Below are 54,653 nucleotides of genomic sequence, written 5' to 3'. Positions count from 1 at the left end.
AGAAGGTGGCATCCGTACGGCGCACACCGTCCAGGTCCTGGCCGGCGAAGAACCGGCCGGCGGCCTCGGCCAGGTTGTCGAGGGCCTCGTCGAGACCACGGGAAGAGGGAGAGGACATCAGCGGCTCCTCGGAAGGATCGGCGGCACCCGGACGCCTCACCCTTCGGTACGGGCCTCACCACCACACTCACCACCGCCCCACCAGTGCCGTCTCAGTTGGGCAACAACCGCCGCCGCGCCATGGTGAGTCACCACTGCCGCGCGAGAGACCTCGCCACAGTCCTCACCACCAGCACCCGGGCCTCTCGGGCGTGTCAGCGACCGTACATACTGCGGCACAGCTCGGCGGCGCCCATGGGTGCCTGGATGCTCTGGGCCTGGCGGCAGAGTTGGCGCATGTCCGGCGTTGTCCCGGCCGTCGGCTGCTGTCGACGCGGGGCGGGCTGCTGCCGTTTCGGGGCAGGGCGGGTCTTCGGGTTCGTCCTCTTGGTGGTGGACGACGTTGAGGTTTTGGGGTTCTTCCTCTTCGCTTTCACCGTGGTGGTGGGGCGCTTCGGTGTGGCCGTCGTACGCCGGGCGGGGCTGGGGGTGCCCGAGCGTGCGGGCGGGTTCTCGGTGGCCGGTACGGCGGGCGCGGGGGCTGCGGGCTTCGGGGCCTTCGAGCTGGTGTGGGAGTCCGTGACGCCGAGATGTTCGCGGGGCGCGGCCTGGGTGGGCGCCGGCCACGTCGGGATCGGGGCCGGCGGGCGGTCGGCGGCGGGCGCGAGGCCCGCAGTGCGGGCCGGTGCGCGGTGGGCGGAGGTCGACGGGACAGCGACACATCCGCTGGTGAGGAGCACGGCGAGGATGAGGATGGGTGTACGGCGGGGGCGCATGGTGATCACGCTGCCGGAGCGGTGCGGGGGCTGTGGGTAGCACGGCCTGGGTCCACCGGGACGAGTGACCGGCGCGCTGGCGGTGGACATGACCGCGCCCTCGCCGGGGGGATGACGAGGGCGCGGTGCCAGCCGGACGCGGGAAGCGCGATCTGACCACCAGTCGGCTCGGGCCCGCCTCACAACCGCGCCCGGGACTGTCGGTCCCGGCCCCTACCGTCGTCTCCAGGGGCCGGGAACCGCCCGGCCGACGTACCGGAGGCCGTCATGGGCGCCATCACGATCCACGCGAGCAACATGCACCGTCTCCTCGCCGACCCCACCGCCCGGTACGACGCCCCGTACCAGCGGGCCCTACGCAGAGCTCGCTCGTACGCACCGCGAGCAGCCGGTCGCCGCGATCGTGCCGCTGCTCCGTGCGGCCGCCGACGCCGCGCTCCTCGGGTTCACCGGCGCCGACCTGATCGAGCAGGCGCAGGCGATCAGCAGCGGCGTCCCGTACGAGCTCCGCGTACGGGTCACCCGATAGCCCCGGAGGCGTGCGATCACGGGCCCGGTCTGCCTAGCCTGGGAGCACGTCCAGGGGGGTCCTGGAGGAGTGCAGATGCCCCGTCCCCTGTGGTCCGGAGCGGTGTCGTTTGGACTGGTCACGGTGCCTATCAAGCTGGAGGCCGCGACCGAGAAGCACGACGTCTCACTGCGCCAGGTGCACCTGGAGGACGGCGGTCGCGTCCGGTACCGCAAGACGTGCGAGCTCGACGGCCAGGAGCTGCGCGAGGACGAGATCGGCAAGGGCTACGAGATCCACAAGGACGAGGTCATCCCGATCACCGACGAGGACCTCGCCGGGATGCCGCTGCCGACGGCGAAGGCGATCGAGATCGTGGCGTTCATCGACCGGGGCGCGGTCGATCCCGTCCAGTACGGCGCCGGCTCGTACTACCTCACCGCTGACGGCCCGGTGGCGTCGAAGCCGTACGTCCTGCTCCGGAAGGCGCTGGAGCGCACCGAGAAAGTCGCCGTCGCGAAGTTCGCCCTCCGCGGGCGCGAGCGCCTGGGCCTGCTCCGCCCCCTCGGGGAGGCCCTGCTGCTGTCCGGGCTGCACTGGGCCGACGAGATCCGCTCCCCGGCCGAGCTCGTCCCACCCGACACCGAGCTGACCGACGAGGAGATCGAGGGCGCGCTCACGCTGATGGCCACCATGTCCACCGACCGTATGGACGACCTCGGTGACCAGCTGACCGACCACTACACCGAAGCGCTGCTTGAGGCCATCAACGCCAAGGCCGAGCACCGCACCCCAAAGCCGGTCGCGGAAGGCCACGAGCCGGCCGGGCAGGTCGTCGACCTGATGGCCGCGCTGGAGAAGTCGGTCGCTGAGGCCCGCGAGCGCCGCGGTGAGTCCGGCGGCGGGGGCGAGGCGACCGTGCACGACATGCCGGCACCGAAGAAGACGTCCGCGAAGAAGGCCGCGGCCAAGAAAACGGCGCCGAAGAAGGCGACGGCCCGGCGTCGGAAGTCCGCCTGAGGAACCTGAGGAAGCAAGGCGCCCTCGTCGTCCCCCCGGCCCGGGACGGGTGAACGGTCTTCACCGCTCCTGCTCAGTCAAGGAGGCCGAGGTCGGAGTCCGGGCGGCAGATCTCGCAGGCCGGAAGACTGCCCTCGGTCAGCGCGTGGCGGGCCTCGTCGCGGGTGAGAGGCCGGGTGTGTCGTCCGGCGAGTGGGCAGCCGGCGATGTGGACGGCGGCGGGTACAGGGCGGCCGCCTTCACGGAGATGAGCGAGGACCCAGCCGGGCTCTGCCGGCCCGATGCGTACGGTCCGCTTCGCGGCCTCGCGCTGCTCGGCCTCGGCTATCCGGGCCCGGACGCGGACTAGGGACACCACGAGCCACGTCTCCAGGGTACGAAGACGTGGGAGATCGGGCGGCAGCTCGGACATCAGACGACCGCGGGCCGAGGCTTCTGCTGGGCAGCGACTTCGGCCTTGTGAGCCTGGCACAGCGGGTTCCCGCCCCACCCGTAGCGGTGGCAGGGGGCCTGGCAGCGGGCGCAGCGGCCCAGCATCTGGGGCGGGCAGTTCTGTGGCGGCAGATTGGCCGGCTCGGCGGCGGAGGTGGTCATGGCGGGGTCCTCGGGGTCGGGAGGGAGGGGGCATAGGTCATTGAAAGGCCGCGCTCTTCGGAGGCCGACGAGGCACACGTTGCCGAAGTATTCGAACACGTGCGCTAATAACAGTATGACGCACCACCCCTTCCCCGACGACCTCGTCTGCGCCCAGGAGGCATGGACGCGGACTTACGAGGAGCTCGCCCGCCCCCACACCCCAGGCGGCGCGGGCGCCACGACCCTGCGGCGACGGCTGATCCGGCTCTCCGCATCGGTCTGGTTCCACCCGTACTGGGCCCGGCCCCGTCCGGGTGCCGGCCGCGCCGAGCTGCTGGACCAGGCCCGCGCCCGGGACCGTGAGAGGGCGGCGGCATGAGCGAGGAACGCGACAGCGTGATCTGGCACGTGCGGTGCCGCCCCGACACCACCCCCGACGGCCACCGGCGGGTGATCGACCTGCTCGGTGACTTCACCCCGGTCGTCCAGCCCCTGCCCCCCTTGGCCGCGCTCGCGCAGCTGCGCGGCGCGGGCCGGCTCTTCGGCGCGGCGCCCGAGCGTCTCGCCGTACGGTTCCGGATCCAGGCGATGGCGAAGTACGGCGTCGACACGCACATCGGCGTCGCCGACACCTGGGCGACCGCGGCGACCGCCTCCGCGCACGTCGGCCGCTCCGGCGTCCTGCACCTGCCCGACGACCGGGCCGTCGAGCGCTTCCTGGCCCCCCTCGACGTGAGGGCGTTGCACGGCATCGGCCCGGCTCAGGCCGCCGCGCTGGAGCGGTACGGGCTCTACACGGTCGGAGCGCTCGCCACGATGGAGGAGACCGTGGTCTGCCGGATCCTCGGCGGGAAGGCCGGACGCACCCTGCGCGAACGCGCCCGGGGGATCGATCCCCGTACGGTCACCGCCCACCGTATGCCCCAGTCCACGTCCGTCTTCCACGCCTACAGCCGCGACGTGTACGACCCCGTCCTCGTCCGGGCCGGGCTCCTCGACCTGGTCGTCACCCTCGCCGAACGGATCCGCCGACGCCAGCAGATCGCCCGCACGGTGAACCTGTCCGTACGGCTCGCCGACGGCTCCACGGTCGACCGCACCCGCGCGCTCCCGCAGGCCTCCGCCCATACCGAGGACCTGCGGTCCGCGACCTTCCGGATCCTGGACTCGCTCGCGTTCCAGCGGGCGAGGATCCGTCGGATCACCCTGACCGCCGAAGACCTCCGCCCCGCCGACGAAGGGCCCGGCACGCAGATCTCCCTCGACCCCGAGCGGGAGAACCGGCTCTCCCTCGAACCCGTCCTGGACCGCATCAACCAGCGGTACGGGCGGCGTCTCGCCGGGCCCGCCGGCGCCTACCGGCACACCAGTTGACCCCTGCCGTTCCGCCTGGTCAGAAGGTAGCGTCACCACGTCGGGCGTGAGCCGCACACCCGGCCGCCGAGGGAGAGGGAGGGGAAGCGGATGAGCGACACCGGATGGGGCCTGAAGCCGCAGGACATCGGATGGGGCCGTCGTAACAGCACCGGGGGAGCAGTGCGGGACATCGGATGGGGCGTGAACGACCCCGGGTGGGGCGCATGCGGCGACCCGAACTGGGGATGACCCACCCGCCTGTAGGGGAGCCCTTGCCGGATCGATCCGGCAAGGGCTCACTCACGCGCAGCGCGTGTCGTACTCCTGCTGCCTGGCCTGGACACTTTCCTACGGTTGAGGCCCGGATCGTAGGCCGGGCCCGGCCGGGGACGGCCCGGTCCGCAGCTTCCTCCGCCCGGTCGGGGGCGGGGGGCGGGGCCGGACCCGGTGTCGTACCTGCGTGGTACTCATGTCGCATGAGCCAGTTCCGCGACTTCAACCTCAAGCTGCTCGTCATCGAGGAGCTCATGTACGGCCCCGAGCCGCTTCTCCCGGTCTACGACCTTCCCGCGCGGCTTGCCGAGCGGGGGATCGGCGATCCCGCGTCCTACGTCCTGGAGAACGGACTCCACGAAGAGGTGCTGGCGGAGCCCCGGGCCCATTTCGAGGCCCTCGAGATCCCGGCCGAGCTGCTCGCCCGGGTCGAGGAGCTGTGCTTCGACGCCGGGGCGGACGTCTTCCGGCACTGCGCCCCCGCCTGGGACGGCGAGGACGACCTGTTCGACGTCCGCTCGCTCGATGACCTTGACCTGCTTCCCAACCTGCGGGAGGTCACCTTCGTGGAGGACGGCGTCCTGGCAGTGCCGGACGCGGCGGAGGTCTTCGCCGCGCGAGGCATCGACACCGACTGAGCCTCACCCGTTCCGTTTAGACGTCGTTTCTTATGGTGGTTCCCGGGGCCACGGGCGAGGCCCCCTTTCCGCTTGGTGGCGGCATGTCGTGGGCCCGGACGATCGTGAAGTCGATCTGGACCAGCCAGTCGATGTCGCCGCCCGTATCAGCGTCGGTGTGGATCTGCTGTAGGGCCAGGGCGAACACCCGTCGATCGCAGGCGGAACCGTGTGTAGACCGCCTGCCAAAGGCCGTAGCCCGCTGACACAGTGTCCACCTGTCGTCCGGCGCTCAGAAACGGCGTGGCCGACACGCCTGCACATGGCTAGTCTGGCGCTCCTGGGAGCCGGAGGAGGCACAGGACGGTGAAGCGCAAGACACCCCAGGAGAAGAAGCGGCTGAGCTACGTCAAAGACCATCGGAACAACTACGGCGAGAATGACAAGAGCTCACGTAAGAACATCCGTCGAAACAAGCGGTTCCCTAACAGCGCCAACCGGCGTCACGCACAGACCGCGCTGACGGCACTCCTGGGCGCACCCGACGACGTCCGTGCCGATGCTGTCGAGGAGCGCATGAACGGCCGGCGCCCGAAGCGCTGGCAGAAGTTCCCCGACGCGCCGCTGGGTGCCATCGTCGACGGCGCCCTCCAGCACCGCTCGAAGACGGGCACCACTGGGGCCGAAAGTGCTGCTGCCCGCCTGCGCAGCGTCCGCCGTAGATTTGACTGGATGGCGCCCTCCGACAACCCGCTTCTGCCGCCCTTCATGGTGCGCAGAGTCCGCTCAACGCTCGCCGAAGACGATGAAACGGGCTGCGCGTGACGCTGGCCTCGAAGGACCACGGCTCATCACAGTCGACGGTGTGCCTTGAACGTCGTTTCACTTCGTGAGTCGCCGGTAGTTGATGAGGCTGGTGGCGATGGCGGTGAAAGCGAGGAAGTGTTCCGGCTTGCGTTCGTAGCGGCGGTGGAGCCGACGGCAGCCGGAGAGCCAGGACATGGTCCGCTCGATCACCCAGCGGTGGCGGCCAAGCCGCTGTGAGGTCTCGATGCCACGGCGGGCGAACCGTGGCGTGATGCCCCGGCCTCGGAGCCATCGCCGCAGGTGAGGGTAGTCGTAGCCTTTGTCGCCGTGGAGCTTGTCGGGCCGTCGACGGCGGGGACCGCGGCGGCTGCGGATCGGGGGTATTGATGCGACGAGCGGCTGCAGAGCGAGACTGTCGTGGGTGTTGGCCGCGGAGATGGCGACCGCGACCGGAAGGCCGGACCGGTCGGTGACGAGGTGGATCTTCGATCCCTTCTTGCCGCGATCGGTCGGATTCGGTCCGGTCAAAAGCCCCCTTTGAGAGCCCGGACACTCACCGAGTCGATGGCGAAACGCGACCAGTCCAGGCCTCCCTGAGCGCCAACTCCACCCAGGTCAGGGAGACGATCCGCGAACGCACCCCGGCCGTCCGCAAGATCGAGCACACCATCGAGTACCTCGACCTGGTCGGCTCCTGCCACCAGTTCGTCGCCACCCTGGGCCGGCTCGTCCCCAGGATGCGGGGCCAGGAGTTCACCGACGACGAGCGCGAGACCGTCCGCCGCGGCATCTCCAAGGTCCGGGCCGCGGCCGACTGGCTCGAAGCAGCGATCGACAACGGCGAGTTCACCCTGGACGAGCAGCTGGCCAACCTCCTCAAGGGCGAGTAGGCCATGACACGGCGCCGGGAAGCCCGGCCTCTTGAGGAGCACTACGGCGACCTGGTCCGCGTCGCCCTGATGGAAGCCCGCCCCTCCGGCCTCCAGACACGGCAGATCATCACCGCCACCGCCCTGACGAAGTCCCAGGTCGAACGAGGGATCCGGCACCTTCGGGACGTCGGTGCGGCCGAGCACCTCACCCCGATCATCTGGCGCCGGCGGGACGGATACATGTTCTCCGAGGACCCGGCGGACTGGATCGAGTACGAGAAGAAGCAGTTCCGCCTCATCCTCGGCCGGCTCACCCGAATGATCACCGGCACGCTGGACCCGCACCTGGCCCGCTACCCGGACGACGAGTGGGCCCAGCTGGCATCCGCCCAGCTCACAGGGGTCCGCGCAACCCTGGCCCAGCTCACGAAGTAGGTCCTCGATGCGTCACTCATCCCGCCGCAGGGGCCGCTACCCCTCCGACACCTCGGTCGCCGAGTGGGCCCTGATCGAGCCGCTGCTGCCGGTCCCGGCCTGCCGGACCAAGACCGGCGGGCACCCGGAGAAGTAGCCGCGGCGGGACATCGTCGACGCGATCCGCTTCATCGTCGACAACGGCGCCAAATGGAGGGCCTTACCTGCGGATTTCCCTCCCTGGCAGACCGTTTACGGGTTCTTCTGGCGCTGGAACCGGGCCGGGGTGGTCGCCTTCATCCGCGACCAGCTCCGCCGGCAGATCCGCACCGGCAAAGGCCGCTGCCCCTTCCCGGTGACGCTGATCGTCGACTCCCAGTCCGTGAAGGCGGCCTCCACCGTCGGCAAGGACAGCCGCGGCTACGACGCGGGCAAAAAGATCAACGGACGCAAGAGACACATCGTGGTCGACACGCTCGGCCTGCCCGTGATGATCACGGTGACGCCCGGCGATGCCCGGGACGAGGTCATGGCCAGGGACCTGCTCTGGCGCCTCAGGCTCACCCACCCGCAGATCACCCAGGTCTGGGCGGACTCCGCCTACTCCCGTGACCTGCTGCCCGCTTGGACGGCGGACCATCTGTGGTTGACCCTGCGGCCCGTCCTCCGCCCCAGGGGCGCGAAGGGGTTTGTCGTGCTGCCCCGGCGCTGGAAGGTCGAACGGTCGATCGGCTGGATCATGAACGCTCGTCGCAACTGCCGCGACTACGAACGTCTGCCCCAGCACTCCGAAGCCCACCTGAACTGGGCCTTCATCACCCTCATGACCAGGCGCCTGGCCCGCAAAGGCCCCCGCACCGACAGCTGGACGAAGAAGAACCGGACCGACGGCTGACTACTCCTCAATGGACAGCATGATCAGCAGGCTACCCGCTCGGCTCAGCCCCGCCGGGGGGAGAGAGACCCCCTTGATGTCACCGAAGGATCACGAGCGGCTCTCGCTCGAACTGGCGTCGAGCGCGGCCGCGATGCCCTCAAGGATCCCGATGAACTCCTCGGCCGGGATCTCGACCACGAAGACCGCACCGGCGTCTTCGGGGTGGGTGAACAGGTGTTCTTCACGCCAGAACTCCAGCGTGATCACCAAGTGGTCCTTTTCGCGGAACAGGTAGGCCATCACGTTGTCGGTGGTGGGCCCCCAGAGCAGGACCCGCAACCGGCTGCGCAGCTGGTAGTCGGCCTCGGACTCGTCGTCGTCCCCCGCGCGCTGCCTGAGACGCCGGTGTGTGGCCTCGGCGGACAAGCCGGCGAATGGCAAGGAAGCACCTTCGCCAGACCGCAGCCAGGCGGCGGCATCCAGCACATCGCGGCGGAACTGGGGGACGTACGCCATATTGTCGTCGCAGGTCAGCCACTTTCCAGCCGCCCAGAGGTCGACTCGGCACAGTGGGCCCGGCTCACCGACCTCTGCGGCGAACCTGGCCCTGTCTCCCAGAACCACGTTCATGCCGGTGACCGTCGCACGTTCAGCCCTTCATGAACAACCGAATACTTCGCCGAGCCAGTCGCCGGCGGGCCTCAGTAGAAATCGAACGGCGCCTGACCAGGGTGACTCCCGAAGTGGTGAGCACGTGCTGTCGGTTCTCGGCGAAGAAGGCCACATCACCAAACAGCAGGGCCCTGGGCCTTCAAAAACACCTACTGACGTCACGCTACGGCCGCTGACAAGCGACGATGTCGCCGCCGCCCTTGAGATCCTTCATGCCGGTGGCGTCCTTCCCCCGAAGAGCATGGCTGTCTACTTGGAAAGCCCCACACCCGAGAACGGGTTCGCGTTCGGTACGGCGGCGGTCGTCGATGGTTCCCTTGCAGGGGTAGCTATCGCCTTGGGCCTCCGGGTCGACCTCCCGCTCGACCTGAGCAGCGCTGTTGCCCACCTGGACGGCATAGCCGTGGCCCCCCAACACCAAGGCGCGGGGATCGGTACCGTCCTTCTCGACGACACCGTGCGGAAGTTCCAGCAGTTCGGACACCGAGGCATCCTCGCCCGCCTCGCAGCGGGCCGTCGGGAACTGCCGGCCTTCTACACGAAGCACGGCTGGAGCATCGGCCTTCCCGGACAGGGAACCGCCCTGAAGACGGAGCGAGGGCCGGTAGCGGTCATGGAGGACCCTACGGCCCGTGTTGCCCGACGGGCCTTCGTTCATGGATCTGAGTCGCCCTTCCTCTAGCTTCCGGTACCTGGGACGGACCACCCCCGGCGCCGTGCCCGATCAGGTCTCGTTGAGGGCGCGGCGTACGGCCTCGATGTAACCAGCGCGCGGTGGCCGAGCTGGACGCCGAGATTGAACGGCAGGAAGCCGAGGTCGTATCGATCTGCTGCGCATCGATGGACCGGTTTCTAGAGGACCCGTCGTCGGGCAACGTGCCGCTGCGCTAGCCTCGGGGCGTATCCGACCGACGGAGGACCCGATGGCGCACCTCACGTTCGACGACGCCGAGCAGCGCGAGCTCCGCGACGCCGCCCGGACCGAGTTCCCCGGGAACCCGGCGCTCGCCTACGTCCTCGAGAACCTCGCCGCCGAGGGCATCAACCTCGACCGGTGCCGGGACTGGGACGACATCCGCGCCGAGAAGGGCCTGCCCGATCACGACGGTGGGGCGCAGGGTGTCGCCTAAGCACCACCGCGGCGGGCGCCGCCCGAGGATCGTGTTCATCGAGCCCGCAGAGACCCAGGTCCGTGTCCTGACCGTCGCACAGACCGCTCGCCTCGACGAGGCCCTGAACGTGGTCGCGGCCGCGCCGGCCGACGTGAAGCCGCACGCGACCGCGGCGGCGCTGCGGGACTACCAGCACGACGGCATCCGCGTGATCTTCTACGCGACCGCCCTCGGGAGCATTCTCATCGTCACCTACGTCGAAGCGGACTGAAGCCCGGGCCGTTCGTCACCCACGTCGTACGGCCGTCACTCATCCGCGTGCCGGAACCCCTCCCACGAGGGACGAGCCGCCGACGTAGCCACGCAGGGCTACTACCGTGCTCCGTGAGGGCCGGGCCGACTGGTCGTTGTTCCGCCTCCCACGTGCCCCCGCACCCGGTGACCCCGGGTGCGGGGGCACAACGCGCTCCGGGAGCTACAGGGCCGGGGTGTAGTGGACGACCGTCTTCTCGCACGGGCCGCCGGCGTAGACGTTGATGGCGTCGATCTCGCGCTGGTCGGCGGACAGGCCCCAGCGGAGCTTGGTCGCGGTCCACTCGGCGAGGTACCGGCAGGTGGCAGCGGGGGCCGGCGGCATCCAGGTGGCCGGGTCCTGGTCGGCCTTCTGACGGTTCGTCCGTGCGGTCACCGCGACGAGACTGGCGGCCGCGTCCTGGTCGTTCGCGTACGCCTCGCGTCGTTTCGCGTCCCATGCGGAGGCACCGGAGTCCCACGCCTCGGCGAGCGGCACCATGTGGTCGATGTCGAGCTTCGCCGGGTCGGTGACCTCCTGCTCGTCGTAGTACGACAGCCACTCCCCCTCCGACAGCTTGCAGCCGGACGCGACTGACGGAGCCTCACTCGCCTCGGCAAGCAGGACCTCGGCGCGGGTGTTGCAGCCGTCCGCCGGGTCGAGCCCGGTGTTCCAGTGCCGGAAGGCGTCGCGGCTGTAGTCGGCCCTGCTCTCGTCGGCGACCGGGATCTGGCCGATCGCGTAGGAGAGCGGGAACGTCTGCGCAGCGCCCAGAGCTGCCGCGGCGGTCGGGGCGGCCTGCGCGGCAGCGGGCAGCGCGAGCGGGGTCAGGGCGAGGGAGAGCGCGGCGAAGCCGCGGGCAAGGTTCTTGATCACAGCCGCAGGGTTACAGGCAACGAGCGGCACCAAGTTGGTCATTCGCCCAGGGCTCAGCCGGGTGGGCGAAGAGTTTCACCGAAGAAACGGTCCGCTGCCGCCAAGGGCGCATGGAGCTCCTGTCGGGCCGACCCGGGAGGAGCTCCGTACGCCTGTTCCCCCGAAGGGCCCGGGCCTACCCGCGGCGGTAGGCCTCCCACGCCCGTCCCGCCTGCAGGGCACGCTCCCGGTACCGGCGCAGCTCGGGGACGCCCTGCTGGGCGCGCTCGGCCCAGTAGGCGGTGATGGAAGACGCGAAGGCGGTGACGGCCTCCGCGGGAGCGTCGCGGTAGGCCGGGATCTGGGTGGCGTGCTTCTCGGCGTCCTCGGGGGTGTGTCCGGCCAGGATGAGCTGGGGGACGAGGAGCGCGACGTCGAGCCATGCTGCGCCCCGGTGGGCGAGGGCCCAGTCGACGAAGCGGACGCCGCGGTCGCCGACGAGGAGGTTGTCGGAGCGGATGTCGCAGTGCAGGAGCGTGTTGCCCCGCATCGTCTCGTGCCACTGTGTGGCCTGGGCGACGACCGGGTGGTCGGTGAACTCCGGTGCGTCCAGGTAGGGGCTGGGGGTGAGCGGGGGGTGGAGCTCGGCGACGGCGTCCAGGACGAGCGGCAGGTCCGGTGAGCCGGGTGAGAGGTCGGGGTGGCGGCCCCGGATGTGCTCGAAGGCGAGGGCGACCCAGCCGTGTTCGTCGAGTTCGGCGAGCAGGCGCGGGCCCGGGCCCGGGGGCAGGGTGCGGTTGATCGCGGCTTCGGTGCGGTACATGGCGGCGAGGGGGTCGGTGGTGGGGATGGCCTTCACGAAGACGGCGCGGCCGCCGGCCTGGGGCAGTTGGACGCGGACGCCGGGGGTGAAGCCGCCGGCCACGGGCTCGGCGGGGCCGGTGGCGGCGAGCTGGTCGGCGAGGCGCTCGCGGAGCGCGGGCGGGAGGTCGTCCCAGGTGCGTGTGGTCACGTCGCTCTCCAGGTGATCGTGTCGTGGTCGATGCGGACCAGATTCTCGTGGGCGAGGTCGGCGAGGCCCCGGCGCAGTACCGCGTGCAGGTGGGTCTCGTGGCGGTAGCCGAGGAAGTGTTTCTCCGTCAGGCCCTCCGGAGACGACAGTAGGGCGCTCGCGACCCGGACGAGAGGGATTTTTCCGGCGCCCGTGATCCGCAGGGCCAGGAGCGCGGCTCCGCGTTCGGCGGCGGCGGCGTGGCGGCGGTAGGCGTGGACGTCGCCGGTCAGGAAGACGTGCGGGGTGGTGAGGGCGTTGAGGACGAGCCGCAGCTTGAACCGCGGCGAGTTCAGCGCCTCGGGGTCACCGACGGGCGTGGCGTAGTCGGCGGTGCCGTCGAAGCCGCCGAGCGAGGTCGCGTGCTCGATCTCCCGCGCGGTGGCGTAGAGCTTGGAGGTGAAGGCGACTTCCTCGTCGAGTTCGAGTCCGTGGTCGCCGTGGAGCTGCTTGACGCCGTCGATCAGGCGGGCGAGCTGGTCGGCGGGCAGGGGCGCGTTGCCGGTGTAGAGGAGATCGAGGTCGGATGCCGGGCGGGGGCGGGTGGCGTGGGAGCCGTACGCGAGCGCGTAGCCGTCGGCGACCGGGTGCAGGGCGGCGGCCGCCGTGAACAGGCCGGTGTTCACTGCTGCTCCAGGGCGCGGCCGAGGCCGGTGACGTAGGCGAGGGCGTCGCGCATGTGGCCTTCGGTGATGCGCCCGTTGTTGCCCATGAAGCGCAGCGGGTGGAGCGTGGCGTCCTGCTGGAGGCGGCCGGTGTCGTCGGGGAGGGAGAACTGGTGGAAGTGCCAGCGGCCCTCTTCCAGGATGCGGGTGTGGATGGCCTTGCTGATGGTGTTGATCCGCTCGACGTCCGGCCGCTCGGGGTTGTGCCCGGTGGGCAGGTACATGAACACGACGGCGGTCATGTCGGGCTCGTTCAGGCGCAGCAGGCGGGGGTTGTCGTCGACCAGGCCGGTGAAGGTGCGGGTGGTGATGAGGCGGCGGCGCATCAGGTCGGCGAGCCCGCGGCGGCCGTGGGCGCGCATCATCGCCCACAGCTTGACCGAGGACCACTCCTTGGTGCCGATGAAGGGGGTGACCTGCCCGAAGGCGAAGTCCTCCTGCATGATCAGGTCCGAGTAGGAGGAGACCAGCCGCAGTGACGCGGGGTCGCGGACCAGGAGCGCGGACATCGCGTAGGGGATGTCCATGACCTTGTGCGGGTCGACGGTGACCGAGTCGAAGTCCTCGATCCCGGCGAGCTTGTGCGCGAGCTCGGGCGCGAAGGCGCACATCAGGCCCCAGCAGGCGTCCGCATGGAGCCAGATGCGGGGGTCGATGGCGCGGGTGATGTCGTGGACGGCGCGGAGGTTCTCCACTGTGTGGGTGCGGCTGTCGCCGGTGTAGGCGACCACGGCCATGACCTCGCCCTGGCGCTCCCGCAGCGTGCGCTCCAGGGCGGTGAGATCGTAGCGGTAGCCGGTCGTGGGGACCTCGATGATCCGGCCGCCGCAGCCGATCCACTCCAGCGCGGACTTCACGCTGTAGTGGCCGATCCCGGCCGGGACGACGATGTGCATGCGCGCGGCGTCGGTGACGCCTTGGTGCATCGTGCCGGGGGCGATATTCTCGCGGGCCAGCATCATGGCCGTGGTGTTGGAGCCGGTGCCGCCGTAGGTGGTGACGCCGCCGACGTCCCACACCGTCGTCACGTCGGCGACGGCGGGGTTGGTGTAGCCGATCAGGTCGCGGAGCCAGCGGATGACCGCGATCTCGGTGAACGTGGCGGAGGGTGCGGCGAAGGACTGGTTGATGAGGTTCTGCTGGGCGAACAGGGCGAGCAGGCCGCCGGCGAGCGCGGCGACGTCGGCGCCGGTGTGCCCGAAGCCGAGGAACCGCGGGGAGGCTTCGTTGTTGCACATCGGCAGGACGGTGTCCACGAGCTCCTGCACGACCGAGGGGACGCCGGCCGGCGCCTCGGGCAGGTCGGTGACGAGGAGGTCGCGGATCTCGGCGGGGGCCAGGCGCTTGCGGGTCACCTGGTCGTCGAGCTTGAAGTCGACGCCGACGGTGACGAGCTGGTTCAGCAGGGCGATGGCACCGTTGCGGTCCATCTCGCTCAGCAGAGGCATGGCAGCACTCCTTCTCGGACTCGGTGAAGGTGCCCCCGTCCCCTCCCTCACGGGGAGGTGTCCGGGGCGATGCAGGTGCGGGCCGTCCGGCGCGAACTCGCGGTGCTCGGCCGACGGTCCGGGCCCGCTCCGAACGGGCGGGCCCCGTGCTGCGCGCCGGCCCCGTGCGGGCGGGGCGGGCGCGCAGCGGTCTTACGGTCCCGGTACGGGGGTGTGCGTCGCGGCGAGGGTGCGGTCGAGCGCACGGTGCAGGGCCTGTACGAGCCGGGCCCGGGACTGCGCCGCCGGCAGAGCATGCCGCTGGGAGACCGGCGCGACGCTCAGTCGCCTGATGGCCTCCCTGACCGTGATCTGGGCCAGGGTGCGGGCGGCCACGGTGGACGCTTGTCCGTCTCGCGGCAGCGCCGCCGTCGTCGTCTGGACCTCGCGGACAAGGAGGCTGGCGTAGCCGGTCAGCTGAAGGGCGGCCTGTTCGATGTCGCCCTGGGGCGGGATGGTGTCGTCGCCCTTCCGCCAGCGCAGCACCGCCGCGGCCAGCCGTTCGTTGGGCTCGCGGTCGAGCGGGAGGTGGGTGTCCCAGCGGCCGGTGGGGTCGTGGACAATGCTGCCGTGGGTCATCTGCTCGTTCCCGTCAGGAGGGTCTCGAGCATCGGCTCGACGGAGGCGACGGACACCCCGTGGCGGCGCAGGAACCGCTGCTCGGCCTCCCAAAGCGACCAGGTGAACCCCATGTGTCCGAGCGCCGGGACGATGACGATGTTGATCCGGCGTTGCTCGGCCAGGCCGCGGACACGGTCCCAGCCCGGCCGGGACTGCGGCGCCTGTGTCAGCAGGCAGTCGTCGGCGATCGTGCCGCCGTCCGCGATCGTCCAGCCGTAGCCGGCGACGACGGCGGCCGCGGCCGCGAGCATCTCCCGTACGGCATCGGGGTCGGGTTCGGACGCGTACAGGGCGACCGTAGTGGTGACGTCGCGGCGTACGGGGCCGGGCAGGTTGAGAGGGATGTCAGTCACACGGGTTCGCCTCCCGAGGGCGGTGTCGGCGTCTCGCTCCAGACAACCGCGCCCGGGCCGGGAAGGTGCATATCGAAGTAGCGTTCCTTGCCCGCGAGCTGTGTAGCGAATTGACCATTCCTTGACCCTCGCGGCGGTGACGCTCACCTCTACCGTGGGGGGATGCCCCATGTGCGCAATGAGGCGTTCGTCGCCTGGATGTCGAGGAACAACTGGACGGCGCTCGAACTCGCCAGAGCCTTGAACGGGGTCATCCGCGACGTCACGCAGAGGACCTCTCCGCGCGGCGAGCTGTCCGAGGTGACGGTGCGTAAGTGGCGTTCAGGCGAGACGACGTGGCCACAGGGCAAGGCCAGAATGGCTCTGGAGCAGGTCAGCGGCCGCTCGGCGGCGGACTTAGGGTTCGTTCCGCCCGACCGCCGCAAGAACCGTGCCGCCCCGGAGGACCCATTGCGCCGCCGAACCTTCTTCACCGTCGCCTCCGCCGCCGGCGCCGTCGCCCTGTCCGGGGCCGCTCCGTCCGTCGGCAGCGGCGACGTCCTGCGCCTGCGGCAGCAGCTCGACACCGTCAACGCCCTCGACGACCAGCGCGGCGGCCACGACCGCGTCGAGAAGGCCGCGCTCGCCGGCGCCCAGGAAGCCGTCGCCCTCCAGGCGCGGGCCGCCACCCAGCGCACCCGGCAGCGGCTGTTCGCGCTCGCCGCCGACTTCACCGCCACCGCCGCCTGGTCGTGTGTGGACGCCCGCGAGCGCGCCCGGGCCCGCGGCCACCTGGACCGGGCCCTGTACCTGGCCGGACTCGCCCAGGACCCGGCCCTGACCATGAGGGTCTGGAACTCCGTGTCCATGCTCGCCCACCAGCAGGGCGATCACGCCGAGTCCCTCGCCGCAGGCCAGGCCGCGAAGGCGACCGCCATCACCCGGCGCGATCCGCTGTACGCCAGCCTCGCGCACGCCCGTACCGCCATCGCCCACGCACACCTTAACGAGGACCGCAGCGCCCTGCGTGCGCTCGACCTCGCCGCCGCCTCCCTCGACAAGGCCGACCTGGACCAGCCCCGCTCGAGCTGGATCGCCTTCTACGGAGCGGCCGAGCTCCACGCGCTCACCGCGATCGTCCGCGACCGGCTCGGCGACGCCGCCGACGCCGAGGCCGCCTCCTTCCAGGCCCTGGCCGTACTGCCGGACACCTTCCGCCGCAACCGGGCCCTCGCCACCGCCCGCCTGTCGCTCGCCCAACTCCACCAGGGCGACATCGAGCAGGCCACCGCCACCACCGCGAAGGTCTTCGACGAGATGTGCGGTGCCCCCCTGCCCGGCCGTATGCGCTCGCTGCTCGGCGAGTTCCACCGCGACCTGATCACCCTCGCCCCCGGCTCGGCGACCGCACTGGACTGGGCCGACCGCTACCGCACCGAATGGAGCCGCCCGTGACCCCCGTCTACACCTTCCGCCACTACGGACAGTCCGAGGCAGCCGAGATCCGCCAGATACTCCTCGACGTCCACGCCGACGCGTACGCGACCGAGACGGACGAGTTCCACGACCAGGAACGGTTCGCCTGGTTCGTCGACCACTGGAGCGGCCTGCCCGGCTTCGACTGCGTCATCGCCTACGACGGCGAGGAGCCCGCCGGCTACGCCTACGGCGCCCCTGCCGTGCACGGACGGGAGTGGTGGCGCGAGTACCTCTCCCCCGCCCCCGACGCCACCGCGACGTTCTCCCTCTCAGAGCTGATGGTCCGCCCGAAGTGGCGCGCGACGGGCCTGTCGGCCCAGCTGCACACCGAACTCATCGGCCGGCGCCTCGAACCGCTGTCCGTTCTCCTCGTCGACGTCGCCCACCCCCGCGTCCAGGCCCTCTACGAATCCTGGGGTTACCGAAAGATCGGCGAACGGCAGCCCTTCGCCGACTCCCCCGTGTACGCCGTCATGCTCCGGGGCCTGCCTGAGACGACGCCGTAACCAAGACCGCCGACTACAACGACGAACCAGCGGTGGGCGTCGGCGAAGGCCAGGCCGTGGTCGAGCTGGAGGAGCGCGATGCGGCGCATTATGCGCGGGGCGAGGAGGGACTGCAGCGCGCTGGGCGGGGTGGCCTGAGCAGTCTCCGGGGCGATGTCGTGCGCCGCGCGGGTTCAGATCTGCCAGCCCTCCGCGCAGAAGGTCGGTTCGCTCACCGAGCTGTCCTCCGCCCTGGCCGTGTCCAGGTACAGGTTGGGTCCGTCGGGGACGGCCGCTCCGTTCGGGCTGAACCGCAGGCCCAGGTCATGGTCTTCGACGTGCTGGATGATGGCCGCGTCAAGGATGGAGGGCGTGATGCCGACCAGCGGGATGCCCTCGTAGTGGAGCTGGGGTCCGGTACGGCCGTGCACGGTTACGGCGCCCAGCTCCGGAACGCCGTCCGGGTACCAGTACTGGGCAGTGACGCCGGCGCGCTCGAAGTGGTCGGTGTGGAGGGACCACTGCCCGGCCTCCTTCCAGAACCAGAAGGGGAAAGCGCCTGTCCGTCCGGCCGGAACCTCGTCTCCGAGGGCGGCAGCCACCTGGGGCGGGCTCATGCCGAACCGGAGCGCTCCCACGTTCTCCAGCGGGTTCCAGTCCCAGCGGGGGCGTTCGTGGTCGGGCGTCACGGGCCAGGCTCCCGGGTTCGCGACCAGGTCACGGACGTCGTGCCCCTTGATGACGGAGGCAGCCGTATCGTCGGCGACTCCGGGAGCGGTGAATAGGGCAGTGGTGATCACCGAGTCCTTCCGCCCGACATGCCTTTCGGGTAGCTGCCCATACTCCTGTTCGGTGGACATGGACACGCCCCACGCGACGATCTGCGGGTCCCCACTGCGGTTCGTCCCCACTGCGGCCCCCCGACGGGCCGCGAGGCCCAAGATCTCGGCGCGGGCCTCGGAGGGGACCCGGCCGATCAGTTCGACCTCGTCGAGCCGGACGAACGGGCCTCCCTTGGCGTCGATCTCGACCGCGATCAGGTGGCCGTCCTGGTCACATACGGCTATCACGCAGTCGCCATCGTACGGAATCCAGCGCCATCCGTCGGCCGTGCGCTGCCCGCCGCCGTTCCATTCGCCGTCCAGGGCCGCCCTCACCTCGTCGTGGTCCATCCCGAACCGCAGCGGCCCCACCGCCACCAGAGGATCGAGCACCCAACGCGCCCGCTCCTCCGGCTTCCTGTCCCACCAGCCCATCTCAGCCACTTCCCCACCACCTCAGGCGTCCGCTGTCTGATGGTCCCCGGAGCCTAACCTCTTCTGACAACGCCGCTGGTCAGCAAGTCGCTGGGGGCGGCAGGCCGGCAAGACGGCGCGGATCGCGGGCGGAGCTCCCGTGTCAGTGGAGCCACATACGAAGGCCCGTGGAAGCGGATGCCAGAGGAGGCCGGACCGCAGTTGCAGTCCGGCCTCCGAGGGTCAAGCTTGGTACTTAAGAGCTCAGCCGTTGACCGTTCGCGGTGCTGGGCTCCCATTCGACGGATACCGGCCGCTTGCCTCCACTGAAGCAGAACTCCACGAGGGCGGACTTGATGTCCGTCAGGGGTACAACATTCCGCCTGTCGTACCAGAGCGGGTGGCCGGGGTCGGCAGTTACCCGAGGGTCTACACTTGGCGGATCCTCATTCCTGGTTACCCAGTAAAACTGGTTCGGATCCTCTGGAATCTCTTCACCCCACCAGATCATCCCCCCGTACCCTGTGGTTCGATTGACCCCCACGATCAGAGAATTCTCTGCTACTTCTGGAACCTCTGCCCCTTCCGGAATATCAAAGACATGGAAGGACGCAATCGTGCCCGGGTAGAAACCGATGGGAACTTCACGCTCCGCCTCAAGCTCATTTATGACTCGATCGACGGCAACCTCCACTTCATGGCGCCCGGATACTCGGTTCATTTCGCCGTCGATCCAAAATTCAATGATCATTATTGCCTGCCTGGACCCTTGCCGGTGATTATCTCAGGGCTGCCTTTACCAGGATAGTGCACGGTGAGCGTGTGACCTTCTGGAAGAATAGCCTCAACCAGCTTGCTACACGTGTCTCTGCCCTTGCAAACGCCCTTGTTGTTGTTGATTACTACAGTCGCGTGTTCGACGCCGCTCATCAACATCTTATAGGCGAGCTTAGTCTCAGCGTGAGTTTCCGCAAAGAACCCAGTCTGCCTCGGGTCGCCATACCCGATCTTCTTGAGGTAGGCGACAAGGGCTGTTGTGTCACTGTCCCTTGAGCTAACTATGCGCTCCGGGAGGTTCGGTATTCGGTTGCCCTTGGAGTCCCTGATGACGCCCGTGGTAATCCATTCATCCACAATCTCGGTGAAGATTTGAGACACCCATTTGGGGCATTCTCCGTCGGTGTTGTGGACCAAGAGATTGGTGGTACCGGTGGAGACGTAGTAGGTGTGGAGGTCGTCGACGGTGAGGTCGTAGGCGTCCTGGAGTCCCCGCCAGTCCCTAATCTGGGCAATGGTGGCCGTGTTGTTCTGCGGGGTCCGCAGTGTGTCGCCAGCCTTGAGGTCGCTGGCGTTCTTCCAGGTTTGGTCGTTCTCGGACCAATAGAGGTGGTGGCTGGTCGAGGTGAGCGTGGAGCCGTCGGTAAGGATGACGTCGGTGAAGTTGCGGTCGTCGGGGGTGTGGATGGTGCGGGTGACGGTCCGGGGTCCGGTTTCACCGCTGACGGGATCGGAAGCAGTGACGAGTTCGCCAGGCTGGATCTGCTCGATGGGACGGCTGGTCCCGTTGGCCATGAGGACCTTGGTGCCGGCGGGGAAGCTGTGGGCCACTCCCGTCAGGCAGGCCACGGAACGGCGGCTGGATCGCAGGGCCTTGATTCCGGCGATTCCGTCGTCGATCTTGGTGACGAGTTTGAGCTTGCCCCAGGGCGTAACCCCGACAACAGCCATGACGCAGTCGAGGGCGGTGGGGTTTTCGATGCAGGCTTTGATGTCGTTGAGGCCGGTAAGTTCCCACACCACGGCCTGGATGAAGGGATCGTTCTCCCGCACGGAGATCATGGAGTCGCCAGGCGACGCCACACAGGCCATGATCGGGGCCATCGTCTCGCGGGTGGGGTGCGGGATGCAGATCCTCTTGGGCTTGACTTCCTCTTCTTGCTCGCGCTCTTCGGCCGCCTGCCGTCGGGCTTCTTCCGCTTCCTTCTCGGCGAGGGTGCGTGTCGCCGTCCATGCTGTCTTGGCGTCAGCTTCTGCCTCGGCGGCGCTCTTGCCGGCGGCGAGCGCCGATGCGCGGGCCTGGTCTGCGGACTTGTCGGCCTTCTGAGCAGATGAACGGGCGTAGGAGGCGGAGAACGCGGCTTGGGAGGCAGAGCTCTCGGCTGCTGCGGCGTCCTGTGCGGCCCGGTCGGCGGCGTTGCGTGCGGTAGAAGCGGAGGCGGCCGCGTCGGCGGCGCTTTGGGTAGCCGCGTCGGCGGAGGTCTTGGCGTTGGCCGCGTACCTGTCTGCTGCCGCCTTGGACTCGTCAGCTTCAGCGGAGGCTTGCGCGGCTTCGGTAGACGCACCCTCGGCGACGGCCGCGGCGTAGGCGGCGCGGCTGGCGTTTTCCTGTGCCCTGGCCGCGACCAGAGAGCCTTCGGCGATGAGGCGGTCGACCTGGTGGACGTGGTGGGCGGCAAGGTTGTCCTTGCGCTGGGCCATGTACTGGCCCGTGGTGACGAACTCGTGGATGAGCTCGGGCGGGCCAGCAAGTGCGATATTTGCGGCTGCTTGGACCTCGGGCCCGCCGGTATTGGTCAGACGGGCGGTGATGACCTTCTCGTCGGTGAGGCGCTCACCATATTGGCCAATCTGAAGGAAGGTCGCAAGCGTCTTCGCCTTGCCGTCCAGGATTGCGGCCTCAGCGGCCCGGCGCACGTTGGGCCCGCCGGTATTGGTCAGACGGGCGACCGCGATCCTCATGTCGTCGCGGCCTGCCTCGTACTGGCCGGTCTCGTTGAAGGCCTCGATCTGCTCCGGTGTTCCCTTGAGGGCCTCGGCAGCTGCGGCCCGGACAGAGGGGTAGGGGCTTAGCGTGCTCAGGTCGACAACGCGCTGGCGGGTGTTGTTGTGGTTGGCCTCTTTCCAGCGGGTACGCAGGTAGTCCAGGACGTCCTGGTCGCTGCCGGCGAGCGCACGGGCGGCTGCTTCCTGCTGCCAGGGGCCGAGGACCTTCATCGCCTGCATGGCCAGCTGGCGGCCCTTGGCAGCGGTGGCCTGGATGTCAACGTCCGGCCGGGCTGCCTCCTGGGCGAGCACGGTCGCGGTGTCGTACAAGGACAGCGCATGCACCTGAGAGCTCGCCGAAACCGAAATGCCTCTGTTGGAGGTGATCTTCATCGAGTTGGCGCGCTCGAGGCCTCCTTCCGTGCGCGTGGCAAGGTCAGCTGCCTCGGTCCTGCGGGCGAGCTCGAAGATTTCCTTCGCCTTGGTCACTGCCGCGTCCGCTGTGGCGGCCGCTGCCTTAGCCGCGTCAGCGTTCTTCTTGGCTTGGTCGGCGTAGGTGGCTGAGTCGCCAGCGTGGCTTGCAGCGTCTTCGGCATAGTCGGCGGCCTTGTTGGCGTGGGCGGCTGCGGACTTGGCGGTGTCACGGGCGGCATAGGCAGCGCTGGCAGCACTGCGGGCTAGTTCTGCGGAACGGTCGGCTGCGCGGTCGGCGATGGTTGCATGTCGGCGCGCTTCGGCGGCGGCCTGGCGTGCGGCATCGGAGTTCACGCCGGCGGCGTCCGCGTGCGCGTTAGCCTGTTCCGCAGCAGTAGCTGCGGCGTTGGCGTTGACTGAGGCGCCCTTGGCCGCGTCGGAGGCGATGGCGGCCGCCGCGGATGCCAAGCCCGCGTTCTCGGCTGCTACGGCGGAAGTGCTGGCGGCCTGGGCGGCGGCGCGTGCGTTGGCTGCGGACTCGCGGGCGGTTTTGGCCTTGGATGCGTCGCCCGCAGCCGCGATAGCTGCGTTGTAGGCCTTGGTCGCAGCGTCTGCGGCGGCTGCGGCAGCAGCGGCGGTCTGGGCTGCGGCTAGCGCGGCCCGGCGGGCTGCCCGGTTGGCGGCGTCGGCGGAGCCGATAGCCACCTGAGCGGCCTCAGCAGCGGCCCGGGCCGCGTCCGCCGCCTGCTCGGCGCTGATTGCGGCGTCCTCGGACTTGTCCTTCGACAGCTCGGCCTGCGCAGCGGCGCTCTGCGCGGCCACCTTGGCCAAGTTCGACGCGTCGACCGCCTTGGTGGTCGCGTCCTCTGCTGCCTTCGTGGCGTCGGCGGCCTGCTTCCCAGCAGCCTGGGCCTGCTTCACCAGCTCGGCGATGGAGGCGTGTTCCTGGTCCCGGTTGCGGGCCGTGAACTGGCCAATCTCAAGAAACTCGACGATGTCGTCGGGTGTGCCGCTGAGTGCTGCCTCGGCTGCGGCCCGTACGTTTGGTCCGCCTGTGTTAGTCATGCGGGCAACTTCGACGCGGTTGTCGTCCTTGCGCGCGGCGTACTGCCCCTTGTTCAGGAACTCCTCGCGGTCGGCGAAGGTCCCCAGCAGGGCCTTGGTGCCTGCTTCGCGCACACCGCGGCCACCCGCGTCAACCATGCGGCCGATCTCAACCTTGCGGTCGTCGTCCAGAGGCTGCTCGTAGCCGTAGAGGAGGAAGGCCTCGAGCTCGGCCGGCGACTTCACAATCGCCGCTTCGGCTGCCTTCCGGACGCCGGCGCCTCCGGTCATGATCAGCCGCGCGGTCTCCACCTTGTTGTCGTCAAGCTGGATTGCCGCCGCTTGGTCCAAAAATTTCTGGACTGCGTCGTCGTCACCGACCAGAGCTCGCTCGGCGGCAATCTTCAGAACACGGCCACCAGTCTCCCAGTAACTGACGATCTGCTCCCTGACGTTCAGGGTCGGTGGTGCGGGCTCGACCGCCACAGCCGTCGGCGTCCCAAGCAGGCCAGCCAGCAGGCCAGTCGACAGCAGTGCTCTGAGTATCCGCCGACGGGCGGAAAACATTTCCAGCGCTCCCGGGCCATTGACCTGGGAGGGAATACGCCATTTCATCGGCGGAACTCCTCTTAACTCATCTAAGGATCCAGCCAGTTACACCTCCACAGCCCCCAGGCAATCGGAGACATGAAGGGTTCCTTCACGCTCCTGATGGCAGGCATTGGGTGATTGTTGCGGCAGTCGAGGTTCGGCTGGAGCCGCTGATCGTACAGCTCTGCCAACGGACGGCCCCAACCAGCAACCCTCCTCGCTCAACAGGGAAAACAGCAGCTCACGCGGACGCCCAGGGTCCCGATGTCACATTTTTTAACTGCCGCGCACTTTGCCCGAAAAATGATGTTTTCATTCGATTGACACATATGCCTCCAGATTGACTGCCTACGGATTCATATTTGGAACAGCTGGAGACGCTTCACCGAACGAATGGTTGTGCGAGACTCGCGAAAAGCTCGCGAGAGATGAGTCACTCATTCCAGTTAGATCACCAGATCTTGAACGTGCTTCACTTTGCTGCGATCTGATGGACTGCCTGATATCCATCACCTGTTTTCGAAAGGCCCACCATGGCAATATCTCGTGCTCGCAAGGCCCTGCTGGTCGTTCTGACCTCAGCGCTTGCGGTGACCGCGACGACGCTGGGCATGGCCCACGCCGAAACCGGCACCACTGTTACGGCGGCTGCAACCACCGACGACATGCCGTCAGCTGTCGAGAGCCTCGACTACCCGAACGCTGAGCTGGTCTCCAAGCCGGGAGCCACTCTCAAGCGCGGCAGCGGCGGCATCGTCCTGACGTCCTGTGACGGGAAGCAGGACATCTTGGTCATGAGCCGCTGGCAGGGGCAGGACACCTGCTTCGAGGTCAAGACCAAGCCGGCCTACCTGACGCTCGAGTTCGCCGAGGCGTTCGGCATCATCACCACGGATGATCCGGTGAAGACCACGCTCAAGACAGCCGGCGGTTCAACCCTGGTTGTCAACGCGCCGGCCAACAAGTTCACCGGCTACGGCGAAGCAAGCAGCAGTGGTGAGCCCGCCACCCTGCTCGAGCTCCGCGTAGCTAGCTGAACCCTTCACCGTCAGCAGACCGCGCGTCTGATTGTCGGCTCGCCCCATGACCGCGAGCGTCACAGCCAACGGCATGAAGACCTTCATCAAGGCCCTGGCTGATGGCTGATCCGGCGTAGCTCGACTCACCCGCCCACAACCGCAGGGCAGTGCGTCAGCCGCACCGTACGTCCCACAAGTTCAAGGAATCGACAGTGTTTGCAAGACGTCCGCGCATTGCCGCGACCACAAGCCTCGCCGCTCTCGCCCTGGCAACCGCCCCACTCAGCTCGCCCGCCAGTGCCGTCAGTGGCACCACTGCCAGCAGCTCATACGCGTTCACGGCGAAGCTGGCGATCGGCAACAGTGAAGCGACCATGCGCAACTGCTCTGGTGCGCTGGTCAACGCCCGCTGGGTGCTTACGGCCTCCTCCTGCTTCACCCGCGGTCTCCCCGACCTCACCCCCGGCTCGCCCCCGGAGAAGACGGTCGTCACTGTCGGACGAAGCAACCTGACGGCCGCCGGCGGCCTGGTCACCGAGGTTACCGAGGTCGTTCCCTACCAGGGACGTGACCTCGTCCTGGCACGACTTAAGACACCCGCCTTCGGAATCACCCCCGTCTCTCTGGCCACGGCGCCGGCCACCGCCGGCGAGACACTGAAGGTTGCGGGCTTCGGGCAGACCAAGACCGAGTGGGTCCAGCCCGCTCTACACACGGGGGCCTTCACAGCCGACGCCGTACAGGACGACACCGTGGCCATCACCGGCCAGAACGGTGTGGCAGTGTGCGCCGGTGACGCCGGCGGCCCGCTGCTTCGTGAGAAGGAGGGGAAGACCGAGCTGGTCGGCATCAACAGTCGCTCCTGGCAGGGCGGCTGCCTGGGCGCCAACCCTGCCGAAACCCGTACGGGCGCTAAGTCCGTGAACGTCGCTGATCCCGCAGCCCGCACATGGCTAAAGGCCGAGCGTGAGTTCGTCCAGATGGCGGATGCCAACGGAGACGGCGCGGACGACATGTTCATCCAGAACGCGAACGGCGACATCACGGTACGGACCGCGATAACCGGCCCGCGCTTCTTCGAGCCCGGCATGCCCCGCTACCACTTCAACGAAGGAGCCCGCTGGAGCAGCGGCTGGGCGAACTTCACCGGTCAGACAGGCAAGGGCCGCCTCTACTTCGCCGACGTGAACGCCGACAACAAGGCGGACATGATCGTCCACTCCACCGACGGCACGATCTCCGTTCGCCCGAACATTGGCAACGGTTTCGGCAGCAGCACTACCTGGAGCAGCGGCTGGGGCAACTTCCTTGGCGAGGAAGGGATGGGTCGCCTCTACTTCGCTGACATGAACGCCGACAACAAGGCGGACATGATCGTCCACTCCACCGACGGCACGATCGCTGCGCGCATCCGGCTGAACATCGGCAACGGCTTCGACGGCGGCACCACCTGGAGCACGGGCTGGGGCAACTTCCACGGCGAGGAGGGCAAGGGTCGCCTCTACTTCGCTGACATGAATGCCGACAAGAAGGCGGACTTGATCGTCCATGCCGTAGACGGCTCGATCAGCGTGCGCCTGAACATCGGTCACGGTTTCGGCAGCAGCGCCACGTGGAGCAGCGGCTGGGGCAACTTCCACGGCCACGAAGGCATGGGGCATCTCTACTTCGCCGACTCTGTCAACGACACCGGCGGCGCTGACGGGAAGGCCGACCTGATCGTGCACAGCACAGACGGCAAGATCGCCCTTCGTAAGAACACCGGCGCGAGCTTCGCCATCTTCGACGGAGACGACGTGCTCTAGCCGGGACACAATGCGAACATAGATGCGAGACACTCGCGCGTTCGTGATCCCAGTCATGGCGTTGGACCCAAAGCTGTTCGGCTTTTGGCCCATGCTGTTCCCCCAGCTCCCGGGATGGGCTGGTCAACACCGGCTGCTCCGGCCGGGCCGTCCGGAGTTCCGTAGATCTGGCAGACGAGCGACACGAAGGCGCCGGGCCGGAAACGGGTCGTGCCTGACTGCCCACCAACAGCAGCTCGCCGAACCGGCAGTACCTTTTCACCGGTAGCGGACTGCCGGATGCCCTCGTAGGGACGGCGGGGGTGCGGGGGCGCTGCTGTTCGATCTGGACGAGGGAGTCACCTGTGTTGCGGGTGACTCCCTCTTTGTGTCCGCTCGGTCAGGCGGTGCGGGTCGTGAGGCGTTCGTAGATGGCGTCGGTGTCGGGCTCGGTGCTGGCGTCGAGGCGCCGGTTGATGGTGAGGATGGTCTCGTAGGCGGTGCGAACGCCGGTGCGGTTGCCGGCCTGGTCCTCGATGAGCATCCAGTCCTGGTAGAGGAGCTCGGCGCTGTCGTCGATGTCGAGGCCTCGGCGTACGGCGCGGCGTGCGGCGTCGAGGTCGGGGTGGGGGCCGGTGCGGTGCCAGGTCGCAAGGGTGTGGGCGGTGTCGGTGATGCGGACGAGGATCTCCTGGACGCGGGCGGCGGTCCATGCTGGCGGGGTGGCGCCGAAGGGGTACCCGCGTACGAGCGCGAGGGCGGCCTCCAGGTCGCCGATGCCGGTCGAGGGACCCTTGGTCAGGCCGCGTTCGGCGAGCGTGGTGAACCGGTCCCAGTCACAGCGGACCTTGGGCGACAGCTTGTAGATGCCGGTGCGGTCCCTGGGAAGGTAGAGCTCGCCCTCCGGGTCGGTGCCGAGCTGGTTGCGCAGCTGGGAGATCCGGGTCTGGAGGGTGGGCTTGGTCCAGGGGGAGCGTGGGTCCATGGCTTCGCGGACGGTGTCGGGTGCGCTGGGCTTGAAGTAGAGGTAGGCGGCAAGCTGGGCGAGCTTCGGCCCGTGTCCGGTGGAGGCGATCCCGGTGACGGTGACCGGCCCGAGGATCTGGATCTCGGGGGCGTGCAGATCGACCGCGTCGGCCGGCTCTTCCGTGTCGGCTGCGTTCTCGTCCGGCTCCACGGCGGTGCGAGTGCTTTCCGAGGTGTCGGTCTCGAGCGGCTCGGTCTCCTCGGCCGGGTCGTCGGACGTGGTCGGCACGATCGCGGTCGGCGCGGAGGCCGGGGTGGTTTCGGGTGCGGCGGCCGGTGTGTGCAGTGGTGGGACGGAGGACAGGGGCCGAATCGCGGTGAAGGCCGTGAACGGAGCGGCGGGCAGGGCTGCGGGGCTGGTCGCGGCTGCGCCGTCGCCGTCGTCGAGGCTGATGTGGAGGGGCGGGACCGCCTTCCACGGGCCTTCGGCGGGCCGGGCGGGTTCCTCGGCCTGGCGCAGAAGGTCGAGGAGGTCCTCGTAGTCGGTCTCGGGCAGTGACTGCAGGAACAGGTCGGCGTCGAGGGCGTCGACGTACTGGGTCCGGGTCGTGCCGACGGCGAGGTGGACGGCTTCGTCGAAGGGGCCGAAGGCGCCGGCGGTGCCCTGGGCGGGCACGACCAGGGCGACGGGTAGGTCGCGGGCTGCGGTGAGGGTGTCGGCCAGCATCTGGGCCTCGTCCTCGTCTATGTCGGCTGCGCACACCAGGGTCCAGGGGAGCCGGTCGGGGGCGTCGTCGCCGTCGGCGGTCTGGCGCTGTTCGAGGAGGAGTTCGGCGAGGTCGGTGCGGGCGGCCTTGAGGTGGGGGACGGCGCGCATCCGGCTCTGCGGGAGGAGGGCGGGGAGCTGGTCGCCGAGGCCGACGGTGATGATCTCGGAGTGGTCGCTCCAGGTGCTGGTGGCGGCTTCCAGGGCCAGGACGCGGGCGGTGTCGCGTACGGCGTCGGGGGTTCCGTCGAGGAGGAGGACGCGGGAGAGGGTCAGGTTGATGAGGAGGTGGTTGTCGTCGGGGTCGGTGCCGAGGGTGAGCAGGCCGGGGTAGGGGGCGGGGACGCTGGCGGCGGTGTCGGAGTCGAGAAGGGGCTGGGTGCGGTCCAGCGTCCAGCAGCCTGGGGCCGTCTCGTTGAACGGGGTGGGTGCCTGGACGCTTGTGTCCTCGCCGTCGTCGGACCCGGGAAGGAGGAGTTCGACGTTGCGGGCGGTGATGCGGGCGCCGGCCACGGCCGGGAGTTCCAGGCCTTGTTCGGTGGTGTGGTGGGCGAGGGTGCGCAGGGCGAGGTCGAGGAGTTCGAGGCTGCCCGGGTCGGCGGCGGCGTGCAGGTTCTGCTCTGTGGTGGTGTCGGTCGTGGTGGGGAGCTCGCCGGGCTGGCGTCGGCGGCGCTGGAGCATGCGCTTGAGCCCGAGGGTCGCGAGCAGGCTTCCGGCCCCGAGCATCCCGAACGCGGCGACGTCTCTGACCCCGATCCCATCGGTTGCTTCATCACCTGCGGCCGTTTCGGTCGTGGGAGGGACGGGCGCGGTCGAACGCTCGGGAGTCGCGGTGTTTGTGCCGGGGGCGGCCTCGCCGGGCTCAGCGGGCGAGGACGGGTTGGGGACCGCTGTCACCGGGGTGGTCGGCTTCGCCGAGGAAGTGGGGGTCGGAGAGAGCGAAGTCGGCTTCGTGGTTGCGGTGGCTGTGGGCGGTGTCGTGGGGGTGTTGGCGGTGGGTGCGCTGCCCGGCTGGGCCGGAGAGCTCGGTGCCGGGGCAGCGGGGGCGGGCTTGGCCGGGGGTGTGTCCGTATCGGTGGAGCGGTCGCCTACGGGCGGGGAAGCGGGCGGTGGCGTGACGGTGTCAGAAATTTCTGACGGCGCGGTCGCGTGCGGGATCGTGAGGGTCAGTCCGGTCTGGATCTCGTCCGGGTCGGTGAGCCGGCTGCCGTCCGGCTGCCGCGCTCCTCTGTTGGTCTCGAAGAGATCGTCGTACTGCTCCCCGTCGCCGAGTTCCTTCTCGGCGACTTTCCACAGGGTGTCTCCGTCCTGGACGGTGTACGCGGTGGCGGCCTGCCGTGGCGGAGCGTCGGGCGCTTCGATGCCGGTGGTGGGGGCGTCGGGGAGGGTGAGGATCCATCCCGGGTGGATGGGGGCGTCGGCGTGGAAGACGGTGCCGTCGGCCATCGTTCGGCCTTCGTTCGCGTCCGCGATTTTCGTGTAGTGCTCGCCGTGTCCGTAGAGCTTCTCGGCGATGCTCCACAGGCTCTCGGCGGGCCGGGCGTCGCGCACCGTGTATGTACGCGTTCCTTCGCGTTCCGTGCTGGCGGTTTCGGCGGCGCGCTCGGCGGGCGTCGTCGCCGCGTCCGCGGTCGGGTGGGCGGCTTCGGCGGTCGCGGTGGCGGTGACCGTGGCGGCGAGGGCGGGGGTGGCGGAGGCGAGGGTGCTGGAGGCGAAGAGGACGAGGATGCCGGAGACAAGGGTGCCGGCGGCGCGCTGGGACAGGCGCAGGCCGGGAAGGCTCGGCGCGCGGCGGCCGCGGAGTTGGGCGGGGATCTCCAGCAGGACGGAGAGGGTGAAGCTCGCCCAGGCGATCCAGCCGATCGCGCACAGGGCGAGCATGAAGGCGGCGCCGGTGTCCTGGCGGGTGAGCAGGTGGGCGATGGCGTCGGAGCCCTGGGTCCAGACGGCCGTGGTGGTGGCGTAGAGCAGCCAGGGCAGACCGGCCAGGAGCGCGGTCAGGACGACGGTGGAGGCCAGGGCGCGCAGCAGGCGCCGCCCGAGGGAGCGGGGAGCGGGCATCGGCGGTCAGTCCTTCACGGGTCGGGTCGTGCCGTGCAGCAGGGTGGCGGAGCTGGTGGCGTTGAGGTTCCAGGTCTTGGGGACGAATACGCCGCGGTAGGTGCCGGTGGCGCGGATGGTGATGCGGCGGCCGTCGTCGGAGACGGTGACCGTGCCGCGGGCGCCGGCCCTGTTGAGGTAGGCGCGGGCGGCGGAGGCGGCGCGCGCGGGGTCGGCGACGACTCCTTCGCCGGTGACGGCTCGGGCGGGGTCGATGGCCTGGGCGGCGGCGCGGGCGGCTTCGGTGGCGATGCCGTCGGTGCGTTCGTGGGCTCGGGTGATGCCGAAGGCGTCGACGGCGAGCAGGCCGCCGAGGAGGAGCAGGGGGACGGTGATGATGGCGACGAACGGGGAGATCCCGCCGCGGTCGTCCTTCCAGTTCCGCCGTCTGTCGGGGTGTTTGGGGCTCATCCGCGTTCCCTGTAGGCGTCGACGATCGAGGTGAAGGACGAGGTCATGGTCCGTACGCCGGGGCCGCCGCCGAGGAGGAGCAGGTCGCCGAGGGGGACGGTGCAGGAGACGGTCGCGGTGACGGTGGAGACCTGGCCGAGTTGGGCGGACAGGCCGCGGGTGTCGGTCGTGACGCGGGTGGAGGTGCAGGTCTGGTTCCGTTCGCCGAGTGCGTCGGCGGCCGCGCGGGCGGCGGCTGACTGTCCGGCGGCGGGGGTGCGTTCGAGGGAGGCGGCGCGGGCGGCTGCCTGGGCTGCGGCGTCTGTCTTCTGTCCCGCGAGGGAGAGACGGGCGCCGGCCATGACGACCAGGGCGATCGCGATCAGGAGGGGGATGACGATGACCGCCTCGATCGCGGCGTCGCCCCGGTCGTCGTCGTGTCGTACGGCCCGGCGGAGGTGGTGGAGTGGGCTGATCATCTGTCTCCTGCGGTGGTCCACCGCTCGACGGGGCCGGACGCGGACGCGCTGACCGGCCAGCCGCCCAGGCCGGGGACGAGGGAGACCGCGCGGCCCTGGACGGTTATGCGGATGCGGTCGGCAGTGCTGCCCGTGGTGGAGACGCTGGCGTCGACCAGGAGGCCGCCGCCGAGCGCGTCGGCTGCGGTGCGTGCTTTGGCAGCCCCGTCCCCTGCTTCTGCCCCGTACATGCGGCCGGCGGAGACGCCTTCGCGTGCGGCGGTCGCGGCGACGTTGTGGGCGTAGGCGGCCAGGAAGGCCTGCACGATCGCGAACAGGAACATGATGACGACCGGGAAGAGGATCGCCACCTGGATCGGTGACGATCCCCTGTCCCGGTCGGCGGGTTCGAGGACGGCGAACATGGAGTGATCCGGGCTTCGGGTCAGCCGCCGAGGATCCCGCTGAGCTTGCCGTTGGCCCGTCCGTACGCGGCCGCGAGACCGCCGGCGATGACGAGGGCTCCGGCGACGACGGCGATGATGATGACCACGGTGGAGATGGAGCTCTCGCCTCGGTCGCCTCGCTCCTTGGCCTCCTGATGGACTTCCTCGAGGCGTGAGCGGATCGCCCAGACTCGGGCGGTCGCGGCGGCCTGGGCGCGGAGCAGTGGGCTGGTCTTCATGAGGTGGGCTCCCTTTCGGGTGGTGCGGGCGGTGTGGGTCAGATGGAGAAGATGTTGAGGACCGCCGGGAACGCCAGCGCGATCATGACGATCACGGCGAGGAGGGCGGCGGGGGTGTGGAGTTTCTCGCTGTCGGCGTTCGCGCGGGCGGCCTCGGCGGTGAGCAGTTCGTTGGTCAGACTCTTCGCGCGGTTGCGCAGGGTGTCGTAGATGGAGGCGCCGTCGTCGGAGGACAGGCGCATGATGTCGGCGACGTCGTTGAGGACGGGCAGCCGGAGCTGGGTGCCGAGGTCGGCGAGGGCCTGCCACGGGGAGGATTTCTCCGTCCGGGCCCGCAGGAGGGCCTCCTGGATGCGGGTGAACGCCCAGCCCTGGCCGATGCGGGCGGCGTCCTCCAGGGCCTGGTCGGCGGCGACGTTGGAGAACATGCGGGTGGCGACCAGATCCATCCAGGCCGCGGCGGCGTGCGCGAACTCGGTGCGGGCCTTCGCCGCTTCGCTCGCGACGGCCCAGTCGGGCACGAACCACAGGACGGCGGCGAGCAGCAGCCCGGCGGCGGCGGGGATGAAGAGGGGGACGGGCAGTCCCATCAGGAGCCAGCCGACGGCCGGGACGAGCGGGGCGAGGAGGCCGAGGAGCGCGAGGGCCAGTTTGTTGGTGACGAACTGCTCGGGGCTCTGGTGGAGCAGGTCGAGGTCGGCGCGCGGGATCCGGCCGGGCATGCGCTCGGCAAGGCGTCCGGCCCACGCGGCGCCGGCGGCGTTCGTACGGCTGGGCTGGCCGCCGGGGCGGCCCGGGGGCGGGTCGAGGCGGCGCAGCGCGGGCCCGAGGCGGGGCGCGGAGGGCACGAGCTCGCGTACGAGGAGGGCGATCCCGGCGCCGGTCGCGGCGCCGCAGACGATCAGGGCGGTCTGGCTCACGAGGCCGGCACCTCCACTTCGGCGGGGCCGGGCTGCTTGACCTGGCTGCGGGGGTCGTTGATGAGGAAGCGGGGTACCGGCTTGTGGGTGGCGAGCTTGCGGGTCCACCACAGGACGATGGCGAACGCGGTGCCGAGCAGGGCCAGGACGAGCTGTCCCAGCAGGGTGGCGTACGGGGCGGTGTAGGGGATGAGGAAGCCGACCAGGACCAGGGCCATGCAGATGAGGGTCATGGTGCGCATCGCGGTGCGGGACTTGGCCCGGTCGGCCTCGATACGGCGGCGGGCGGCGACTTCCTCGCGGACCTGGGCGGCGACGTCTTCGAGGACCTGGGCGAGGCCGGGACCGGGGTCGACCGCGCACAGCATCAGGGCGGCGCAGGCCTTGTCGCCGGTGACGTCGTCAAGGCGGCCTGCGAAGTCACGCAGCGCGTCGACGGGGAGCCATCCGGCTTTCAGCTTGTCGGCGAGCTCCCCGACCTCGTCCTCGATCGCCGGGGGTGTGTTCTTCCGGCTGGTGATCAGAGCCTGCTCCAGGGCGAGGCCGAGTCGGAGGATCTCGGAGAGACGCTGGGTCCAGTCGGCGAGCGCCTCCAGTTTCGCGATCCGGCCCTTCGCGGAGGTCGCGGAGGACAGTAGCCACGGCACCCCGATCACGGAGCCGCCGAGGATGACGGCGGCGACGAACACGCCGGAGACCAGCCACACCACGGCCGTCGTGACGCCAGCTGCCGCGAGCAGGGCGCGGCGGCGGGCGGCACGCTGTTGTCCGTCGGGGCCGCTCGACCACTGTGCCCGCCAGCGTGCCGTACGGCCCTGCCCGGCCGGGGCGGTCGTGCCGATCGTGGCGACGGCGGCGGCGACCAGGCCGCCGGCGAGCAGCGCCCCGCACAGGGTCCACCACAGGGCGCCCATCACAGCCCCCTGTTCCAGGCCGCGGCCTGGTCGAGGACGTGGGTGGAGAACCCGGCCAGCTCCAGGCGCCGCCGCGAGCGCGGTGACAGCGGCGCGGCCGGGACAGCGCGAAGGTCGTCCTCGGAGGCGGGGCGGAAGATCTCGTTGTAGGCGGGGCGGCCGTTCTCTCCGATGCCGGTGATCTCCCATACGTGGCTGACGAGTCGCCTGGGGGCGGGGCCGGACTCGTCGACGGACATGAAGACGACGAAGTGCAGGCCGTTGGCGATCTGCCGGTAGGCGAGCTGTTCGGAGAAGTTGCCGCGGGCCAGGAGGTAGAGCTCGGCAATGCGGTCGAAGACGACGTGCGGTTCGGAGGCGTGCATGGTGCACATGGAGCCGGGCCGGTCGCTGGTCAGGGCCTGCATCATCGCGGTGATCTCCGGTCCGCGGACTTCGCCGACCACGACGCGCTTGAGCGACATGCGCTTGGCGCGGTACATGAGGTCGAGGAGGGTGATCTCGCCGACCGCGCGGCCGTCGACGCGCTCGCCATTGGACTCGCGGGCTTCCATCGGCACGACCTGGGTGTGGTAGCCGTTCTGGTGTGCCCACAGCTCGAACTCGGTCTCCACCGTGCCGAACCGCTCGTGCTGCGGGATCTCCCGCAGGAGCGCCCGCATCAGGGTTGTCTTCCCGGAGGACTGCTCGCCCACCACGATCACGTTGCGCCGTGCCCGTACGCAGGCGCGCAGGAGTGAGGCGATGGTGGTGTCCATGGCGCCGGCCGTGACGAGGTCATCCAGGGTGGCGTTCTGCAGGCGGTGGCGGCGGATCGTGACGAACGTCCGCTCGCCGGTGATCTCGGGGTGGAGTGCCTGGAGCCGGGAGCCGTCGGGCAGGCGGATCGCGGCATCGGGGGATGCGGTGGAGAACGTGCGGCCGGACTGCCCGCTGGCGCGGATCAGGTCACGGACGAGCTCCTGGAGTTCCTCCTCCGACTCGGCGACCGGCTCGGCCGCGACGGGGGCGCTGTCGCCGCTGTACTTGAGGAACACCCGGTCGTGCCCGTTGATCCAGATGTCTTCCACCCGCTGGTCGTCGAGGTGGCGTTGGAGACGGCCGGAGCGGAAGAGCATGTCGAAGACGAGCGCGGCGAGCTGCTGCTCCTCGGCGGCGGTGACCGTTCGGGAGGTTCGGGAGGCGTCGCCCCACACCGCGACCTTCTCGTTGATCAGCGCCCGGGCCCGGTGCTCGCGGACCGCGCCGACCAGGCCGCGGTTCAGCTTCGCCTCGGCGAGGAGCAGGTCGTTGACCTGCCTCTTGATTTCACTGGCCGCGCGGACGTCGACGCTCGCCTGGGGTGAGGCGAGCGGATTGACCATCGCCGGGGCGGCGGCCTGCCCTCCGTGTCGGGGGCCGTACGGGGCGGGTGTCCTGCCCGGCTGCATGGCGGGGCCCGGGCCGGGAGCGTGAGCCGGAGTCTGGGCCGGGTGGGGCTGTGGGACTGCCGCGGGGTACATCGGGTCAGCGCGCACCGGATGCTCCCCTCAGCAGACGCTGCTGCAGCGGGGAGGCGACCCGCGCGCGCCGGGTGGCGATCGTCTGCCGGATCGGGGTGGCCGCGTCACGCGCGGCGTTCATCAGCTTCGAGTTCATGAACCCGCGTCCCTCGGGTGCGCCGTCGGACAGCACGGCGGCTTCCTCGGGGCGGTAGGGCAGTTCCGTGACAACCCGGACGCCGAGTTCGTCCTGGACCTCGCGGGCCCCGTACGGTCCTTGGCGGATCAGGAGGACGCCGAGCGCGCTGGAGCCCTGGCCGGAGTCGCCGTCCATCAGGGTGCGCAGGGTATCGATGCGGGAGCGGGCGGCATGCATGCTGCGCAGCGTGCCGCGCATCACCACCAGGACGGTGTCCGCGCGCAGTGCGAGGACACCGGCCGGCCCGAAGGCTCCGGTGCGGCCGAGGTCGACCAGGACGTCGTGGCCGTGGGTCTCGATCCCGGTGAACAGGTCGGCTAGCTGTCCCCATACCGGGGTGAGGCTCGAGGCCTGGTGCATCGCGGTCAAGCCGGGCAGCAGCAGCCGGTTCCGCTCAGAGCGTTTCTCGTCGTTCTCCAGGGCGATCAGCTGCGGCCAGAACGCGGTGACCAGATCCTGGGCGCTGCGGGAGGATTCCGTCAGGTTGCGCAGACCACGGTCGGCGACCACCGTGCTCTGGAGCGCGCCAGGCAGCACGGCGCCGCCGTCGGGATCGCATTCCGCGAGGACCAGGCGCCGGCCGTCGTGAAGGGGCCATGTCCGCAGCAGCGCGAGCGCCGTACTCGTCGCGCCCGGAGCGCCCGGGAGCCCGACCAGGGTGATCATGGCCATCAGGACTCCCCCGGCCCGTCGACGACGAGCGCCACGTTGCCGGTCGCGGCCTGCGCCGCGAGCGCGGGTCCGAACTGCGCGGGAACCGCGACGTCGACGACCTGCTCGCCGGTGGTCTGCTGCCGCTCCCCCACCCGTACGATCCGGGCGGCGATCTGCTGCGGGCCTGCGGCTTCGCTCTCCTTCTCACCGGCGATCTGCCCGTCGGCGGGGGTGGAGACGACCAGGACTTTGTCGCCCGGTGATAGGCGGCTCGCGGGCATCTGCGAGGCCTTGAGCCCGATACCGACCAGCCGCTCCCCCGGCTTGACCAGGGTGCGGGTGGTGACCTGGCCCTGTGTCAGCAGCGCGCCGGGGGTGAGGGCGACGGAAGCCCGCTTGCCGACCACCTTCTCCCGCTCTGCGGCCAGGACCGGCTTCAGCGCCGGGTCGAGCTGGACCTGGGCCTCGATCAGGTCGGAGTCCTTGATGACGTCCCCGGCCTCGACGCCCTTGGCCACCGCGAGGACCGGGGTGCGCTCGCCTGTCGCCTGGAAGGCGAGGAACCCGCCGCCTCCGCCCGCCGCGATCAGTGCGATCGCCAGCGCGTACATGCCGGGCCGGCGCCTTCGCGCCCGGAATCCCACCGTCGCACCCGGGACCTGGGAGTGCGTCGGCTGCGCGGGCACCTGGCCCGCAGCCGGAACAGCGGTCTTGCTCACGATCTCTCGCCTTCTCATTGGTGCCGACGCGGATGGTTCAGCTGCCGACGGCTTGGAGTTCGCCGACCCGGATGTCCACGGCGCTCTGCCGGGTCTGCGTCATCTGCCCGGCCTGGCCGGTCGTCGCCTGCCAGTCGATCGTCCAGGTCGACGTCGCGACCACGTGATAGGTGCCGGAGGCTGCCGTCGACGGCTTGGCGTAGCGGTGGCCGCAGTCCGGCGACGACTTCGTGCCGTACGCGGCCTTGTAGGGGGTGCCGGGGGTGGTGCAGGTGACGGTCTTCCCGTCGCCCATCTGCCACACGATCCGGGCCACCTTCGCCGTCGCGGTCACCGTGATCCCGCCCGCGGACGCCGAGGCGACGTTCGGGCCGTACGTCTCCGGGCCACGCTCCGTCCACAGGTAGACCGGCATCCCGACCAGACCCATACCGCCCGGCTTCGGCGTGATCCCGATCTCCGGACCACGCAGCACCATCTGGTCCACTGCCCGCCGCGCGAGAACGGCCGGGTCCACTACCGGAGCGGCAGGGCCTCCAGGTCCTCCTACGAGCGGCTCAGTGATCATCGTGGAGGAACCGTCAGCCATGAAGTACCGGCAGGTCCGCGTGTAGAGGACGGCTCCCTTTGCGGGGTCCTGACCGTTCCAGAGATCGCTGCCGGCCGACGGCTGAGGATCGACCTTCTCCGCCGGGGTGCATTCCGGCGCCTTGGGCTTCGGCCCCTTGTCTCCACCCCCTCCTCCCCCGCTGTTGCCGCCAGCCGAGGTGCCGCCGCCCGATCCGGGCACGGTGACCTCTACGTCGCAGGAGAACAGGTTGCAGGTGCTGCCGCCGGATCCTCCGGGCCCGTCCGCGTGGGCAGCAGCTACGGGGAGAGCTGCGGTGCTCAGCGCGAGGAGAGCCGTCGCCACTGCCCGCCGGGTCAGCACTTCTTCCCCTGCGGATCATCCTGGATAACGACCCATCCCTTCTCCCACTTCTCGACGGTCGCCTTGATGACGTACCGCAGGAGCCGGTTGGACGGCATGGTCGCCGGCTTCCCGGTATCACCGTGGATGGTCTGCCACTGGGTGATGTCCAGACAGCTGGAGAGGACGACCTTGGGAACCTTCCTGTTGATATCCGCGCTGACGGCGGCCGGGCTGCCCACGGTGATGGTGCCGGTGGTCACCAGTCCCCGCTTGTGGAAGTCCTCAGCGTCCTTCTCGACCTGGATCTGCGCGACGGCGGCGGCGTACTTCTTCAGGTCGCCGGCCTTGCCTGTCTTGTCGGCGTAGCGCTTCTCCACTTCCTTCCAGTGGGAAAGGTAGGTGGCGATCGCTTCCTTCTTCGCGGCCTCAACCGGGTCCACCGGGGGCTCCGTCTTGGTCGGGGTCGTCGCGGGGGTGGTGGAGCCCGAAGGAGTACTCGGCGGTTTCTGCGAGGTGGGTTCATTCGTGGTGCAGCCGACGGCGAGTGCGGAGACCGCGCACGCGAATGCGAGTTTCCGCCAGCGGTTCTTGGTGGGCGTGCGCGTCATCAATTCGCCTCCCCGGGCATATGCGGCCACGTGGTCTCACCTGCGCAGACTCGGCTGCCGCTTGGTGTCAGGACCGCAAGGTATGGGCCACAGATTACGCAATGAATCACTGAACTACACAGCCAGTAAGTGGACTTGACAGACTTTCGCCGACCGGAGGGTGGAATACACCTGGTGGTCCTGCGGGGTTGTCCGTCAGAAAGCCCCTGGAATAACGACAAATCCATGTGTCGGTCACCGGATGGGTTCCCACTCGTTGTGGTGAAGCGCCAGGCGGACCTGGGCCGGACGTCCGTCCTGGAGGTCGCCGGAGACGCCGGCCCCCGCCCACACGATCCGGACGACCGCCTGGCCGTTGCGTCCGTCGGTACGGCGGGCGATCGCGGCCTGGACGCGTACGTCGTGGTAGGGGGCGCGCAGTTCGGCGTTGGCGAAGTAGTCCGGCCAGGCCTCGCGGCCGGTGCCGGTCGTCTCGGCGATCCAGACCTGGGTGGCGAGGGCGACGAGGTGGCGCTGGGTGTCGGGTGGCAGGTCTGCTGGTGTGGTGCGGTCGAGGAGGCGCTGGATGGCGTGGTCGCCGCCGGGTCCGTCACCGGAGACCGGGATGCCGCTCGGGCCGGGTTCGGGCTCGGCGGCAGGTTCACGGGAGGGGTCCCGTGTCGGAGCTGTGCGGGCGGGGGTCTGTATGGCCGGAGCCGTAGTGGGCGGCGGTCCGGGCGGGGTCTGTACGGCGGCGGTCGGGGGTTGGGCGGGGGTCTCCAAGGAGGTCGTCGGGACGGCGGAGGCGGCGGCGTCCTGGCTTCGGTCCTGCGGCCGGGCGAGGAGCGTGAGGGTGCCGGCGAGGACCAGGAGGAGGCCGGTGATCAGGAGCCGTGTGTACGGGGCGGGTGGGGTGGTCACAGCAGGCGGGCCCCTCCGGCGAATCCGTGGTCCCAGAGGGGCTCGGAGCGGACGGAGGTGCCGGGGCGGGGTGCGTTGATCATCTGGCCGTTGCCGAGGTAGATGCCGACGTGGTGGATGGTGGAGTCGCTGCCGGGGTCGTAGGCGAAGAAGACCAGGTCGCCGGGCTTGAGGGCGCCGGGGCCGAGGGTGGCGGGGATACGGGTGCCGGTGCCGGCCTGGCGGTCGGCGGTGCGGGGCAGGCGGATGCCGACCTGGGCGTAGGCGTAGGTGGTCAGGCCGGAGCAGTCGAAGCCGGTGATGGTGGTGCCGGTCTTTCCGCTGGGTGAGCAGCAGATGCCGCGGGTGGGGCCGGTGGCGTTGCCGCCGCCCCAGGAGTAGGGGGTGCCGGTCTGGGCGAGTGCGGCGGCGATGACGGTTCTGGCGTCGCCGGTGGCGGGTTGGCCGATGGGGAGGGTTCCGGTGGCCATCTGGCTGTAGCGGTCGATCCAGCCGAGGACGTCGTCGACGTAGGCGGTGGAGTGGTTGTACTGGAAGATCGCGGCGCGGAGCTGGGTGCGGTCGTCGAGGTTGCGGCCGTTGCCGCAGAGGTAGACGGCGGCGCCGAGGGCGGCGTCGTCGGCGTTGTGGGGGTCGGTGACCTTGTCGTCGTTGGCGTCGCGGCCGGAGCCGTTCCAGGTGGAGGGCAGGAACTGGAAGGGTCCGACGGCGCGTTCGGAGGTCGCGGTGCCGTCCCAGCGTCCGCGGTCGGTGTCGGGGAAGGCGGTGTGGTTGCCGCCGACGCCTGATCCGTCGAGGACGGGGCCGAGGATCCGGGGGGTGATGTCGCCCTGGGCGGTGATGGTGTGGCCGGAGGCGTGGTTGGACTCGATGCGGGCGATTCCGGCGAGTACGGCCCAGCGCATCCCCCGGCAGGACGGCGCCTCACGCGGCAGGCGGGTCGCGGCGTTCTGGTAGGCGGCGAGCATCCGCTGCGGGATGCCGGCGACCTGGCCCACTGTCTCCAGAGCGGGAGCGGGGGCGGGCGCGGGTCGGGCGGCCACCATGATGACGAGCAGGAGCGGGGCGGCGAGCGCGGCCAGGAGGAAGGCGCCGCATCCGATTCGGCGTTTCACTCCCCGCCCCTCGCGTCATGCTCGCGCCAGCGTTCACGCCAGGAGGCCGCCGAGATGTCCCCCTGCATCAGGCGGAGGTCGGCGCTGTCGGGCAGGGGAGCTTCGGGCTGGCGCCTGCGGCGAGTACGGCGGGAGCGGGGCAGTTCGGTCGAGGCGGCCGGGTAGGAGCGACGCTCGGTACGTGGCTGCTCCCGGCTGTCGCGGTCGCGGCGCGGTGGGAACGCGGCGGCGGTGTCGTCGGCCCAGCGCCTGCCCACGCGCTGGTAGTGGGCGTGCTGGAGGCCGAGTTCGTTGTGCAGTTCCCTGGAGAGTTCGCCGCTGAAGCGGCGCACGCGGGTCCATGTGGCGGGCAGACCGACGGTGGAGTAGAACCCGGCCTTCGCGGTTCCTACGAGAACCCGGCCGGCGCGGGTACGGCGGAGGGAGGCTTCCAGGCGGCTTCCGGCCGGAATGAGGGGCGGGCGGTCGGTCTCCTGTGGCTGCGTCGCGGACGGCCGGTCCGATTCCCGTGTCTGCGTCCCAGACGGGCGGGTGGAGCGGCTGCTTGCCTCGGCGGTGGTCGAGCCCGGGTCGGTGTCGGGGGTGCGGGCGTCTGTGCGGTGGCCGGGGGGCAGGACCAGGCCGTCGGGGCCCACGGGTTCGGGCCGGATGGGGGGCCTCTTCGGCCCGATGAGGGCGGTGTGGGCGGCGCGCATGCCGAGGGAGAGCGGCATGAGGGCTCGGCGGGCTTCGCCGACCGCTTCGGCTGCCAGGTGGCCCGCTCCCCCGGTTTGACGGGTGAGCAGGGCGGTGTGGGTGGGGGATCCGGATGCGTAGCCGAGCGAGGAGAACGCGGCTGCGGTGGCGGCGGAGTTCTCGCCCATGGTGTGGCTGCCGCCGATCTTGGCGTAGCGCATGCGGTTGGCCATGCGCTGGCCGATCTGGCTGGTGCCGCGGATGATGCGTCGGTGCATGACGAGGGCGGTGACGGCCAGTCCGTCGAGGAGGAAGAGACGCTCCAGGAGCGGGGTGCTGCTGTCGGCGAGGAGTGCGTGGGCGCCGACGCCGAAGAGGGGGATGAAGACGGCGATGCCGAAGAGGGTGAGCATGCTGCCGGCGAGGTAGCCCAGCCACCGCCATAGCAGTCCGCGGGTCGGACCGGGCAGCAGGGACAGCGTGAGGACGACAACGACGCCGGCGGCGGCGATCACGCAGCCGAACTGGGCGGCGATGAGGACCATGGCCATCGCGAAGATGATCAGGGTGATGACGAGAGCGGCGAGGAGGACGAGGCCGGCGCCCAGCACCGTGTCCCAGTCGGTGTTCTGCATATGGACGGCGACGGCGGCACCCTCGGGCCCGAGCTTTTCGAACTCGCCTGCCCGGCCGGCGAAGCGGGTGCCGCCAGAAGCGCCGGCCTCGCAGTACTTCCGGGCAGGGCCCCTCAGAAGGTGGTTGCAGGGGTTGTCGTCCTTCTTGGGAGCCGGCGGCGGGGCGATGAACTTCTTGTGGACGGCGTACAGGGGGCTGTCCGTCTCGATGATCTGCCCGTACTGGAGCAGCATGTAGGGCTGGACGACGAGGGTGTCGGTGAGCGTGCGGGTGATCGGCTTGGACACGTCGGCGGCGTTCAGGGGGCGCTCGCCGTTCAGGCACGTGTCCCGGGCCGGGCCGGTGACTGCGGCGCACTGCTTGGTGCGGTCCGGCTTCGGCTGGGGGGTGGCGCCAGGGCGGGCCTGGTTGCGCAGACAGGTGGTGTGTGCGGGGCCGACGATGGAGTCGCACGGACCTGCGGACGTGGGCAGCTGGCCGGAGTTCGCTGTGAGGGTAGCGGCTTCCAGGGCGGCGCGCTGGGTCTGCTGTACGGGGCCGTCGTAGCCGAGGATCATGGCCGGCTGTACGACGGCGGTGGCGGAGACGCCGGCGATCAGCAGGGTCAGCAGGATCTCCCCGGCGCCGCGAGCGACCCGGCCGCGCATGATGAGGACGAGCCCGAAGACGAAGGCCCAGGCCAAGGAGATGCCGGCCAGACCGAGAGGGCTGATCATCTGGGACTCGTAGGCGTCGGACAGCTTCTGGGCGGGCGAGCTGAGCTTCTCCATGACCGGAAAGCGGTAGACCCAGTCGACCAGCCAGCAGGCGAACCCGGTCACGGTACGGGCGAGGGCGAACAAGCCCGAGGCCAGGACCTCGCGGACCATGTCGAGGACGTCCCCCGCCGGGCTTGTCGCGACTCCGATGACGCTGGTGCTCGCCGCGCTGCCCGGCACTTCGGGAGCGGCGGCCACTGAGTCGAGTTCGTAGCGGTTGAGCGGGGCGCCTTCGGAGGTCTGGACGTTCAGCGGTCCGAGGAGCCCGCCGGAGTCGGGGCCGTCGGCGGCGGACGCGATGCCCGCACCGGCCGCCCACAGCAGCAGCGTGACGGTGATGACGGTAGCGGCGCGACGGCTGCGCGCGGCGTTCATCGGGTCCTCCGGCGGTGTGTGGTGATGGTGGCGACGCCCGCGAGGGGCAGGAGCAGCAGCGCCGCGTGCAGGATTCCGTTGCGGCCAGGGGCGGAGGTCTGGGCCTGCGGGGGCGGGGGCTGGCTGTCCCGCCCCCGCAGGCAGAGGTTGTGGGCGGGGCCGATGATGTACCGGCAGCGCTCCGGGCCCGGGTTGTCGGGGGTGGGCTGGGGGCTGGGGGATGCGGCGAAGGCCTCGCCGGTGCGCGGCCACCAGCTGCTCGTTCCCGTGTTGTTTACGAAGATCAGCGCGGCGATGAGCGCGGCGCACATCGCGAGGGGGGTGAGCAGGGTGCGGGCGCGCTGGGCGATGGGGCGGTGGAAGGTGTTGCTCATCGCGGGCTCCCGGCTGTGGTGGCGGACGGGGTCAAGGGGGTGTCGGTGGGGGTGGTGTAGATGCCGCTGGTGATCCGCTGCAGGTCGGGGACGAGGACCTTGAAGCGGCCGATGCTCATGCGGGGGTCGCGGGCGAGGAACTCTCCGGCGCGGTCCTTCCTTCCGAACGGGGAGAGGTCGGTGGTAACCATGCGCAGGAGTTGTTCGTCTGTGCCGTCCAGGCCCAGCCACTGAAGGCCGCGGGCCGCGAGGACGGGGTCGGCAGTGCGGGCCAGGAACCGGTAGGCGAACAGGCCTCGGGTGGTGGACGTGCCGAGCTCGTCGACGTCGTGGCAGCCGAGTCCGACGCCGGCTCCGTGCTTGCGGCCGTCGTTGACCATCTCGTCGATCAGTGCCTGGCCCTCGGTGGAGGAGGTCAGCCAGTACACCTCGTCAAGGGGAAGGAGGGTGAAGCGGGGGTCGGTGAACGCGGCTTCGCGGGCGAGCGCGGTGATCAGGTAGAGCACGGCGCGGCCGATGAGCGCCTCCAGGGGCTGGCTGCGCAGCAGTTCGGGGTTGGTCGCCGCTTCCCTGGGGGGCAGGGTCAGGCCGGTGGTGGTGATGACCACGAAGTCGGATGAGACGTCGGCGAGGAGGTCGAGTGGGGGGAGACCGGGGTCGAAGACGGCTGCGGCGAGCGGCTCGTCGGCGGCTACTTGCAGCCACTCGACCAGCGAGGCCGCGCGCTGCCCGCGCGGGCTGTCCTCCTGCGCCGTCTCCTCCAGAGCGGCCAGTACACCGGCCATGCAGGGCGAAGGGGATGCGGCGGCCTCTTTCACGGCCGCCTTCAGCAGCGCGCCGTGTTCGGTCATCGGGCCGACGCCGAGCTGCAGCGTGAGGTAGCTGAGCGCGTAGCGGGCGCCGACGGCGGTGTCGGGGAAGATCCGCAGGGGGTCGATGGACAGTTCCGCCTGGGCGGCGTCGACGACCTGGCAGCGTCCGGCGGCCGCGGTACGGGCGAAGCGGGCCCACTCACGGGACTTGGTGCGGTCGATCGCGATGACCCGCCCGCCCCGGTCTGCGATCGAGCTGGCGATGAGCTTGGCCAGGGTCGACTTGCCGCCGCCGAGGTCGCCGGCGAGAGCGAAGGAGGCGCTGGCGTCGCGGGCGGGAGCGTCGGCGATGTCCAGGAGGGTCGGGCAGACGGTGCCGATGTCCTGGGAGAAGCCGATCATGGCGCCGGTGGGGTCTCCGAAGGTCTGCCCGGTGAACGCGCCGTGCATCGCCCAGTCCTCGCCCAGCTGGTACTGGACGTACTGGCGGGTCGCGGGCGGCGTGGGAGCGGCCGGAAGGGCAAGGGTGAAGAGCTGTTCCTGTCCGCCGACGGGGCGGACCAGGCGGTAGTTCGCGCTGCGCAGCCGGGCCTGGAGCGCGCCGGCCCGCTTGTCGCACTCGGCCGGGTCGGCCCCCCAGACGGTCATGACGGTGACCGCCTGGACCTCGACCTCGACGCTCGTACGCGACACCCGGACGCCGAGGTCGCCCAGGTCGTCGGCGGCGTCGTGCATGTCCTCGGGCAGGCCCGTCGCGCGCCGGGCGGCGTACTGCTCGGCCTGGTCGACCAGGTCCCGCTTCTTCTTCGTGACCGCCGCGAGGACCTTCTCCGCCTCGATGAGCGTCATGTCGATAACCCAGTCCACCCCGAACGGCATCCGGTCGAGCTCGGCCAGGAAGTCACCGCCGGCAGCGGAGAAGTGGCGGGGCATCTCCGCGAGCGCCAGGTGCGCCTGGTAGGAGGTGCCGGCCTCGGAGTCGACCTGGAGCCACCGGCGGCCGACCAGCATCCCGGCCCGCCGCGCTCGGCTGCCGCCGCTCCCCCGGCCTGTGCCAGTGGTGTCGTGGTGGTCGCCGCCTTCCAGGAGCCTCACCTGTCCGAGGTCGGCGTGCGACGGCGCGCGGAGTTCTCCTCGTACGAACCGGCTGCCCCGCAGCGGCGACTTCTCGGCCTGGCCGAGGAGTTCTCCGTCCAGGCCGCGGGCGACGGCGTGCTGGTACATCCACGCGATCTCCGCCGGCTGCGCCCGGCGCAGCTGAAGGCCGCCGTCGAACTCCGCCTCCAGCTGCTCGACGCGTGCCCGGCAGGCGGCGGTCTCGCGGCCGGTGACCGGTGCGGGGGCCAGGCCGAGCATGCCCGACAGTTCCGACCACGCGGTTGCGGCCGCCGCCGTCCACTCCGCCTTCGTCCCGGTCCGCTCCAGCGGCACGGCGAGCCACAGGGTCCGGCGGTGCATCTCCACCGGAGAGGCCAGGTCCTCTCCGGCCAGCAGCCGCAGCCGCTCCTGGGCGACCTCCGCCCACGCCTCGTGACGCCGGTAGTCGACGCCCTGAACGGTCTTCGCGACGACCTCGGCCGGATCCATCCGGGCGCACAGCCCGTACAGGCGGGCCGAGCCGGGAAGGGAACGCACCAGGGTGGTGACCCGGGAGATGATCTCGTCACGGGTGCGGTTGTCCATGTAGCGGGATCCGGCCGGGATGACCGACCAGATCGCCCAGGCGGTGCCGGTGGTGGACCACACCATGTTGTCGACGATGTGGCGGATGGGGAGCTTCATCGCACTGCTGCCTTCGGTCGCTCGCGCAGCATCTGCTGCAGCGGGGTGGGGGCCGGGCCCCCGCCGCGGGCCGAAGTCCGGGGGCGGGGGCGGGAGTCAGATCCGGCAGTGGGCGCCGTGACTGCAAGGGCCGGGTGGCGTACGGGCACGGGGGCGGGGGTGTGCTCGATCAGGAACGTCCCGGTGAGCACTCGGGGCCTGGGGACGCGGGCGGCACGGCCGCCGATCCGCCCTGTGGAGGGCTGGAGCGCTCGCTGGAGGACGCCGTAGGCGATCCACAGCGGGGCCCGGCCGGCGATCCGGTTGGCCCGGGCCGCCCACACCGCGACCCCGAGCGCGGCGACCGGGATGGGGCCGAGCGGCCCGGCCCACCACGAGAAGGTCTTGATGAGCAGGAACACCCCGGCGGCGGCGATGATCAGCTGCGGCGCGTTGTACGGGCCGAGCCACAGGACGAAGTCGCCGATCTTGCCGAGCACCCACGGGAACAGGCGGGCCCGGGTGTAGCTACGGCCTACCCGGGCCGGGGCGGCGGCGGTCATGCGGTCCGCTCACCGTCGGCTGTCTGTCCACCTGTCCCGGCGTGCACCGGCCGCAGGGACTGGGGTGCCGGGTCGGAGGTGGTGACGTTGGTGAGCTCTTCCTTGAAGGCGTCGGACAGCTCGGTGCGGGCGTTGTAGATGCCCAGGCAGATCACCAGGGCGATCACGGAGCCGATGGCGGCCTTCAGGCTCATCTTCGTGACGACGGTGATGACGACGGCCGTGAGGATGAACAGCTTCAGGGCGCGTTCGGCCCAGCTCTCCCCGAGACCGAAGAGATGGTTGCCGATGTCCTTGAACGCGGCGGCCATCACGACGGCGTTGTCGACGGTGTTCATGAGGTGTCTCTCTTTCAGGAGGTGGGGGTCCGGTCCGGCGCGGCCGGGCCGGTGGAGCGGGAGGAGGGCGAGGGCACCGTCGACTGGGCCGGGGGCGTGGCCGGTGTGCCGAGGCCGGAGTCGAGCGCGGCGACCTCCCAGCGGCCGGCGCGGGCCGTCAGGGCGAGCGCGTACGACAAGGGCCACTTCCGGCCCGCGCTGTCGGTCGCGGTCACCTCGGCGCGGACGCGGGCGTTGGCGCCGTCCCGGGTCTGCTCCTGGTTGTCCGTGCGGCGATCGGCCAGGAGCTGATCGACCTCGACGGCGATGTAGCCGCCGGCCTCGATGCGGGGCAGGACTGCACCGGGGGCGAGGTAGCGGTCCGCGCCGCCTTCCGCGCCCAGGAACGCCGTCAGGAACCCGGTCACGCTGTCGGCGAGCGGGCCGGCCTCGACGGGGCTCCCGTAGGGGGAGGCGGGCATCTGCCCGGCTGCCGGACCGGCGACCTCCATCGGCGCCCCGGCGGCGAAGCTCGTGGCGCCGGGCTTGCCGGGCTGGTGGAGGGCGACGGGGATCGTGAAGTACCGCAGCCCGCCGGCGCCCTCGCGTTCGGGCGTCTCGGTGGCTTCTGTGATCTGGGCGGCGACGGTGACCGCCCAGCCGGCGTTCTGCCGTACGGTCCGCACCGCGGCGAGCCGCTCGACGGCCACCGCCCGCTGCCCCCACTCCGGGACCCGTACGGACGGAGCGAGCACCCGCAGCTGCCGGGCCGCCGGACTGTTCACGTCCGTACCGGCGTCCAGCCACAGACCGAGGACGAGCTCGGCGTACCCGGCCGGGCCGTTCTCGGCGGGGGTCTCCGGCTGGATGGTCTGGGTCACGGTGGCGGGTCGCTCGGCGGCGGCCGGGGTGGGACGGCCGCAGCTCGCGAGGAGCGCGACGGGGCCGGCGGCGAGCGCCGCCCACACACCGATCCGGGTCAGGGCCGCACGCCGGATACCGAGTACGGAGGGCTTCCGGACCGGCCGGTCCCCGGCTGGGGCAGAGGGTGTGCGCCGGTCGCGGCGCGGCGGGGAGGGGGGCATCGGGGGCTCCTCGAAGAGCTCGTCGGGGTCGATGCCCCACTCTTCGACGGCGTCCTCACCGTGCCGCTGACCACCCAGGCCCCCTGGCCGTCACAAGGCCATAACTCCTCATGGTCAGTGGCGTGGTAAGTAGCCTCTGCCCTGGTGGTAAGCGTGGTGGTAAGTCAGCTCCCCGGCCTTCAGGCCCACATTCCACGGCAGGTCAGCCATCCTTCGGAGCGCAGCTGGCGCCCTCAGTCTGGAGTGATCCCTCGTCTCGGCTCCTCGAGGGCGCCCACTGCTTTTTACGGCGTAAAACGAACCCGACCTCGCGTTCTTCCGCGAGATCGGGTTCCTTTCGGTGAGGGTCTGGCAGGTGTTGGCGGTCGCTGGTCACGCCCCTTCGTCGCGTCGGCAGGCGGCGCGCGAGGGCGCTCGGTGCGCGGCACGTCGGCGAAGGATCCGGCGACCAACCGGACCACAGATCTGGTCAGTTGCTCCAGTCGTGCTCGCCGCCGTGGCAGCCGTACAAGTCGCAAGTGACCGGCTCGCCGTCGGCGAATCCGGTCTCGACGGTGCAGCGGGGAAGGTGCACGATCCGGTACGGCCTGCCGGTCTCCCACATCGCCCACCAATCCCGGTCAGGCGTCAGGCTGGACTGCACGAGCGTGGCGTGGTCCCCGCTGTGATGGGGCGCGAGCAAGCACCCCATCACGGGTTCGACCTCGTACGCGGCGTACTCCACGGCGCTCCACCGCTCGATGTCCTCGGCCGCCAGGGCGACGGCTAACTCACAGCGCTCCACGAAGGTCTCCTCCTCGGTCAGCAGCTCGCTCCGGCAGCGGGTCAGACTCAGCCGGTGTCGCCCTGAACGCCCCACTCGGGGTCGAAGCCCCAGCCGACATCCGCGCGCCGGCGGTTCCGCTCGGGGGCGGCCACACCCCAGCTGGCGTCGCCGTATCCCCATCCGATGTCTCTGCTCATGACGTGCCCCTCCCAGTGCCCGGCGCCCTCGGTGCTGCGCCGTTGGGGCGACCGTAGCCGCAGCTCACGCGCCGCACCAGCCCCATGAAAACGAAGGGCTGACGCCCGCGGGCGGGGCGGTGCGCGCGCCCTGCCGAAGGGCAGGGAACCGGCCACCTCGTAGTAACGGAGTAGCCAATATCCCCTTTCCTGAGAGCAGTTGGCCGGTTGCGCCTCGGGCGGTCTCCCCCCTCAGGCACCATACGCAGCGGAAGCGATCGACTACGTAAAGCAATATTTGGGGGAGAGATGGCCCGGACCTCCGGTTTCGCCGAGATGGTCTCCATGCTGCACAACGCCGTCCTGCACGGAGACCAGAGCCTGCGCGAGGCCCTTACCGAGAGCGTCGAGAAGATCGACGAATCCGGGCGCGGCGCCCAGGCGGCCACCTCCCGGGCCGTCGCAGAAGGACTCACCCAGGTCTTCGACGAGCTCAACCTGCTGCGCAAGGACGTCAACAGGGCGGTCAAGCCCGTCTCCGGCGACCTCTTCGCCAGCAAGACCGAGGAGGTCACCGGCCTGCTGCGCGCCGAGTTGACCGAGCTGCGCACCACCCTCAACCACCTCAACGCCCTCACCCTCACCCCGCCGCCTTCCCCCGCGCCCGCTACGCCCGCCGCCTTCACCAGCCCGGAGGGCCCGGGCACACCTCTCCAGCCGGCGATCCCCGTCCAGCGCGGCCCCGGCCACGAAGACCCCGCCGTCGTCTCCCCCGCGGTGCTGGCGCCCGCATCCGGGACGGGGACCGACGACGGGCGGGAGTCCGGGGCGCAGAGCGTCGACGCTGTCGAGACGCAGGAGCCGGACGGCGGCACGGCCGGGGAGGAACCGGCCGCCGAGACCACGCCGGAGGCGACCGCGCCGGCGCTGTCGGAGGAGTCCGTGCGCCAGGCCGTCCGCGAGGTCCTCGCCCAGGAGCTCACTCCCCTGATCGAGCAGCTCACCACCCCGGCCGCCACGGCCGAAGAGCCGCCGGACGGCGCCGAGCAGCTGCGCGAGGCGGTCCTCGAGGTCGCCGGGCAGGCCCGGGACGAACTCGCCACCATGCTGGAAGCGACCCGCGACGGCTTCGCCTCCCTCGCGCAGGAGATCGCCGGGCTGCGCAGGGTCGTCGACGAGCTCCAGGCCCGCCCCGCTGAGACCGCCGAACCGGTGCGGCCGAGCGAGGAGCACACCGCGCTGCTGCGGACCGCGGCCCGTATCTCCTCCGCCGACCTGCGCTGCCACCGCGACACCTGGGAGTTCCTCACCGCCCGTACCGCCGGCCACCCCCACTTCCGCGTCCCGCCGCGCGTCACGGACGAGGCCGACGAGCGCGTCTTCGCCCCGCTGTCCGGCCGCTCCCTGATCGCCCTGCTGATCAGCCTGCACACCGTCACCAGTTCCACCCCGGACGGCAGCGGCGACCAGGAGCTCGCCGCCACGCTCTACGAGCGGATCGAGCAGCGCCTGACCCGCCTTGGCCCCGGCGAGGGCGAGCGGGTCACCATCGCCCTTGACGACCGCGTCACCCCCGACCCGGACGGCGACGGCGATGACCAGGACGGCGAGACCGGCGGGACCGGAGCGCAGAGTGGCTGGGGAGCATAGAAGGCGCTGAGGAGCTGCTCTCGACTGGTCGCACGCCCCGCCGGCTGACAACGAGACGCCTCCTTCGCGCCCCGTGTCGCCTGCCGGAACCGGCGGCCAGGGACGTCCAGGCCCGGGCATAAATGGGAACTCGTGAAGCGCGATGATCACCTCGCGCGGCTGATCAGCCCGAGTTCACGGGTGTCCTGGCCGCAGTCGGCGAGGCCGCATCCAAAGCCACGCCATCGGATGACGCGGCTCGGCCAGACGGGTGACAGCGACCACCGCGGGGCCGCTGCCGGACGGGCCGGTGTTCCAAGATCAGTGCCGCCGCCGTCTCCGGCGGCAGCTGTCCTCCACCGCGTCTGTGCCGTGTGATCGGATCGACCACGGCTGTTCGAGGAGTCTCACCCCATGCGTTCACGCGTCATCGCCGCCATGGCCACCGCGCTCGCGGCCACCGCGGCACTCGCGCAGCCCGCCCACGCCGCCCCGCTCCCCGACGGGGTCTACCGGTTCGCGGCTCTCTCGGACGGCAAGTGTCTGGTCTGGCCCAAGACACACGGGAGCATCGGCGTGGTGTCGCTGGGCGCCTGCACGGACACCGCGTCCACCTCGGCGAACTGGCAGGTGCTGCGCCGCCACGACGGAATGATGGAAGTCTCCCCGCCGGGCTCGAACCCGCGCACCTGCCTGAGGGTGATGCCGGAGCACAGCGTGTCGGTCTACAACTGTGGTGACAGGTACACCGAGTGGACCGTCTCCTACGGCTCCGCCGGGCCCGACAGCGTGGTGTGGGCCGACATCGAGCACACACCCGGCGACCTCTCCCCCTCGTACGGAAAGGTCGTGGACGATCCCGGCGTGACCGGCCGCATCGTGGTGAGGCAGTCCTCCATCGAACCGCACTACTGGGCATTGCAGCCGGCCGGATAGGAACCGTCGGGCCGATCGCGGTCTCAGAGGGCGTTAAGTGCGTTTCCGGTACAGGTCGCGTCCGGGTTGGGTGAGGTGTTCTTGCCAGACGAGGCGGCCCAGACGGGAGCGGGTGACGTTCACCGTGGCTTCGTCGGTGGGCAGGTCGAGGTGTTCGTGGAGTTCGCCACGCCAGCGCCCGCATGCCCTCGATGAGGCACCCCGGGTACGCCGGGCTCCGGCGGTCGGCGTACCCGCCCCCGTACTCATAGGTCGAGACAGGACCGGCCGGGGCCGTGTGCTCGGGTCAGTTGCCTACGGGCCCAGTCAGGGATAAGCCAGGTGTACGACGGGCCAGTTGCGCCGGGAATCTAACGCTCCTCGCGGTTGAGGGTCTGATACCTCCCGTCCTGAGGATCACCGACCAGCCGCCGCATCTTCGGGTGCTCCTTCGAGCCGCCGAATTCCCACGGGTTGCCGTCGCAGATGGTGGTGTACAACGACTCATGCGCTACCTTGTCGTCGGGATACACCCCCCACTCGCCGGAGCCGCTGCACTCCGACACCTTCTCGCCGTCACTGCCGTACACGACAAGCCCGGTCACAACAACGGTGCCATCGGCCTCGAAGCGGAGGGTCCCGGCATCGCCACTGGACCAGGTCCCCGTGATTTCAGCCCGAGCCAGCTCCTGCTGCTGCCACGTGCACCCGGTAGCCAGCATCAAGGCAGCGACCACGCCTGCTGGCACCATCCCACCCCGGGCAGCTGCACAGATCCGCCCCCTCATACCGCGCATGGCTTCCCCTCACCTACACGACACGTCCCCGGTCAGTCCGCGCTGCAGACCGGCAGGCGATCATCCTGCCAAAGGAGTTGAGCGCGTTCAACTTTGGCTGTCCGTGGATCGCCCTCGCGCTGCGTCACTATCGGCTGCCGCGCTGCATCCAGCGCTATATTTACGGGCCATCGGGTCGCCGAAACGGGCCTAACGTCCACTCAGATGCCCGGGGACCCTGCCGCCTCGTGCCGCAGGCAGTGCTGCAGCCGGAACACCGCCATGCGGTGGAGCCTCGGGCTGCTGGTCAGCAGCTCACCCTGTAGGGCATCAGCCACATCCACGTCCGGCCGGCTGTCGTCCGGACCGCCCTGTCGGAGAGGTCCTCGGGGGCGGCGCCGGGGAGATTCAGGTCGGTCACGATCGCGAGTGTGGCGACGGCCAGGACATCCTGGCCGTCGCCGGGCCGCAGACCACCAAGACGGGCGACGCTGCCTGGGTTGGGGTCGACGCTCCGGAGAGCCCTCGTGTTCTTTACGCCGTAAAGCGGGCGCAGGGCGGTCAGGCGTCAGGGTCGACTCCGGGGTGCGTGAACCGCACGGGCTTGTGCAGCGACCGGGCGTAGGCGACTTCGGCTCGGGTGCTGTCTCCGATGTAGTCGCCGACCACGAGCACCTCATCAGCGAGCCGGATCTTCGCCCGGTGCAGGTCGTCGAGTCGGACCTTCAGTGCCGCGGCCTCGACAGGATCGGACCAGAGTTCGTGGGGCGACTTCATGTCGATGCCCGGTTTGACGACGATCTTTCCTGCTTTGGTCTCGCGCAGGTCGGCTTCGTTCATCTCGGTCATGAAGCGGGTGGAGCCGCAGATCACAACGATACGCGGGAGGCTCAGCTGCTTCTTCGCGTCGGCGAGCTTCTCCTCGGGGGTGAGCGGCTGCGGGTAGGACATGGGTTCCTCCTGGTGGGGTGGTCCAAGGGCTGCTTGCGGAAACGAGAACGAGGGCGCACTCGGTCTGGACGCCCCGGACGGCGACGAAGACCTGCGGGACGTCGTCGAAGCCGACGCCGAACAGGTCTTCACCGACTGGCGCTTCCGCTGAAACCGGCCGAACGGAGCGCACGGGCTCACCCGGCCTGACGCAGCGCAGGAGCCCTGGTCGCACCGGCCTGCCCGGCACGCTCGGCACGGGCGCGGCGGATCGCGGCCGCGCGCACGGCTTCGGCGGCCTGCCGCTGCTGAGCACGGACGTCCTCGAGCGACGTCGGCACCTCGTCCTCCTGGTCCTGCTCGACGTCGGGGAAAGCGGTGGCAGCGAGCTCGCGGCGGACCTGCTCCTGCCGTACGACGGCAGCGATCAGGGCCGGGTCCTCCTGGCGGGGCGGAGCGACCGCGCGGTGGGCGGCGAGAGCACGGTGGTAGCCGGCCGACGCGCTCTCCCGCGTCTTCACCGGCCCGGCCGGAACGACCCGCTGCGGGGCCGGGTCATCGCCGGCCGCCGAGGGCATCGCCGTGGTGGTGGCGCGGGCGGTGGGTGCCAGAACGTGCACGGCCCGGACGTTCGCGTCGGGCACCGCGCTGTTGGCGGCCGCGATCAGCTTCGGCGCGATCCAGCGGACCTTTGTGCCGTACGCGGGGGCGTCGGGGACAACGTCCAGGCGGCCGGACTCCTCGTCGAACGCCACGGCCTTCACGCGCCCGGTGAGCTCGGGCGCGGCCGTGGTGAGGATGGTCTCCCACTGCGCCAGGACGCTGCCGCCGGCGGCCGGTGCGACCAGGCCGCGCTCGGTCATCATCATGCCGATCGCCGCGCCGAACGCAAGCGGCGCGCGGCCGTCGCGGACGACGACGGTAGTCCGCCGCTTCGGCTTCTGCTGCGTCTCGGTCTTCCTCGCCTTCGCCGCCTCGCGGGCGGCCAGGAGGGCCTGGCGGGCGAGGTCGACGCCGGACGTCTCCGGTGTGGAGCTCACGCGATCACCTCCAGGGGCTCGCCGTGCAGCGGGTGGGCGGCGAGCTCGGGCAGACGCTGCGGCCACGGCGCGGGCCGGACCGGCTCGGGACGGGCCTGGATGCGCAGCTGCTTCAGCCGCACGGTGAGGAGGTACTCGGCGGTGCGGGCCTGAGCCTGCGCGGCGGCCTCGGTCGCGGCACGCAGGGCGTCGTCGCTGTCGGGCAAAGCCTGGAACCAGGGCTTGGCCCGCTCGGTGGCGTACGCCTTGCGGGCCTCGGCCTGGGCCTCCTCGCTGCGTCCGAGCATCACCAGCGCCTGGTGCTGGTACTCAGTGACCGCGCTCTCGGCGGCCAGGAACGCGTTGTGCGCGGCGGTGTCTTCGACGACGTCCGGGCCGGCCGCCTCCAGGTCGGCCAGGTCGGTGATCTGCTGGAACTGCTCCCACTCGGCGGCGATGTCGGCCTCGATGGCCGTGCGGACCTCGGCGGCGACGGCCGCGACGGCGGCCGGGTCGGTCAGGTCGGCTGACCATGTGGCGGCGAGGAGACCGGCCTCGGCGATCAGGGCCTCGGTCTGCCGCCGGTGGTCGCACGCCTCGCACAGCCCGGCCGACCGCGCCCGGCCGCAGTCCGCGCACGCCACGACCTGCCGGGCCGCCGCCCGCTCCCGCTCGATGGCGGCCTGCTCCTCGGCCTGGGCACGGGCCGCTGCACGCTGGGCCTCTCGCTCCCGGGCCTCGGCCTGCCGGGCCACGAGGTCGGCGGCCTCGGCCTCGGCGTGACGGTGCATCCGAGTCTCGATCTCCCGGTAGCGGGCGTCCTGCTCCAGGCCGGGCAGCTCCTGGTCGACCTCGGCCGCGATCCGCACCCGCCACGCCCTGCGCACGTGCAGCACGTTGACGCAGTTGTCGCAGTCGGCGCCGGTATCGAGCCGGACGCCGTCGTCGCACCGCACGTCCGAGCACGACGGTCGGCGCACCAGCCCGCGGCGAGTGATCCACCCGAACGGACAGGTGATCAGGGCCTCGCCGCCGGTCTCCTTGAGCCGGGACGTCAGCCGCGCAGCCAGCACCGACGGGGCCTGAGCCTGCCACTCCAGCACGTTCCGCAGCTGCGCCAGTTCGAGTTCCGTGGCCTTCACGACTCGCTTCTGCTGCCAGCGGTTCAGCCCCTGCCACAGCCAGGCCACCGGCGTCAGAGC

At 70.4% G+C, this 54,653-nt stretch carries 57 protein-coding genes and 2 pseudogenes (2 of these 59 cut by a window edge); 20 read left to right on the top strand and 39 right to left on the bottom strand.

Going from position 1 to position 54,653, the window contains the following annotated elements:
* Nucleotides 1–118 carry the beginning of a pRL2-11 gene (locus tag ACFVYX_RS31680; protein ID WP_389684922.1) on the bottom strand. 1,637 nt of this gene lie to the left of the window's left edge, so only the first 118 of its 1,755 coding nucleotides appear in the window; the start codon lies at nt 116–118; the stop codon falls past the left edge of the window.
* 278 nt (nt 119–396) lie between these two features.
* Here ACFVYX_RS31680 and ACFVYX_RS31675 point away from each other — a divergent pair, with 278 nt between their 5' ends.
* The 3 genes from ACFVYX_RS31675 to ACFVYX_RS31665 all read left to right on the top strand — a co-directional run bounded on the left by ACFVYX_RS31675 (nt 397) and on the right by ACFVYX_RS31665 (nt 2,403).
* Nucleotides 397–915, top strand: a complete 519-nt coding sequence (locus ACFVYX_RS31675; RefSeq protein WP_389684921.1) for a hypothetical protein — start codon at nt 397–399, stop codon at nt 913–915.
* A gap of 363 nt (nt 916–1,278) precedes the next feature.
* Nucleotides 1,279–1,404: a hypothetical protein gene (locus tag ACFVYX_RS31670; protein ID WP_389684920.1), complete on the top strand. Its 126-nt coding sequence runs from the start codon at nt 1,279–1,281 to the stop codon at nt 1,402–1,404.
* Between the two features lie 75 nt (nt 1,405–1,479).
* On the top strand, nt 1,480–2,403 hold the full coding sequence (locus tag ACFVYX_RS31665) for a Ku protein (protein ID WP_389684919.1): 924 nt from the start codon (nt 1,480–1,482) through the stop codon (nt 2,401–2,403).
* A gap of 73 nt (nt 2,404–2,476) precedes the next feature.
* On the opposite strand, the gene ACFVYX_RS31660 is transcribed toward ACFVYX_RS31665, so the two are convergent.
* Nucleotides 2,477–2,761: a DUF6233 domain-containing protein gene (locus tag ACFVYX_RS31660; protein WP_389684918.1), complete on the bottom strand. Its 285-nt coding sequence runs from the start codon at nt 2,759–2,761 to the stop codon at nt 2,477–2,479.
* A 351-nt stretch (nt 2,762–3,112) separates the two neighbouring features.
* On the opposite strand from ACFVYX_RS31660, the gene ACFVYX_RS31655 reads away from it, so the two are divergent.
* From ACFVYX_RS31655 to ACFVYX_RS31640, 4 genes are all read left to right on the top strand, one after another.
* Nucleotides 3,113–3,358, top strand: coding sequence for a hypothetical protein (locus ACFVYX_RS31655; protein ID WP_389684917.1), 246 nt, complete (start codon nt 3,113–3,115; stop codon nt 3,356–3,358).
* The gene (locus tag ACFVYX_RS31650; protein WP_389684916.1) at nt 3,355–4,353 is read left to right on the top strand and encodes a hypothetical protein; all 999 of its coding nucleotides are present in this window, start codon (nt 3,355–3,357) and stop codon (nt 4,351–4,353) included. The genes ACFVYX_RS31655 and ACFVYX_RS31650 overlap by 4 nt, the downstream gene beginning before the upstream one ends.
* Before the next feature lie 458 nt (nt 4,354–4,811).
* Nucleotides 4,812–5,246 carry a DUF6892 domain-containing protein gene (locus ACFVYX_RS31645; protein WP_389684915.1) on the top strand — a complete coding sequence of 145 codons (435 nt, stop codon included), beginning with the start codon at nt 4,812–4,814 and terminating at the stop codon, nt 5,244–5,246.
* 345 nt (nt 5,247–5,591) lie between these two features.
* Nucleotides 5,592–6,050, top strand: coding sequence for a hypothetical protein (locus ACFVYX_RS31640; protein WP_389684914.1), 459 nt, complete (start codon nt 5,592–5,594; stop codon nt 6,048–6,050).
* Nucleotides 6,051–6,107: 57 nt separating this feature from the next.
* Here the strand turns inward: ACFVYX_RS31640 and ACFVYX_RS31635 are convergent.
* A pseudogene (locus tag ACFVYX_RS31635) lies at nt 6,108–6,646 on the bottom strand (IS5 family transposase); the annotation flags it as partial.
* Between ACFVYX_RS31635 and ACFVYX_RS31630 the strand changes: the two are divergent.
* The 3 genes and pseudogenes from ACFVYX_RS31630 to ACFVYX_RS31620 all read left to right on the top strand — a co-directional run bounded on the left by ACFVYX_RS31630 (nt 6,626) and on the right by ACFVYX_RS31620 (nt 8,213).
* Nucleotides 6,626–6,922 (top strand): DUF6192 family protein, encoded by a 297-nt coding sequence (locus tag ACFVYX_RS31630; protein ID WP_389684940.1) that lies wholly within the window; start codon nt 6,626–6,628, stop codon nt 6,920–6,922. The pseudogene ACFVYX_RS31635 and the gene ACFVYX_RS31630 sit on opposite strands and share 21 nt — an antisense overlap.
* Nucleotides 6,923–6,925: 3 nt before the next feature.
* Nucleotides 6,926–7,339 carry a hypothetical protein gene (locus tag ACFVYX_RS31625; protein ID WP_389684913.1) on the top strand — a complete coding sequence of 138 codons (414 nt, stop codon included), beginning with the start codon at nt 6,926–6,928 and terminating at the stop codon, nt 7,337–7,339.
* Between the two features lie 7 nt (nt 7,340–7,346).
* Nucleotides 7,347–8,213: pseudogene (locus ACFVYX_RS31620) on the top strand (IS5 family transposase).
* Between the two features lie 90 nt (nt 8,214–8,303).
* Here ACFVYX_RS31620 and ACFVYX_RS31615 read toward each other — a convergent pair.
* Nucleotides 8,304–8,825, bottom strand: a complete 522-nt coding sequence (locus tag ACFVYX_RS31615) for a hypothetical protein (protein WP_389684912.1) — start codon at nt 8,823–8,825, stop codon at nt 8,304–8,306.
* On the opposite strand from ACFVYX_RS31615, the gene ACFVYX_RS31610 reads away from it, so the two are divergent.
* From ACFVYX_RS31610 to ACFVYX_RS31600, 3 genes are all read left to right on the top strand, one after another.
* The gene (locus ACFVYX_RS31610) at nt 8,824–9,549 is read left to right on the top strand and encodes a GNAT family N-acetyltransferase (RefSeq protein WP_389684911.1); all 726 of its coding nucleotides are present in this window, start codon (nt 8,824–8,826) and stop codon (nt 9,547–9,549) included. The two genes, ACFVYX_RS31615 and ACFVYX_RS31610, sit on opposite strands and share 2 nt — an antisense overlap.
* 241 nt (nt 9,550–9,790) lie before the next feature.
* Complete coding sequence (locus tag ACFVYX_RS31605; RefSeq protein WP_389684910.1) at nt 9,791–9,997, top strand: hypothetical protein; 207 nt, start codon at nt 9,791–9,793, stop codon at nt 9,995–9,997.
* A gap of 31 nt (nt 9,998–10,028) precedes the next feature.
* On the top strand, nt 10,029–10,250 hold the full coding sequence (locus tag ACFVYX_RS31600) for a hypothetical protein (RefSeq protein ID WP_389684909.1): 222 nt from the start codon (nt 10,029–10,031) through the stop codon (nt 10,248–10,250).
* Nucleotides 10,251–10,454: 204 nt separating this feature from the next.
* Here the strand turns inward: ACFVYX_RS31600 and ACFVYX_RS31595 are convergent, their stop codons facing one another.
* The 6 genes from ACFVYX_RS31595 to ACFVYX_RS31570 all read right to left on the bottom strand — a co-directional run bounded on the left by ACFVYX_RS31595 (nt 10,455) and on the right by ACFVYX_RS31570 (nt 15,303).
* Nucleotides 10,455–11,147 (bottom strand): HNH endonuclease family protein, encoded by a 693-nt coding sequence (locus ACFVYX_RS31595; protein WP_389684908.1) that lies wholly within the window; start codon nt 11,145–11,147, stop codon nt 10,455–10,457.
* A gap of 175 nt (nt 11,148–11,322) precedes the next feature.
* The gene (locus ACFVYX_RS31590) at nt 11,323–12,138 is read right to left on the bottom strand and encodes a hypothetical protein (RefSeq protein ID WP_389684907.1); all 816 of its coding nucleotides are present in this window, start codon (nt 12,136–12,138) and stop codon (nt 11,323–11,325) included.
* Nucleotides 12,135–12,803, bottom strand: a complete 669-nt coding sequence (locus tag ACFVYX_RS31585; RefSeq protein WP_389684906.1) for a hypothetical protein — start codon at nt 12,801–12,803, stop codon at nt 12,135–12,137. Before ACFVYX_RS31585 ends, ACFVYX_RS31590 begins: the two co-directional genes overlap by 4 nt.
* The gene (locus ACFVYX_RS31580; protein WP_389684905.1) at nt 12,800–14,290 is read right to left on the bottom strand and encodes a pyridoxal phosphate-dependent decarboxylase family protein; all 1,491 of its coding nucleotides are present in this window, start codon (nt 14,288–14,290) and stop codon (nt 12,800–12,802) included. The genes ACFVYX_RS31585 and ACFVYX_RS31580 overlap by 4 nt, the downstream gene beginning before the upstream one ends.
* A 192-nt stretch (nt 14,291–14,482) precedes the next feature.
* Nucleotides 14,483–14,908, bottom strand: coding sequence for a restriction endonuclease (locus ACFVYX_RS31575; protein WP_389684904.1), 426 nt, complete (start codon nt 14,906–14,908; stop codon nt 14,483–14,485).
* Nucleotides 14,905–15,303: a hypothetical protein gene (locus ACFVYX_RS31570; protein ID WP_389684903.1), complete on the bottom strand. Its 399-nt coding sequence runs from the start codon at nt 15,301–15,303 to the stop codon at nt 14,905–14,907. The genes ACFVYX_RS31575 and ACFVYX_RS31570 overlap by 4 nt, the downstream gene beginning before the upstream one ends.
* Nucleotides 15,304–15,465: 162 nt before the next feature.
* On the opposite strand from ACFVYX_RS31570, the gene ACFVYX_RS31565 reads away from it, so the two are divergent.
* Both ACFVYX_RS31565 and ACFVYX_RS31560 read left to right on the top strand, forming a co-directional pair.
* On the top strand, nt 15,466–16,737 hold the full coding sequence (locus ACFVYX_RS31565) for an XRE family transcriptional regulator (protein WP_389684902.1): 1,272 nt from the start codon (nt 15,466–15,468) through the stop codon (nt 16,735–16,737).
* A complete protein-coding gene (locus ACFVYX_RS31560) occupies nt 16,734–17,267 on the top strand; it encodes a GNAT family N-acetyltransferase (protein WP_389684901.1) in 534 nt (177 codons plus the stop codon). Before ACFVYX_RS31565 ends, ACFVYX_RS31560 begins: the two co-directional genes overlap by 4 nt.
* A gap of 173 nt (nt 17,268–17,440) precedes the next feature.
* Here ACFVYX_RS31560 and ACFVYX_RS31555 read toward each other — a convergent pair whose 3' ends face one another.
* The 3 genes from ACFVYX_RS31555 to ACFVYX_RS31545 form a co-directional block, all read right to left on the bottom strand.
* Nucleotides 17,441–18,511, bottom strand: coding sequence for a hypothetical protein (locus tag ACFVYX_RS31555; protein ID WP_389684900.1), 1,071 nt, complete (start codon nt 18,509–18,511; stop codon nt 17,441–17,443).
* Between the two features lie 226 nt (nt 18,512–18,737).
* Entirely contained in the window at nt 18,738–19,232 is a 495-nt protein-coding gene (locus tag ACFVYX_RS31550) for an Imm1 family immunity protein (protein ID WP_389684899.1), read from the bottom strand.
* Nucleotides 19,232–23,317: a DddA-like double-stranded DNA deaminase toxin gene (locus ACFVYX_RS31545; RefSeq protein ID WP_389684898.1), complete on the bottom strand. Its 4,086-nt coding sequence runs from the start codon at nt 23,315–23,317 to the stop codon at nt 19,232–19,234. Before ACFVYX_RS31545 ends, ACFVYX_RS31550 begins: the two co-directional genes overlap by 1 nt.
* Nucleotides 23,318–23,826: 509 nt before the next feature.
* Here ACFVYX_RS31545 and ACFVYX_RS31540 point away from each other — a divergent pair.
* A complete protein-coding gene (locus ACFVYX_RS31540) occupies nt 23,827–24,330 on the top strand; it encodes a hypothetical protein (protein ID WP_389684897.1) in 504 nt (167 codons plus the stop codon).
* 194 nt (nt 24,331–24,524) lie between these two features.
* On the top strand, nt 24,525–26,117 hold the full coding sequence (locus ACFVYX_RS31535) for a S1 family peptidase (RefSeq protein WP_389684896.1): 1,593 nt from the start codon (nt 24,525–24,527) through the stop codon (nt 26,115–26,117).
* A gap of 379 nt (nt 26,118–26,496) precedes the next feature.
* On the opposite strand, the gene ACFVYX_RS31530 is transcribed toward ACFVYX_RS31535, so the two are convergent.
* The 22 genes from ACFVYX_RS31530 to ACFVYX_RS31425 form a co-directional block, all read right to left on the bottom strand.
* Nucleotides 26,497–29,889, bottom strand: coding sequence for a LysM peptidoglycan-binding domain-containing protein (locus ACFVYX_RS31530; RefSeq protein ID WP_389684895.1), 3,393 nt, complete (start codon nt 29,887–29,889; stop codon nt 26,497–26,499).
* Between the two features lie 6 nt (nt 29,890–29,895).
* A complete protein-coding gene (locus tag ACFVYX_RS31525) occupies nt 29,896–30,339 on the bottom strand; it encodes a pilus assembly protein TadG-related protein (protein ID WP_389684894.1) in 444 nt (147 codons plus the stop codon).
* Entirely contained in the window at nt 30,336–30,797 is a 462-nt protein-coding gene (locus ACFVYX_RS31520; protein WP_389684893.1) for a TadE/TadG family type IV pilus assembly protein, read from the bottom strand. Before ACFVYX_RS31520 ends, ACFVYX_RS31525 begins: the two co-directional genes overlap by 4 nt.
* Nucleotides 30,794–31,201 (bottom strand): TadE/TadG family type IV pilus assembly protein, encoded by a 408-nt coding sequence (locus ACFVYX_RS31515; protein WP_389684892.1) that lies wholly within the window; start codon nt 31,199–31,201, stop codon nt 30,794–30,796. Before ACFVYX_RS31515 ends, ACFVYX_RS31520 begins: the two co-directional genes overlap by 4 nt.
* 20 nt (nt 31,202–31,221) lie before the next feature.
* Nucleotides 31,222–31,461: a hypothetical protein gene (locus ACFVYX_RS31510; RefSeq protein ID WP_389684891.1), complete on the bottom strand. Its 240-nt coding sequence runs from the start codon at nt 31,459–31,461 to the stop codon at nt 31,222–31,224.
* 38 nt (nt 31,462–31,499) lie between these two features.
* The gene (locus tag ACFVYX_RS31505; RefSeq protein ID WP_389684890.1) at nt 31,500–32,381 is read right to left on the bottom strand and encodes a hypothetical protein; all 882 of its coding nucleotides are present in this window, start codon (nt 32,379–32,381) and stop codon (nt 31,500–31,502) included.
* Nucleotides 32,378–33,295, bottom strand: a complete 918-nt coding sequence (locus ACFVYX_RS31500; protein ID WP_389684889.1) for a type II secretion system F family protein — start codon at nt 33,293–33,295, stop codon at nt 32,378–32,380. The genes ACFVYX_RS31505 and ACFVYX_RS31500 overlap by 4 nt, the downstream gene beginning before the upstream one ends.
* A complete protein-coding gene (locus ACFVYX_RS31495) occupies nt 33,295–34,725 on the bottom strand; it encodes a CpaF family protein (RefSeq protein ID WP_389684888.1) in 1,431 nt (476 codons plus the stop codon). The genes ACFVYX_RS31500 and ACFVYX_RS31495 overlap by 1 nt, the downstream gene beginning before the upstream one ends.
* Nucleotides 34,726–34,801: 76 nt before the next feature.
* A complete protein-coding gene (locus tag ACFVYX_RS31490) occupies nt 34,802–35,647 on the bottom strand; it encodes a hypothetical protein (RefSeq protein WP_389684887.1) in 846 nt (281 codons plus the stop codon).
* Entirely contained in the window at nt 35,647–36,348 is a 702-nt protein-coding gene (locus ACFVYX_RS31485; RefSeq protein ID WP_389684886.1) for an SAF domain-containing protein, read from the bottom strand. Before ACFVYX_RS31485 ends, ACFVYX_RS31490 begins: the two co-directional genes overlap by 1 nt.
* Before the next feature lie 37 nt (nt 36,349–36,385).
* Nucleotides 36,386–36,826: an ATP/GTP-binding protein gene (locus ACFVYX_RS31480; protein WP_389684885.1), complete on the bottom strand. Its 441-nt coding sequence runs from the start codon at nt 36,824–36,826 to the stop codon at nt 36,386–36,388.
* A 446-nt stretch (nt 36,827–37,272) separates the two neighbouring features.
* A complete protein-coding gene (locus ACFVYX_RS31475) occupies nt 37,273–37,869 on the bottom strand; it encodes a hypothetical protein (protein ID WP_389684884.1) in 597 nt (198 codons plus the stop codon).
* A 234-nt stretch (nt 37,870–38,103) separates the two neighbouring features.
* The gene (locus tag ACFVYX_RS31470) at nt 38,104–38,769 is read right to left on the bottom strand and encodes a hypothetical protein (protein ID WP_389684883.1); all 666 of its coding nucleotides are present in this window, start codon (nt 38,767–38,769) and stop codon (nt 38,104–38,106) included.
* Complete coding sequence (locus tag ACFVYX_RS31465; RefSeq protein ID WP_389684882.1) at nt 38,766–39,884, bottom strand: NlpC/P60 family protein; 1,119 nt, start codon at nt 39,882–39,884, stop codon at nt 38,766–38,768. The genes ACFVYX_RS31470 and ACFVYX_RS31465 overlap by 4 nt, the downstream gene beginning before the upstream one ends.
* The gene (locus ACFVYX_RS31460) at nt 39,881–42,328 is read right to left on the bottom strand and encodes a hypothetical protein (protein WP_389684881.1); all 2,448 of its coding nucleotides are present in this window, start codon (nt 42,326–42,328) and stop codon (nt 39,881–39,883) included. The genes ACFVYX_RS31465 and ACFVYX_RS31460 overlap by 4 nt, the downstream gene beginning before the upstream one ends.
* Nucleotides 42,325–42,702 carry a hypothetical protein gene (locus ACFVYX_RS31455; RefSeq protein WP_389684880.1) on the bottom strand — a complete coding sequence of 126 codons (378 nt, stop codon included), beginning with the start codon at nt 42,700–42,702 and terminating at the stop codon, nt 42,325–42,327. Before ACFVYX_RS31455 ends, ACFVYX_RS31460 begins: the two co-directional genes overlap by 4 nt.
* Nucleotides 42,699–45,296, bottom strand: coding sequence for an ATP-binding protein (locus ACFVYX_RS31450; RefSeq protein WP_389684879.1), 2,598 nt, complete (start codon nt 45,294–45,296; stop codon nt 42,699–42,701). Before ACFVYX_RS31450 ends, ACFVYX_RS31455 begins: the two co-directional genes overlap by 4 nt.
* Nucleotides 45,293–45,838 (bottom strand): hypothetical protein, encoded by a 546-nt coding sequence (locus ACFVYX_RS31445; protein ID WP_389684878.1) that lies wholly within the window; start codon nt 45,836–45,838, stop codon nt 45,293–45,295. Before ACFVYX_RS31445 ends, ACFVYX_RS31450 begins: the two co-directional genes overlap by 4 nt.
* On the bottom strand, nt 45,835–46,176 hold the full coding sequence (locus ACFVYX_RS31440) for a hypothetical protein (protein WP_389684877.1): 342 nt from the start codon (nt 46,174–46,176) through the stop codon (nt 45,835–45,837). The genes ACFVYX_RS31445 and ACFVYX_RS31440 overlap by 4 nt, the downstream gene beginning before the upstream one ends.
* A gap of 14 nt (nt 46,177–46,190) precedes the next feature.
* Nucleotides 46,191–47,240 carry a conjugal transfer protein gene (locus tag ACFVYX_RS31435; protein WP_389684876.1) on the bottom strand — a complete coding sequence of 350 codons (1,050 nt, stop codon included), beginning with the start codon at nt 47,238–47,240 and terminating at the stop codon, nt 46,191–46,193.
* Nucleotides 47,241–47,709: 469 nt separating this feature from the next.
* Nucleotides 47,710–48,024: a hypothetical protein gene (locus ACFVYX_RS31430; RefSeq protein ID WP_389684875.1), complete on the bottom strand. Its 315-nt coding sequence runs from the start codon at nt 48,022–48,024 to the stop codon at nt 47,710–47,712.
* Nucleotides 48,025–48,071: 47 nt separating this feature from the next.
* Nucleotides 48,072–48,203, bottom strand: coding sequence for a hypothetical protein (locus tag ACFVYX_RS31425; RefSeq protein ID WP_389684874.1), 132 nt, complete (start codon nt 48,201–48,203; stop codon nt 48,072–48,074).
* Between the two features lie 288 nt (nt 48,204–48,491).
* Here ACFVYX_RS31425 and ACFVYX_RS31420 point away from each other — a divergent pair, with 288 nt between their 5' ends.
* Nucleotides 48,492–49,832, top strand: a complete 1,341-nt coding sequence (locus ACFVYX_RS31420; protein ID WP_389684873.1) for a hypothetical protein — start codon at nt 48,492–48,494, stop codon at nt 49,830–49,832.
* Nucleotides 49,833–50,225: 393 nt separating this feature from the next.
* Entirely contained in the window at nt 50,226–50,747 is a 522-nt protein-coding gene (locus ACFVYX_RS31415) for a hypothetical protein (protein ID WP_389684872.1), read from the top strand.
* A gap of 350 nt (nt 50,748–51,097) precedes the next feature.
* On the opposite strand, the gene ACFVYX_RS31410 is transcribed toward ACFVYX_RS31415, so the two are convergent.
* Nucleotides 51,098–51,463, bottom strand: coding sequence for a hypothetical protein (locus ACFVYX_RS31410; protein WP_389684871.1), 366 nt, complete (start codon nt 51,461–51,463; stop codon nt 51,098–51,100).
* Nucleotides 51,464–52,063: 600 nt separating this feature from the next.
* Nucleotides 52,064–52,453, bottom strand: coding sequence for a hypothetical protein (locus tag ACFVYX_RS31405; RefSeq protein WP_389684870.1), 390 nt, complete (start codon nt 52,451–52,453; stop codon nt 52,064–52,066).
* On the opposite strand from ACFVYX_RS31405, the gene ACFVYX_RS31400 reads away from it, so the two are divergent.
* Complete coding sequence (locus ACFVYX_RS31400; RefSeq protein ID WP_389684869.1) at nt 52,452–52,604, top strand: hypothetical protein; 153 nt, start codon at nt 52,452–52,454, stop codon at nt 52,602–52,604. The two genes, ACFVYX_RS31405 and ACFVYX_RS31400, sit on opposite strands and share 2 nt — an antisense overlap.
* Nucleotides 52,605–52,629: 25 nt before the next feature.
* On the opposite strand, the gene ACFVYX_RS31395 is transcribed toward ACFVYX_RS31400, so the two are convergent.
* Both ACFVYX_RS31395 and ACFVYX_RS31390 read right to left on the bottom strand, forming a co-directional pair.
* On the bottom strand, nt 52,630–53,472 hold the full coding sequence (locus tag ACFVYX_RS31395; RefSeq protein WP_389684868.1) for a DUF721 domain-containing protein: 843 nt from the start codon (nt 53,470–53,472) through the stop codon (nt 52,630–52,632).
* Nucleotides 53,469–54,653, bottom strand: partial view of a hypothetical protein gene (locus ACFVYX_RS31390; protein ID WP_389684867.1) — the end only. The gene runs 1,392 nt beyond the window's last position; only the last 1,185 of its 2,577 coding nucleotides appear in the window; its start codon lies off the right edge, out of view; the stop codon is at nt 53,469–53,471. Before ACFVYX_RS31390 ends, ACFVYX_RS31395 begins: the two co-directional genes overlap by 4 nt.

This window comes from Streptomyces sp. NPDC058326, assembly GCF_042879855.1.
Lineage (GTDB): Bacteria > Actinomycetota > Actinomycetes > Streptomycetales > Streptomycetaceae > Streptomyces.
Note: the sequence above shows the minus strand (reverse complement) of the source record. Positions and strands in the feature narration are given on the sequence as shown.

Bases quoted from the DNA above. Each gene is read 5' to 3' on its own strand.
- ACFVYX_RS31445 (WP_389684878.1), bottom strand. From the start codon at position 45,838: ATGACCGCCGCCGCCCCGGCCCGGGTAGGCCGTAGCTACACCCGGGCC.
- ACFVYX_RS31655 (WP_389684917.1), top strand. From the start codon at position 3,113: ATGACGCACCACCCCTTCCCCGACGACCTCGTCTGCGCCCAGGAGGCA.
- ACFVYX_RS31515 (WP_389684892.1), bottom strand. From the start codon at position 31,201: ATGTTCGCCGTCCTCGAACCCGCCGACCGGGACAGGGGATCGTCACCG.
- ACFVYX_RS31615 (WP_389684912.1), bottom strand. From the start codon at position 8,825: ATGAACGTGGTTCTGGGAGACAGGGCCAGGTTCGCCGCAGAGGTCGGT.
- ACFVYX_RS31645 (WP_389684915.1), top strand. From the start codon at position 4,812: ATGAGCCAGTTCCGCGACTTCAACCTCAAGCTGCTCGTCATCGAGGAG.
- ACFVYX_RS31625 (WP_389684913.1), top strand. From the start codon at position 6,926: ATGACACGGCGCCGGGAAGCCCGGCCTCTTGAGGAGCACTACGGCGAC.
- ACFVYX_RS31545 (WP_389684898.1), bottom strand. From the start codon at position 23,317: ATGAAATGGCGTATTCCCTCCCAGGTCAATGGCCCGGGAGCGCTGGAA.
- ACFVYX_RS31475 (WP_389684884.1), bottom strand. From the start codon at position 37,869: ATGACGCGCACGCCCACCAAGAACCGCTGGCGGAAACTCGCATTCGCG.
- ACFVYX_RS31415 (WP_389684872.1), top strand. From the start codon at position 50,226: ATGCGTTCACGCGTCATCGCCGCCATGGCCACCGCGCTCGCGGCCACC.
- ACFVYX_RS31665 (WP_389684919.1), top strand. From the start codon at position 1,480: ATGCCCCGTCCCCTGTGGTCCGGAGCGGTGTCGTTTGGACTGGTCACG.
- ACFVYX_RS31440 (WP_389684877.1), bottom strand. From the start codon at position 46,176: ATGAACACCGTCGACAACGCCGTCGTGATGGCCGCCGCGTTCAAGGAC.
- ACFVYX_RS31650 (WP_389684916.1), top strand. From the start codon at position 3,355: ATGAGCGAGGAACGCGACAGCGTGATCTGGCACGTGCGGTGCCGCCCC.
- ACFVYX_RS31520 (WP_389684893.1), bottom strand. From the start codon at position 30,797: ATGATCAGCCCACTCCACCACCTCCGCCGGGCCGTACGACACGACGAC.
- ACFVYX_RS31450 (WP_389684879.1), bottom strand. From the start codon at position 45,296: ATGAAGCTCCCCATCCGCCACATCGTCGACAACATGGTGTGGTCCACC.
- ACFVYX_RS31480 (WP_389684885.1), bottom strand. From the start codon at position 36,826: ATGGTGCTGCGTGGTCCGGAGATCGGGATCACGCCGAAGCCGGGCGGT.
- ACFVYX_RS31605 (WP_389684910.1), top strand. From the start codon at position 9,791: ATGGCGCACCTCACGTTCGACGACGCCGAGCAGCGCGAGCTCCGCGAC.
- ACFVYX_RS31405 (WP_389684870.1), bottom strand. From the start codon at position 52,453: ATGTCCTACCCGCAGCCGCTCACCCCCGAGGAGAAGCTCGCCGACGCG.
- ACFVYX_RS31525 (WP_389684894.1), bottom strand. From the start codon at position 30,339: ATGAGCCCCAAACACCCCGACAGACGGCGGAACTGGAAGGACGACCGC.
- ACFVYX_RS31490 (WP_389684887.1), bottom strand. From the start codon at position 35,647: ATGGCCATGATCACCCTGGTCGGGCTCCCGGGCGCTCCGGGCGCGACG.
- ACFVYX_RS31580 (WP_389684905.1), bottom strand. From the start codon at position 14,290: ATGCCTCTGCTGAGCGAGATGGACCGCAACGGTGCCATCGCCCTGCTG.
- ACFVYX_RS31550 (WP_389684899.1), bottom strand. From the start codon at position 19,232: ATGATCATTGAATTTTGGATCGACGGCGAAATGAACCGAGTATCCGGG.
- ACFVYX_RS31400 (WP_389684869.1), top strand. From the start codon at position 52,452: ATGGGTTCCTCCTGGTGGGGTGGTCCAAGGGCTGCTTGCGGAAACGAG.
- ACFVYX_RS31425 (WP_389684874.1), bottom strand. From the start codon at position 48,203: ATGAGCAGAGACATCGGATGGGGATACGGCGACGCCAGCTGGGGTGTG.
- ACFVYX_RS31675 (WP_389684921.1), top strand. From the start codon at position 397: ATGTCCGGCGTTGTCCCGGCCGTCGGCTGCTGTCGACGCGGGGCGGGC.
- ACFVYX_RS31540 (WP_389684897.1), top strand. From the start codon at position 23,827: ATGGCAATATCTCGTGCTCGCAAGGCCCTGCTGGTCGTTCTGACCTCA.
- ACFVYX_RS31500 (WP_389684889.1), bottom strand. From the start codon at position 33,295: ATGGGCGCCCTGTGGTGGACCCTGTGCGGGGCGCTGCTCGCCGGCGGC.
- ACFVYX_RS31435 (WP_389684876.1), bottom strand. From the start codon at position 47,240: ATGCCCCCCTCCCCGCCGCGCCGCGACCGGCGCACACCCTCTGCCCCA.
- ACFVYX_RS31530 (WP_389684895.1), bottom strand. From the start codon at position 29,889: ATGCCCGCTCCCCGCTCCCTCGGGCGGCGCCTGCTGCGCGCCCTGGCC.
- ACFVYX_RS31510 (WP_389684891.1), bottom strand. From the start codon at position 31,461: ATGAAGACCAGCCCACTGCTCCGCGCCCAGGCCGCCGCGACCGCCCGA.
- ACFVYX_RS31495 (WP_389684888.1), bottom strand. From the start codon at position 34,725: ATGCAGCCGGGCAGGACACCCGCCCCGTACGGCCCCCGACACGGAGGG.
- ACFVYX_RS31565 (WP_389684902.1), top strand. From the start codon at position 15,466: ATGCCCCATGTGCGCAATGAGGCGTTCGTCGCCTGGATGTCGAGGAAC.
- ACFVYX_RS31460 (WP_389684881.1), bottom strand. From the start codon at position 42,328: ATGAACGCCGCGCGCAGCCGTCGCGCCGCTACCGTCATCACCGTCACG.
- ACFVYX_RS31455 (WP_389684880.1), bottom strand. From the start codon at position 42,702: ATGAGCAACACCTTCCACCGCCCCATCGCCCAGCGCGCCCGCACCCTG.
- ACFVYX_RS31420 (WP_389684873.1), top strand. From the start codon at position 48,492: ATGGCCCGGACCTCCGGTTTCGCCGAGATGGTCTCCATGCTGCACAAC.
- ACFVYX_RS31610 (WP_389684911.1), top strand. From the start codon at position 8,824: ATGCCGGTGACCGTCGCACGTTCAGCCCTTCATGAACAACCGAATACT.
- ACFVYX_RS31575 (WP_389684904.1), bottom strand. From the start codon at position 14,908: ATGACCCACGGCAGCATTGTCCACGACCCCACCGGCCGCTGGGACACC.